Origin of the sequence: Parasphingomonas puruogangriensis, assembly GCF_036663635.1 — a bacterium.
Lineage (GTDB): Bacteria > Pseudomonadota > Alphaproteobacteria > Sphingomonadales > Sphingomonadaceae > Sphingomonas.
Genome location: NZ_JAXOJI010000001.1, coordinates 1015460 through 1073130 on the forward strand (window position 1 = coordinate 1015460; position 57671 = coordinate 1073130).

Here is a 57671-nt window from a genome sequence, read left to right on the forward strand (position 1 = left end):
AGAGAGCACGCTGCCGCCGGCATAAGCGAGGCTGCCGCCGGAGATGTTGAACACCGATCCCTGTTCGGCGACGATCGACGCCGATTTGAGCGTCATGGTGCCGCCGACCGATGCCCATTCGCCGATCGAATGCGCGACGTTGCTCAGGTAGCCGCCGACCTCGATCAGGCCGCCCTTGGTGTAATAGCGGTCGCTGGCATAGCCGCCGGTCCCGGCCGGCACGAAGATCAGGTCGCGCGCGTCGACCCATACATTCTGGTTCTTGAGATTCGCCTGATCCCGATTGAGCGGGCTGTCGCGCAGTTCGTTGCCCTGGATGTTGATCAGGAGCTGGTTCGAAGCGACGCCCAGCGCGACATCGCGCACGCCGGACACGTCGAGATAGGCGCCGCTCGCGACCCGCACCTGCCCGGTCGCGCTGGTGGCGATCTGCCCGCCCTGCGCGATCGTCAGCGATCCGGCGGCAAACGCCGCGCTGCCGCCGGTGACGATCTCGATGCGGCTCTGGTCGGCACGATCCGGCACCCGGCCGTAATTGTCGAATTGGGGGTTGGGCACAGACGGGCCGGCGCTGGCGATCAGCGCGTCGCGCTGCGAATTGAGCGCCGTATCTTTGCTGTCCAGCTCGGGCAGGATGGTGGTGAGGCTGCCCGCCGTCAGCGTGACGCTGCCGAGCGTATCGGTCGCCGAATTGAGCAGATGGATGGTGCCCCGCTGGTTCACGCCGGTGGTCGCAAGGGCCACGCCCGCCTGCGTCACCGTCCGCCCAGCCAGCGTGATATCACCCTGCGTCGCGGTGATCGTGCCGCTGTTGGTGACCGCGCCATTGACGCTGTCCTCGGCAATGATCGGCGCGATCTCCGCGCCGCGCGTCGTCGAATATTGATTGGCGTCGGTCGCGAAACCGGGCCGCACGCGAAACGCATCGCCCGCCGCCAGGATGGTCTGTCCCTTGGGCGTGGTGATCGTGCCGGCATTCTCGACCGTACGGCCGAGCAGCATCACATAGCCGCCGCTCTGCAGCACCGAGGTGGTGGGATTGGTCGTGATCCGAGCGCCGGCCTCGACGTTTACTGCGCCCTTGGCGTCGGTGAAGATCGGCTCGAGTTGCCCACCGCTTACCGGCGAATAGATGCCGGTGCTCAGGAAGCGCGTCGTGTCGATCTTCGCGGCCCCGGCGATCAGCGATCCGACGTTCACCTGGCTGGCGCCGCCGAAGATGACGCCGTTGCGGTTCATGATCAGGACGGTGCCGGCGGCTTTGATCGAGCCGAGGATGCGGCTGGGGTCGGCGTTGACGTCGGTGACGCGGTTGAGCGCGACCCAGTTGGTGTTGCCGTGCTGGTCGAACGACAGATCGGTTTCGCGGCCGACATTGAAACTGTCCCAGTTGAGGATGGCTTTGCTTTGGGTCTGATCGACCCGCACTTGCGTGCGGCCATCGGCGCTCGTCTCGGTCGGGGCGGCGGCGCCGATCCACAGGCTCGGATCGGTCGCCACGCCGTTGGCGACCTGTAGGCCGCCGGCGCCAAGGCCGTTGGGCACCGATACCTGGGCGATCATCGCCTGCGCGCGGGCGGCGATCTGCGCCGCATCCATCTGCTGCCGGGCCTGGGCAGCGCGGCTGAACGCTTCGATCGTGCGCCGCGTCGCGCTGGCGGCGGCCTGGTTCTGCGTCACCCGTGCGGCGGCCGCTTGCGCCGCCTGCGCGGCGGGATCGCGGGGGGCGCGGCGGAACGAGTCCTGCGCGTCGGCCGGAAACGACGCCGATAGCGTCAACGCGGCGACGGAAACGCCGAGCATGAGGTTCTGACGGGCGGACACGGGGCGAAAACGGATCATTAGATGGACTCCTGCGCTGTCGCAGGCAGCGAGCCGAGCGAGCGCGATAGCGGGGATACGTAAAGCGGATTGGGCGCGAGAATCATGGTTTGCGGCCGATCGGCGGCGCGAATACCGGCGCGGCAGGGCGCTGCGGGCGAACGCCGACGCCGAACTGGTTGCCCATGCGCTGGCGGGTGGCGGTCTGGTTGGCGACGCCGGTCACCACGTCGGCGGACCGCGCATTGGGCACGTCGAAGCGATCGGCATTGGGCGCGCTGGCTTGCGCCTGGCGGGTCGCCGCCTGGAGGCGCTGGCTGGCGCAATCGAGGTGCCCCGCTTTGTTGCCGGCAATGTCCACTTCCACGCAAGGGCCGGCCGCCGGCGCGGCGCGGCCGAGCGGCGCGCTCGGTGCCGGCGTGCCGACCGGCGCATCCGCTTGCGCACCGGCCTCCGGGGCGGCCAGCATCAGCATGGCAGCCCCGGTGGCCGATGCGGCCAAGCGGCAGAGATCACCCCGACGCACGATCAGAACTTCGTCGTCAGATCGATTTGGACGATGTCGTTCGAGAACGGGATGCCGGAGATGGTATCCGACGACAGCCAGCGCGCGCTGAGCGCGGTATTGTTGCCGAATGTATAGCCGCCGCCGATCGTCCAGCCCTTGGCATTGGTGCCGCCGAGATGGAAATCGCTGTCGGCAAAGGCATCCAGCACGGCATCGGATTTAACCCGGCGGTAGCCGAGCGACAGCCGCCAGTCGCCGACGTCGATCATATCGGGCTTGCCGACGGTCAGGTTTGCCATCCAGCCGGTATTGCCGCCGGCATAGGGGCCGGGATTGTAGATCGTGGCGTCGTTGGTGGCGGGATTATTGTCCTGGGTGGGATTGGGAACGTTCGTGCCTGGCCCGAGGTTGTTGATCGCGCGCGCCGCGACGGTGCGGCGGTCATAACCGAGATTATTGACGTAATCGCCCTCGAGCCGGACGCCGATACTGCCAAAGCCGGTATAATCGACGCGCCCGTGGACGTTGAGGATCTCGTACTTCGAGGCCAGGCCGTAATATTGCGGGTTCGGGCTGCCGATCGGATCGGCCGTATCGGGCACGATATTGCGGATCGGGAAGAGCGAGTTGCCGAACTGCAGGAATTGCGGCCGGGTCGCGTCGGTGTCGCACACGTCCTGGTCGAAGAAGCACGGGCTGGAGGTCCTACCCTGCACATTGTCGAACCGGAAATAGCCGGCGGCAAGCTGCACCGCGACGGTGTCGACGGGCTTGAACTGCGCGCCGATCTGCCCGGCGAACAGATATTTATCCTTCGACGAGAAGGCGCCGGCCTCGTTCGATCCGAAATTGAAGTCGGTGTTGAAGATCGGGAAGGCGCCGGCATTGGCGAACAGCTGGAGCCGATCGCCGACCGGCGCGCGGACGCTGGCCGCCAGGCCATCGAAATTGATGTCTTCGTCGAACAGGATTTCGCTGGTCCAGAACGGATTGGCGAAGCGACCGAACACCAGATCGACATCCTTGACCGGGTTGAGCCGGATATTGGCGCGGTCGAGCCACACGGCATATTTGCCGAACTCGCCGTTCGCGCCGAGATTCTGGTTAGTCGAGACCGGCGAACGATCGTTGCCGGTGGCCAGGCGGACCTCGGCACCGATCCAGTCGTCGATCCGCGCTTTCAGCCCGAAGCGCGCGCGAATGCGGGCCGAATGGCGATCCCTGGTCGAGTTGAGGAACGGTGCGGCATTGGGGTTGGACGGGCTGACATCGTAGCCCGGGCCGGCATTGATCGCCGTGAAGTTCGGAAAGGCGAGGTCGAAATTGCCCTTGTCCATGAACGTGCCTTCGCCGCGCACGCGCAGGTCGCCGAACAGGGTGATGCGCTTGGTCCACTCCGCCACTTCGCCGGGGCGTGCCCAACCTTCGCGGGCGGCCTGGTTGGCCAGTTCGGTGCGCAATTCTTCCTTCAGCTGGTTGCGCACGGTCTGCGGGATATAGGGAATGGTCTGGGTGTCGCCCGACACGCCGCCGGCGGGAATCGCGGCCTGCTGCTGCGGCGGCACCGTCGCCTGCGCGATCAGCTGATCGGCCTCGGCCCGCGTGACCAGGCCCTTGGCGACCATCAGCTCCAGCAGCTTGGTGGAATCGACCTGCGCGTTCTGCGCGTAGGCCGGCGAGGTGAACAGCGACAATCCCGCGGCGCAGGCCATCAGCGCCGGCTTGAGCCTGGAACAGCGGGTGGTGAAGCAAAGCATGGTCATTCCCTTGGATGAGACGGCTGGAGGCAGGACGGACATCGCGTCAGGCGCCCGAGCGGGTATTGAGTTGGATGCGCATGGCCGGCAGGCCCTGCGGCGGACGTTGAGAAAGCTGGAGGCCGGTCAGGCGGCGTTCGATCGCGGCATCGCGGCGCGTGTCGCCCGACCCGTCGATCAGCCGCACGCCGGTGATGCGCCCATCGGCATCGACCGTGACGAGCAGCCGCACGCTATAGCGTCCGCGCGACAAGGCGGCATCGCTCTGTGCGGCGCGCCGGATGTCGGTCACGGCGATGTTGGCATAGGCGCCAAAGCCGTTGCCGCCGGTGCCGCCGCCGACTTTTCCGCCGATCCGCGTGCCGCCGCCATTGCCGACCGCGAGGCCGTAATTGCTCGGCCCCGCACCTTCGCGCGCGGTGAGCGCGCTGTCGCCGGCGACCGGCTGCGCATCGGGCGTGGGCGGCGGCGGCGTGTCGACGACCGGCTGGTCGAGCGGCATCGGCTTGGGTTCGGGCGGCTTTTCCTGCGGCTTGGGTTCGGGCGGCGGCGGGGGTGGCGGCGGCGGCAGGATCACCGTCGTCGTCTTCATCTCGTTGGGCCGCTCGCTGACCGTCACCCGGCCAGCCAGCATATAGGCGAGCGCGAGCGCCAGGACGATGCCGAGCACCACCACGATCCGGCCGAACGTGACCGGCGAACGCTTGCGCCGGCGCGGCCCCGGGCCGCCCAGCATCGCCGGATCGCCTAGCGTAGCGGCGGCCATCACGCGCCGCCCGGCGGACGGGTCGAAGCCATGCCCAGGCTCGGCACGCCGACCTTCGAGCACAGGTCGAGCACCTGCATCACCTTGTCATACTGCACCGCGCGGTCGCCGCGCAGGATGATGGCCAAGTCCGGCGTGGTGGCGATGCTGGAGCGCAACTCGCCCTCCAGCTCGACCAGCGACACCGGCACGGCGTCGATCGAGATCGTGCCATCGTCGGTCACCGCGATGACCCGGCTCTTCGGTGCATCGAGCGTCTTGGCCGAGCTTGCGCTGGGCAGATCGACCTTGATGCCCTGCACCGCCGCGGTGGTTAGCAGGATGAAGATGATCAGCAGCACGAACGTCAGATCGACGAGCGGGGTGATGTTGATCTCGTTATACGGCTTCTTGCCCTGGATCTGCATCGTCCGATCCCCCTATTCGGCCGCGATGGCGGTGTGGGGGGCAGCCGGACCATCATTGTCCTGCCACGTCTCGGCGATGCGCTTCTCGAGCTCGTCGACGAAGATCTGGTTGTCGGCCGTGATTTCTTCGACGCGGCTGACCAGGTAATTGTAGCCGAACAAGGCCGGGATCGCGACCGCAAGGCCAGCGACGGTGGCGAGCAGCGCCGCGGCGATGCCCGGCGCGATGGCGTTGATGTTCACTTCACCGGCGGCAGCAACCGAGGCGAAGGTGATCATCACGCCGAGCACGGTGCCGAGCAGCCCGATGAACGGCCCGCCCGAGATGGCGATGGTCAGCAGCACCATCTGCTTGTTGAGCTTCTGGCTTTCGCGCACCTGCCCCGCATCCAGTGCCGAGCGGATCGCCGCGATCGACTGCGCGCGGATCGCGAAGCGGCTGCCGCTCGAACGCCCTTCGCTCAGCCGGTCGGTCAGTTCGCGCCGGCCGATCTGATAGAGCCGGCCGAGCGTCGAGCTGGCCGCCCCCGTGCCGGGATCGAACGCTGGCAGCCCGTCATGGTCGCCGCTGCGCCGCGCCTGCTGGCCGTAGGCGTCGAGGAAATCGTCATTGGCCGCCCCGACCTTGCTCAGCAGCAGACCCTTGGTGATCATCACCCAGAAGGCGAGCAGCAGCATCACGCCGAGGATGCCGATGACGATCCACGCATCGAGCGTGAGCGCGGCGAACAGGATCCCAAAATAATTATGCCCGCCGGTCTCGGCCTGTTCGGCGGTAGCGGTGGTGACCAGCTTGGCGCCCTGCCCTTCGCTACCCGCGGCCAGCTGGAACGCGGCCTGTGGCAGCGCCGTGCCCGCGACGCGGAACTCGTCGATCTCGCCGGTGAAGCCCTGGCCGATGACGGCGTTGCCGCTCGCCGCACCGAGCGCGCCGGCCGTCTCGCCGGCCGGCTGGCCGTTGACGTAAAGCACGCTCTTCGCGCCGTCATTGACGAGCGCAACATTGGCCCAGGTGCCCGCCGGTAGCGCCGCACCGGCGCTGCGCGTACCGTTTGCGTCGATGAAAAGCTGACCGCCTTGCGACACCAGCGATACGCTGCCCGGCAGCGTGAAGATCGTGCCGTCACCGGCTGGCTTGACCCAGAACGAGATGCTGAGCGGGCCGGCAACGAACGCCGCAGCGGGCAGGCCCATCGGCGCCGTGCCGTCGAGCTTCAGGCTCTGCCCGATCAGCCCGCCTGTGTTGCGGCCTTCACCGCCGCTGGCATTGGCGCTGCCTAGCGCGTCGCGCGGCGCGCCGGCGTTATCAAAATGATACACCGCTTTATAGCCGCCGAACGTCCCCGCCCCGTCCTGCCCGGACTTGGCGTCCTTATTGCCGTAATAGGCATAGATCGCCGTCGCGGCGCCGGGCTTCAGCCCCGCCACATCGACCCACACCAGCGCCTGCTGCTCGCCCGGCGCCCATTTCTCGATCGTGAACTTCAGCGGCGTGCGATCGTCGCCGCCGACGAAGCGCAGGTCCGAACCATCGGCCTTGACGTCCTTGAAGCTGAAATTGCCGCTGTGCAGCCGCACCAGCACCGGCGCGCGCGCCACCTCGCCGGTGACGCCGGCGGCTTGGGCATTCAGGTTGATCTTGGTGCGATAGGCGTAATCGGGCTCCCACCAGGCCGATGCCGGCGTGGCGGCGGTCAGCGCAGCGGCAGCCAGCAGGCCCCCCACGACGCCTTTGCGAAGGCGTACAGAAAACGTCATCAAAATTCCCCCCAGATACGGAAACGAGCGAAGATGTCGGCCCGATCGGTGTCGGGACCATCACGCAGCGGCACGCCGACATCGACGGCGGCGCTAAACAAGTTGAAGACTTTGAGGCGACCGCCAAGGCCGGCCGAGGCCAGCCAGAAGCTGTCGTCCTGGCCGATCAGCCGCCGGTGAATGCCGCCGAACCCGCTATCCAGGAAGCCCAGCACGCGCAGTTCCTTGAACGGCCCGCCGATCACCGTGGCGAGTTCAGGGGAGCGCAGCTCGCCTTGCGTCGCGATGCCCCAATCGGCGAGATTTTCGGATTCGTAATAGCCGCGCACGGTATCCATGCCGCCCAGGCTGAACCCCTCGTTCGAGATCAGCGGATCGGGCGACCATTGGCCGGTGGCGCGCATTGAGAGCTGCAGCCCGCCCCAGATGTCCGCGGTCGATGCCGCCTCGCCCTTCATCACGAAGAAATTGGGCTTGGCGCCGTAGCGTTTGTAATCGAAGCGCTCCAGCCCGTCGCCCAGCCCGCGCACGCCGAACACGCTGGTCAGCGACAGGTTCGACTTGGTCTTATCCCCCGTCCAATCGCCGCGCCAGCCGATCGTAAACGGCAGATATTCGATCGGCGCGCTGTCGCGATCCGCGCCGAGTTGCACGTTTTCCTTGAAGTTCTTGTAGTCCATTCCGGCGGTCAGCGACTGGTAGAAACCCTCGCGCTGGCCGAGCGGCAGGATGAAGCGCACCCCGCCAAGATCGCCCTTGCCGATTACGCTGGTGCCGCCGACCACGGCGATGTCGCTGTCCGAATGGACATAATAGAGCAGCAGCTGCGCGCGGCCGAGGCGGCTGAGATAATTGGCCGAGAATACCGTACCGTCCTCGGTCCGCTGCGGTGCGGTCTGCGCCGAGACCGACAGGCTGTCGCCCCGCCCCCACATATCGTCATAGCGCAGCGTCGCCGACACGCGCGTCTTCGTCGTCGCCGCCGAACTGTAATTGTTGACCTCCGCCGAGGCATGGAACGGCGTCCGATCCTCGACATTGAGCACCACGTCGACCGTCCCCGGCGCCACGCCGGCCTTGACCTCTGGCGTCACCTTGCGGTCGGCCGAGCCGTTGAGTGCGACCACGTCGCGCTGCACCTCGGTGAAGTTGGGCGTGGCGCCCGGCCGCAGCGATGGCGCGCGCGCCATCACCCAATCGCGCGACGTGCGCTTGCCCCCGGCGACCTCCACCGTGCCGATCGTCTGCGGCTGCACCTCGAGCCGGATGACTCCTGAATCCACCGACTGTTCGGGGATGAACACCGATACGGTCGCATAGCCCTTGGTCTCGAAGGCCTTTTGCAACGCCGCCCGTGCCGCCTCGATATCGTCCGGTGTCTTGTCCGGGCCCATGAACGGATAAACGATGTCCTCCACCACAGCCGGCGACAGGATCGTGTTGCCCTTCACCTGAATGGCACGGACGAAGAAGCGGGCTTGCGACGCGGCGTTTGCGACCGACGCGGCCTCAGCCGACCCGCCGGCTGGCACCTGCGCGAACGCTGGTGACGCGGCGCACCATGATGCTGCGAACACCGCAACACTTGCGGATAGCCGCCATCGATCCTTCACCGTCATCAATCGCTTGCCCCTTGCCGCGCACTCGCGCCTGGCTGTCAGCCAGGCAGGTACCGGTAATGTCCTGACTAAGCGGGCCGTTTGGTATGTTGCATCGCAGCGCCCCGCTGACTTGGCGCTGATGACGGGTGAACCGGATATTCTCAAGAAGAAACGTCGTGACAATTGCTTGATCGAGCGCTTCTGTCATCTTCAAACTTGAACCATGTCAGTTCAGTGACACATGACGCATTTCACACTAAATAACTTCTAATATGTCCATTGCGATAAAATTAGATGTCCATCTTTAATATACGCGGATGTACATTCCACGAAGATCGATGCTGGATATATAATCATAAAAAGTATTTTGCGCTGCCGCGAATCTACTCGCTTAAAACATTTTTAGTCGCACGAATGCGTGTTTCGCTGGGCGTTTCACCGAACTGGCGGACATAGGCGCGCGAAAATGACGATCCGTCCTTGAAGCCCGCCTCGAGTGCGAGCGCGTGAACCGATCGGCTGTCACTATTACTGGCGAGACAGGTGAAAGCCCGATCCAGGCGCACGGCCTGGACGCATTGGGTCACCGTCTTGCCAAGGCTGGACCTGAACCCTTTACGCAGCGTCAGCGCGGTGACCCCGGCGACCGCCGCTAGGCTGTCTATGTCGCAGGCTTCGTGGGGGTGCGCCTTGATATACCGCATTGTCTGGGTGATCGAGCGTACCAGTGGGAATGTCGCGACAGGGTCGGCACACTGCCGCAGCAGCCCGACCAGCGCATCGTAAAACTCGGCTTCGATCGCCCGATCGTCGGGCGTTAGCCCGGCGGGCCGTGCCATGACATGCATGATGCGGCCGACGATAGCGTCACGCTGCACTGCATCGGCAGCGAGCGCAGTAATCACACCGCCCAAACGGCGCGCGTCACCCAATTTATCGCTCGCGACCGCTTGAACGCGCTCTCGGCGCAACTGAATGACGAGACCGCGGCTAGCGTCCGACCATATCGTGCTTATCGTTCCGTCGCGCGCCAGCAGCACCGGCTGATCGGGCGTGCAGGAAATCACATTCGCGCCCGCGCAAATATCGACCGAGCCGGCCAGCGGCAGGATGAGGACGATCTGGGCTGCCGTAACGGTCAGCGAAATCTGCTGCGTGCAGGCAAAAAAGCGAAGATCTGCCGTCACGGTGCCGATCGTCGCACGGCGATCGGCCGGGGCGGAGCGCGACAGCCCGTCACAGGTCGGTCGCGGTGTATCCAGTTCGGCTCGCTGCGGCCGCTCTCGGCCGACCGCGCCAGCAACACGCGCGGGTACCGTCGTGGTGCGCGGGCGCATGGCAGGCGATCTGGCGGGCGATACGGGCGACATGGATACTCCCTTCACTTGAGAAGACAGCCCGTCTGAAAACTTAGCGCAGACTTATTTTGCGCCACATGATTGATAAGATGGCATTACGTTGTAATTGCAACGGCCAGATGACATCCTTGTAGGCTGTAGCGGATATGTCATCGTTAAACTGATATGGCGCCATCGATGCCCTCCCAGGACTTTTCCCGCCCGATCGCGATCGGCGCCTCCGTCGTCCTGCATGTCGCGGTGGGGCTGGCGCTGCTCGCGGCAGCGCTTGCCGGCCCCCGGGGCGGCCGAGCTCGGGCAGATGCCGATGCGGATCTGGTCATGATCGATCTCGCGGCCGTGCCATCCGACAGCGTCGAACCGACCGGCAATACCGCCGGAGTCGTCCGCAAGCCCATTGATGCCGCGCAGGTGAAGCCTGCCGCGCAGTTGCACCCCAGCGAACCGGGCGGCGGCTCAACCGATGGCGGCGCCGCAGCGCCTGGACCTGCCGGCAACCCCGGCCGGCTGACGATTGCCAGCGACACTGCACTGGATGGCGCGTCGCCATCGACCGGCGCGGCGATGGACAACATTCGCCTCCGTCTGCTCGAGCATATCGAACGATACCGCCGTTACCCGCCGGAAGCGCAACGCACGGCGCTCGAAGGCGTGGCGGAAGTACATTTCGTGATGGATCGCGATGGGGGGGTGCGCTCTGCCTGGATCGAGCACAGTTCCGGATCGCGTCTGTTGGACGACGAGGCCGTTGCGGCCGTCCGGCGGGCGGCGCCGTTGCCGCCGATGCCGCGCAACTGGCCCGACCCCCTGGACGTGACGCTGCCAATCGGCTTCTCGCTCCGGTGACGCGAATCCTCCACAGGGCGGCGCCTCACAACGCCGTATGGACGACGCAATGGCAGAAGATTGGCCGGATCGTGCTTGCCGCGTGGGCGATATTGGGCTGGACATGCCCCGCGCTATCGGCCGGCGACAGCAGCGATGTGCGCCGGTACGACATCCCCAGCCAGAAGTTGGAACAGGCGCTTTCCCGTCTTGCCGAAGAGAGTGGCGTGGATATCCTACTCAACGATTCGGTCGCCAGCGGGCGTCGATCGTCGGCCGTGGCAGGGCGTCTCAGCCGTCCCGAGGCGCTGAGCCGGATGCTGATTGGCACGGGGCTGACGATGAGATTTACCAGCCCCAGGTCGGCCGTCGTGTACGTCATCGGCCAGCCGCCACAGCAGCGCGAGGCTGCGGCACGATGGAGCGCCCCGGCGACATTGGCGCTGGATATGATGCGCGTGACGGCGCCGCGGCTGATCGGCGGCCCGGCGCGACCGCCATACCGGGATTATACGTTCGGGCTGGCGCGGGATATTCAGCGCAAGTTGGTCGATGCCAAGGTTTTGGTCAGCGGCACACCCGTTGTGACGCGCATTGGGACTCGGATCGACGCGGATGGTACGCTCCATCATGTGGAAATCGTCACCCCGGGCAGCGATCGCATGCAGGCGCAGCGGGTCGTTAGCTTGCTGGAGGGGCAGCGTCTGGCCGACCGTCCCCCCGCCGATCTGCCGCAGCCGCTGATCTTCGACGTGCGGTCGCGCTAATGCGACCGCGCGTCATGATCTGCGCCCGCACAAGGCACGACCATGCCTAAGTCGACCCGCACCCACTTGCGCCGGTCGCTGGTCGATCGTTATCAGCAATTAAAGGGCCGCCTGACGCACAAACTCGGGTCGGCGACATTGGCCAGCGATGCGTTGCACGAAACCTGGATGCGATTGGGCCAGGGCGGCGAACTGGAGCCGGTCAAAAATCCCGAGGCCTATGTCTACCGCGCGGCGCTCAATACCGCCTTCAACCTGCGCGGCGTCGGTGCCAACCGCCCGCTCGCATCGGACCATGCCGATCTGGCGGATGTCGCCGATGAGGCCCCCGGGCCTGCTCGGATCGCCGAGGGCCGATCCGAGCTTGCCATCGTGCTCGGCGCATTGGATGAATTGCCGCAGCGGCAACGCGAGGCTTTTCTCGAGAGCTTCATGGGCTCCACCCCGCCCGACGTGCTTGCCGCGCGGTTCGACGTCAGCGTCCGTACCATCCAGGCCGATATCCGCGCCGCCGTGATCCACTGCGCGAAACGGCTCGGGCGAAAAGATATTCTCGCTGTTGGCCGCGTCAGACTGTCTAGTAAGTAGAGGACAAATCCAGTGTATCGTGCGCCCCATCATATCAACCGCCAATCGCAGCGCGCATGACGCTACGCGATCAGCCGGAATCGGATGTTGAGCCCGTAAAGCTCGAAGCGATCGATTGGGTCGTGAGGCTGACCGTAGGCACGGTAACCGATGCCGACGCGCGCGAATTCGCGCGCTGGCGGGGGCGCAGTGCCGATCATCAGGACGCCTTTCGCCAGGCGGAAGAATTTTGCGGCGAGTTGCGGGCTATGCCGCTGGTCGATCGCGCAGCGTATTCGCCAGGGCACAACATTGTTCGGGCATATTCTTTACCTGTTGGTCGGCGAGCGTTTCTGGGGGGCGCGGCGCTGGCCGGGTCGATGATCGCCGGCGGAATGATCGCAACCCCGCCGTTCGGGCTGTGGCCGTCCTATGCCGAACTGATGGCAGACCGCCGTACTAAGGCGGGCGAACGCCAGGCTTTCTCCCCCGTGGCCGGTGTGCAGGTCGAACTGAACTCGCGATCGAGCCTGTCGACCTCCAGTAGCACGTCCGGCGTGAATCTGATCGCCGGCGAAGTGTACGTCTCCGTAGCGCCGCGTCAGGGGGCGTTCGCCGTGCAGGCGAGGGACATTCGCGCCGCCAGCAGCGGGGGATCGTTCGCCGTGCGCACCGACCAAGCGGCGTTGTGCATCACGTGCGTCACAGGGACCGTTGCCAGCGAACGCGCGGGCAGGCGAACGCAGATCGCAGCGGGCGAGGCGCTGACCTATGGCGCCGACGGCGAAATCCGGAGCGCCCGCGTCGATGCATCCGATACGCTGGCATGGCGGCGCGGTCTGCTGGTGTTTCATGGAAAGCCACTCGGCGAAGCGCTCGTGGAGATCAACCGCCACTTTCCCGGCCGTCTAATCCTCACCGACGAAGCAAAGGGCGGGCGACTGGTGACAGGCGTATTCCACATCAACCAGATCGAACTGGCGGTAGTACAAATCCAGCAGCTCCTGGACGTGAGCGCCACGCGCGTGCCTGGTGGCATCGTTTTGCTGGGCTGAGCGCTTGAAGCGATCTAATCCATTGGATTCGCGGACGCCACGTGCCGGTGATCGCGATAGTCGCGGCGCTGGCGTGTTTCACCGGACCATGGTCGCACCGGGATCTGACCGCTCCCTGACGCCCATCTTCGCGATCGCACCGCGCCGCTCGCTCGCCCTCCCCCCGTCAAAGGCACGTCGGCGGAACGTTCGCCTCGATGCTGCTGGCCAGTGGCGGATGGCGCGACATTCTTTATCTTCGGTGTCCTGGCGACCGGCGTCTTCCCGCTGATCGCCTAGTTCCTGCCGCCTGAATCGATCGGCTTCTTGATGGCCGGGCTTTGCACCAACGCCGCCGTCTTCGGGCTCTACGCATTGTTCGCCCAAGCATTCCCAACTGCAGTGCGCGCGGGCGGCACTGGTTTCGTCATCGGCATCGGCCGCGGCGGTGCGACGTTGGGCCCCGTTATCGCGGGGCTTCCGTTCGCTTCCGGCGCTGGCTGCCAGCCGTCGCCTTGAGCATGGTCTGGGATCGCTCATCGGCGCCGCCGCACTGCTTATGCTCCGATCGCGTATAACACGGCCATGCGGATGTGACTCGTGGCGAATGAGCGAAAATGCCATAAGTTGACATCGCCGTGCCGGCGGCAACGGTTACCGTTTCAGCGACCTTTAGACCAAACGCGGCCATTTGAAGCCGTTTAGCGGCTTCCCAAAACCAGCCATTGGTTCATCTCCGTTCAATGGTCGCTTCTCATTATCCGCGCTTGGCTAGGTGATAGTGGTTGCCGACAATGCGGAATTCGGCCAGCGCCGGGCTGATATCGACCTGCGACATGATCTTGGCGCCGGCCAGCGCGCCGAGCGGCGCCAGATCGACGAGACCGTACAGCTAGATCGCGTCCCGCGCCTTGATGTTCGGCCCGCGATCGCCCAGCGCCCAGAAATGCCCCGGCGGATCGCCCGGGCGCAGCGCCGGCCCCGATCCGAAGCCATGCCGCAGCGTCATCGTGCTGCCGGGAAAAGCGAGCCGCGCGATCTCCGGGTCGCGCCAGTGCAGCCGTTATACGGTTGTCGCCGCCGCGCGCGTTTCAGGGGCCATCGGCGTAGCTCACGATCTTTACCGTCTCGCCCGGCATTACCGGTTTGTCGGGCGCGCGCCCGTTGAGCAGTTCGAAAAGCGCGCGGGGCGCGGGATCAACAACGCGCGCGACCAACGTCGCCGCCGTGTCGCCAGGCGCTGCCGTCACCGTTCGGATGTAGCGCGGCCGCAGCGCTGCTGCTTCCGGTGGGGACAGGCGCCGGAACGAGCGGATCAACGCCGCCACCGCCGCCGCGTCCATATCGGCCGGCGGAGAGACGACGATGAAATGATAGGCCTGCCCACCGCCGCCATCATAGACCGCGATCGATAGCGGCACGCTGCCGTCCTGCACCGCCATGCGCAACTGAGTGACGACCGCGGGCACGCCGTTGATCGTCGTCGCGGTCGCACTGATCGGTTCGGCGGAGGCATTGCCGACAACGTGCGCGACCAGCGCCTGAGCATAGGCCTGCAGGTCGCCGCGCGGCATCGCGCCGCCGCCGAACTCGCCGGCAACGCCGTTCGGGCCGGTCAAGCGGATCGCCTGCGGTTTGTTGGCGAGCGAGAAGCCGGCCGGCGCCTCGAACGATATGCGCATGATCGGGTGCGCGAAGCGCCGGCCGATCACGAAGCCCTGTTCGGGATCGTCGCCGTACAGCAGCCCATCGACCGCCGCGAGATAGGCCGGCGCATTCTCGGGCAGCGCATCGTCGGCAATGCCGGTCGCCTCTGCGGCATGATAAGCACGCTCGATGCGATGTCCGGTCAGCGGATGGCTTAGCGCCCATTCCGGCACGCTGCGCGCATCGTCGCGGCGGCGCGTTGCGGTCATGAACTTGTCCTGCCGCTCGAGCGCGGTGAGCATGTCGGCGGCGGCAAAGACGTCGTAACCGGCGCGTTCGAGATAGGCGACGCCGAGATCGTCGGCTTCGTATTCCTGCTTGCGAGAATAGCGCAGCCCCAAATACTGCCCGGCCTGGCTGGCCAGCCGGGTCAACCGTTCCGACCCCGTCACGCTCACCGCGATCACGCCCAGCGTGCGCCAGATCGTCCGTCGCTCCTGGCGCTGCGCGTGCTGGCCTAGGATATGCCCGAGCTCGTGCCCGAGCACAGAGGCGAGCTCGGCCTCGCTCGAGACGATCGCGACCAGCCCGCGCGTGACATAGATGTAGCAGCCCGGCACCGCAAAGGCGTTGACCACGTCGCTGTTGACCAGAGTGAAGGTGCACTGCCCCTCCACCCCCGCGGCGGCAGCGATCCGCTCCCCGACACCACGCACATAGGCTGCCTGCGGCCCAGCATAGGGCCCCCCGAACCCGGCAAGCAGTTGCGCGTGCGCCTCTGCGCCATGCGCGCGATCCTCCTCGGAGATAGTCGGCACCTCGCCCGGGCTGCCGCCGCCGCAGCCCGCGACCAGCAAGGCGAGCGGGAGCGCCAGCAGGGCAGCGCGGCGTCGCATCACAGCCAGCCGAGGAGATAGAGCATGACCAATGTGACCGCCGCGGAGATCAGCAGAGAGCCGGCACAGCCCAGGCGACGCGAGAACATGAAGAACATCTCAGCGCCCGGTCGCGCGCCGTGCAAGATCGCTCACCGCCACATCGTGCAGCACCCGGTACCGGGCCTCGATCAGGCTGAACACGCCGAAGCCGAACAGGCCAACGCCGATCACGATGTCCGCCGGGCTGGTCAGCCACGATAGCGCCTGCGCCATGCCGCCGCCCTGGTCCGCCTGGTCGTTCATCCCGGCCTTGAGCAGCAGATAGGCGCAGATCATGAAAACCACCCACGCGCGGCATAGCCCGCCCGACCGCTCCACCGCGCCCAAGGCCGCGAGGCGATCTGCGGCTCGAGATACTCGAGAAAGCTGCCCTTCGCCGCTTTGACCAGCTGGATCACGCCGACGCCGAATAATACGACCGCGCCGAGCGTAACCAGCATGGTACCGCCGTGTAAGTCGAGCGCGACCTGTGTGCCGGCCTGTGCGCCGTCGTCGCTCGCGCGCAGCCCGCGGATCAAGTTCACCGCCTGCCAAGTCAGCAACAGGTGGACGATCCCGCTGATTGCCGCGCCGATCCGCTCTACGATCCCCTTGCGATCGGTGCCATGCCGCTCGATGTCGAAGGCCGCATCGGCGAGCCGCCAGATGCCGTAGGCGCACAAGCCCAGCGCCATCACCGATAGCAGCACGCCGCCCGCGCCATTGCCAACATATTCTAGCGCACCGGCCGGATCCTCCGCGCGCCCGGCGCGGATCACCAGGAAAGCGATGACGAGATATAGGATCCCGCGCGTGGCGAAGCCGATCCGAGTAAGTGTGGTCAGCCGAGCGCTGGCATTCATGGCAGTGGTCCCCCTCCTCACCAAAACGGCCCGTATCGCCATTCCGTTCCTAAAACGGCTATGGCACTCTCTAATCGCTATACAGATCCGATAGCCGCCGTTCGGCGGCGTTCAACCGTCGCAGGACGCCGAAGTCAACGCCCGCAACGACTGGTCCAAGACCCTGCGCACGATCCGGATCTTGTTGGTCGATCGCACCGCGTTGACGGTATTGACCCAATCTTGGACACTCAAGCCGCTATTGCTGCTTCCATAAAGCAGCCGTTCATTCAGAAAGACGCTTCGGCTCTGATCAAACAATTTCGGCGCTAGGTCTCCTAGCCACGCCGGTCGCGTGCCGGATCACCGGAACGACGCTCACGGTCGACGGCGGCGCATTGGCCTGATTGGTAAGGCGCGGCATGGCCAGACACGATCGCATGGCCGTGCTGCGCAATCGGACGCAATTGGACGCGATCGTCAGGCAGGTGCGTCATGAAGACGCCACGGCAACTATGCCGGCTATACTCAACATTGACGGTACCGCTCCACTGCGCAACGAGGGAACCGAGGTCATTAGCGTTGGTTGTACTGTCGTACAGGGGAGACCAGAATGGTCCAGGCGAGAAAGCTGACCGCAGCCGAGATGCAACTGGCGCGAACCGTATACGCAGCCAGCATCCCCTTTGATCGTGTCTACCTTACCAACCTGGAATTGGGCTCCGCCGTCACTCTGGCGGGTATGGATCTGTCGACGGGCAAGTTCGACTATACCGTGAACTGGAAGGACGGCTTCGGCGGGGTGATGACCGACAAGGAGCGCAGGGCGACGCTGATCCATGAGCTCTGCCACGTATGGCAGGGCGAGAACGGGGTGTGGCCCACATTTTACATGGGCCAGTCGATCTGGTCGCAGCTATCGAGCGGGGTGAGCGACATTTGGAAGACGCGCAAATGGCGCGGCTGGGGGACGCATCGCAGCACCGCCTACAAATTTCCGCGGAGCGCGATCGGTAAGCCTTGGACCAGCTTCAACGTCGAGCAACAGGCCTCGTTGGTGGAAAGCTGGTTCATGCCGGAACGCGATCGGATACGACCTGCGGGACCGGGCCGCGTCTTCATCTCCGACTTCGGCGATGGCGTGACCGGCGGCGACCGATCGCCATGGGACCCGCGTTTTCCCTATATCCGGGACGTGATCCGCGCCCGTAATCGCAGCGCCGCCTATCGACCGATCACGCTCCCCGGCGGCGGCGATCTGCAGATAAAGGCGATTCAAGACCGGCTGGTGGCGCTCGGCTATCTCGAGGTACGCCATGCCGACGGCCTGGTCGGGCGCAGCAAGAGCCCGACGCTGGACGCGGTCCAGGCGTTTCAGCGCCGCAACGGCCTGAAACCCGATCGCGACCTGGGCGGTCCCCACAGCCTGACCCGGCAGCGCCTGGCCCTGCCCGCCGCTAAACTGGTGCGCGCAGGATGATCCGCGCGCTGGCCGTGACCGCGCTGCTCCTGGCCTCATGCAGCCGCAGCACCGGCGGTCCGCTGGATCCGGTCGAGGCGCCGGGCGTGCAACTGTCCGAGACTGCGGACGGCGACCGCGCAGCGACCGTTCAGGCCGAAGCGGTGTCGGCGCGGGTTACCGCTCACTGGTCGGACACTGGCGGACAGTCGGCGATGATCGTCTATGCCAATCGCGGCCGCACCGCTGTCCGTATCGACCTTAGTACGCTGACGATGACCGGCCCGGCGGGTGAGGCGGTGGTGATGTCCGCAGCCGACGTGACGGACACCGATCTGCTAGACAAGCGCACGGACAATGACGACGCGCGCGCCCTTCTGCAGCGGGATGATAACGGCACGGCCAGCGGCAGCTTGGTCCTGTCAGCCGGCAGCGAGCGCCGCGTGGACGCCCAACTCAGCCCTTTCTCGAACACCATTGCGGCGGCGGCCGGGAACGAGATCACGCTTCGCCTCCCGATGCCCAAAGCGCGCCACGACCTGAGATTCGTGGCGCGCCGGCCTTCGATACTACCGTTTTAGGTCGCGAACTCAGGAGGCGAAGTTGGTCCGTTAAGCTTCGATGAGCGAAGCAAAATGTCGTGCTTCTGCTTGCTCGCAAGCTCGACCGCCTTCGCGCTCGATATGTTTGCATTCCATCGAAGGCGCGCCCGAACAGCTAGGTCAACAGCGCAGCGGACAGAACCGACAGACTTTCATTTAGCCACGATGCAATGTTGCAGCGACGTCCGCTATGTGGCGCCTGCCGACCGACAGCTTTGCGGCCGTAGAGACCCAATTTTGGACATGAACGTCGCCTTTGCCGCTGCCCGAAACCGGCCGCCCATTCAGGTCCGACATCAACCTTGATTGGCGAGAACTGACTGATGGCTATTTGAGATCAATCCATATAAGCTGCCGCTCGGCCCCGTCATTTCTCGCTAAATCGCATCGCCCGGAGCGGACGGCGAAGCATCAAACTCGAGGGGATTCATGCTCCGTCCGAGTGTCAAAATCGGGCTCGCCCGTTGTGAGCAAAATTCTCGGTTTTGTTCAAGAAAATGGCGCGTTCGCCGATCGTTCTCTCCGAATTGGATACAAGAGGGTCGAGGATGTGTAATCGGGCAATCGAGCAAAAAGCCATTTGAGCCGGGCAACCGCGTCAGCTGCAAAAATCGGGTCGGAGTTGAGCTTTGCCTGGAACGCACCCCTGACAGTCGCACTACCGCTCAGTAACGCGTCCGCAAGCGGTGCAGAGACGAAGGGTTCGGGGGTGGGGGCGGGGGTCAACATCCCAGTCAACATACCCCAGGCGAGGAACGAGTCCGGTGCCTCGGGTTCCAGCAAGGCGGCGGCCAGCAAGCCGAGCGGCTGATCGGCCGGCACGCGGATCGTGCCGGCGGGCAGGGTCTCGGTGACGGCAACGTGATCGAACGACGCCTTGAGCGGAAACCGCCCATCCTGCGCGGGCTGCACCACCGGCGCGCGCAGGCGAACCTGATCGAGCGTCAGCGTGCGCGGGGCATCGGTCGCCTCGAAACGAATGCCGTGCAGGCGCAAGCGATCGAGCACCTCCGCCTGCTCTGCCGGCACCCACCAGGCGGTGGGCAGCGTCACCGTGTCGACCGGATCCTGCCCGATGATCGGCATGCGGAACGTGATCGGCTTGCCGGTCCAGCGCTGTTCCAGGCGTCCGCTCGCCGGCGACAGATAGGTCTCGAAGGCAATGCCCTTGAACTTGTCGATCCAGCCGATCGGCGTTGCCGCGGGCTTCCAGCGCGCGAGCATGGTGGCAGGCCGGCTGGCGCGATCGGCCGCTTTCGCAGCGAGGATCCGGTCGCGATCGGTCGCCGCCAGCTTCAGCGCCGCTTCGAGCAAGACATAGGTGCCGAGCACGCGCTGGCGATACGGTTTGAGCATGTGGTTCTCGACCAGCACCGTCGGCACGCCGATGAAGTCGCCATAGCCGGTCGAATAGCGCGGCCCCTCCGGCGCCTGGCGGATGCCCTTTTCCGGTGCGCGCGTGTCGATCGGGCTCGGATAGAGCGTCGGGATATGGCCGGCGCGCTCCAGCGCGGTGTTCACCGTCGGGCCGAACCGCCCCGTCAGCCAGTCGGCGGTCGCGCGGTGATAGGCGTAGCGGCCCCAGCCAGCATAGGTGAAGGTGATGTCGTACTGCATGTCGAAGCCGTCGCTGACATGGCAATCGACATAGAGGACCGGATCGAGCCGCCGCAGCAACCCAATCATCGCGCGTGTCTCGGGCGCGTCGGCCTTGGCGTAATCGCGATTGAGGTTGATGCCGCGGGCCGTGGTGACCGTGCCCTTTTCCAGCGGTCCGCGCAGCGCCGGGAAGTTCCAGCGGCTCATCGCCTCGTGCCCGTCGATGTTGTAGATCGGTACGAACACCAGATCGACCATGTCAAGAAGGCTGTCCTTGCCCCTGAGCGCAATGTCGCGGAGCAGCATCAGCCCCGCGTCCTTGCCGTCGATCTCGCCGGAATGGATGCCGGCCTGGATCAGGACGACGGGTTTGCCCGGGCCGCCCCTGCCCCCCTTGCTCGCGCGGACCATCAGCATGTCGCGCCCCTGCGCGGTGCGGCCGAACGTCTCGATCCGGATCAGCGGCGACGCAGCAGCAAGCCGTTCGAGCCAGGCGCGCGTCTCGGCATAAAGCGGCGTCGTCGCGAAGCCCGCGCGTTCGGCGGGGGTGATCCACGGATCGTGCGCTGCCGCGACCAGGCGCTCGCTCGCGCCCGACCAGGGCTGCACCGGCGGCAGGACCGCCGCCGGCAGCCCCGGCAGCGGCGCGTTCGATTGCCCCCAGGATGCGGATGCGGCGGACAGGGCGATGATCGCCAGAGGGATAAGACGCATGAAGACTTTACTCAGAAGCTGGCGCGAAGGCCGATCGTGGCGGTGCGCGGCGCACCCGGCTGCACCCAGACGGGCGAATAGCTGTTGGCGTACCAATGGTCGTCGAACAGGTTGGCGACGGAGGCGAACAGCTGCACGTTGTCGATCAGATCGGCCTGACCGAACACGCGGACTAGCGTGTGAAAGGGCAACGTGAAGTCGGTCCCGGTCTCGCCGTTGCGCGCGCCGACATGCTGGACGCCGGCCCCGACGAGCAGGTCGCGCGACCCCGCCTTGAAGCGCTTGGCCGCCTGCAGGTTGAGATTGTGTTTGGGGATGTTGATCAGCGGATCGCCCGGCTCGATCTGGAACGAGAAGTTCGGATCGAGGACGCGCGACCGCGCCTCGGCATCGGTATAGGCATAGCTCAGCAGCAGATCGATCCCGCCCGGCAGCCGGCCGTTCAAATCGGCCTCGATCCCGCGGCTGCGCGCCTTGCCGATCGCCACCGAGAACCCCGGATTGAGCGTGTCGGTCGCCAGCACGTTGGATTTCACGAGCTGATAGGCCGAGAGCGTGCCAGTTAGCCGGCCGCCCAGCGCGGTCAGCTTCACGCCGGCCTCGATCGACTTGCTCGTTTCGGGCTCGAACACGTTGCCGCCCGCATCCGCGCCGATATTGGCGCGGTAGCCCTCCCCATACGCCGCGTAGAGCGACAGCGGGGTGCTGAGCTCGTAGACGATCCCGGCCTGCGGGCTGAAGCGGCTGCGCTTGCGCCGGCCGAGCACATTGGTCAGCCGGTTGTCGACGCGGAGCAGGAAGTCGTCGTAGCGGCCGCCGATGCGCAGTTGCAGCCGATCGGTCAGGCTGATCTGGTCCTGGACATAGCCGCCCATAGTGCGCTGCACGTCGAGCCGGTTGGTGATCGGCGCAGTGACGGGCACCGGATAGCGGCCATAGACCGGGTTTTGCAGGTCGAGCACATAGCCCGCCTGATCGGTCGTGCTCGCCGTCACCACCGGCCCGCGATAGCGCGTGAAGAGCTGGTCGGTATCGAAATAGTCGAAATCGCCGCCGATCAGGACGCGGTGGCGCAGCGACCCCGTGGCGAACTCGCCGGCCAGCTCGGCGCGCAGCACGCTGTGCTCGGACGTATATTGGCGGGTGCGCCGCTGGCGCGACAGCGACCGGCCGTCGACATAGAGCTTCTGGCGCGAGCGCAGCGTTTCGGCGTCCGACGACGCACCGTCGAGCTGCGTGTCGCGGTGGCTGGCGCCCAGCGACAGCGACCATGCATCGCTGAAGTCATGCTGGACGCGCAGCTGGTGCCCGGTGGCGCGCGCGACGGTGTCGCCGTCGCTCGGCTCGCCCAGGAAGCGCGAGCGCGGCACCGTGTCGAAATTGCCGTTCAGCACGACGATGCCGCGATCGAACGGCACCTCGACCCGCGTCCATTCGAAGTCATAGGTGACGCGCGTGGCGTCGCCCAGCTTGAGGCCGATCGACGGGAGGAAGCCCCAGCGCTTCTGCTCCACCGTGTCGCGGAACGTGTCGCCGGTTTCGCCATAGCCGATCAACCGCGCCGACAGCGTGTCGGTCAGCGCCAGGTTCGCATCGCCCTCCGCCCGCACGGTATCGAAGCTGCGATATTGCAGCGACGCCGTGCCGAACGTGCGACCGAGTTCGGCCTGCTTGGTCACCAGATTGATCGAGCCGCCGGGCTCGCCGCGGCCCAGCACCGCGGCGGCCGGCCCCTTCAGCACCTCGACGCGCTCGATCCCCGCGACATCGCGCTGCCCGCCGAAGCCGCGTCCGGCGTTGAACCCGTTGACCAAGTAACCGCTCGGCAGATTCTCGTCGCCGGTGAAGCCGCGCACCGCGAAACTGTCCCACAGCCCGCCCAATGTGTTCTGCCGCACCACCGAGGCGTTGAGATCGAGCGCATCGGTCAGGCGCAGGATGGCGTTCTCCTCGATCACCGCGGCGTCGATCGTCGCGATCGCCTGCGGAATCTCACGCAGCGTGAAGCTGCCGCGATACGGCTGGCGAACGCCGGTGACGGTGATCTCGTCGCGCTCGCGTGCGTCACGCAGCTCTTCATCCGATTGCGCGGACGCGGGCGAGCAGCAGGCGGCCATGGCGAGCGGAAAGGCACCGGCCCGTGCGGCACCGGCCAAGGAAAGTCGCAAGTCATATCCCCTTCAGAGTTGGCGATCGGCGGCGCCCCGGCACCGCCGACCGCCCCGCCTATGAAGGTGATGATGTAACATCGTCAATGATATCTTGTTACATGAAACAGATTCCTGCATTGAGCGCCGGCCAGCAATACCGAGGTACCCGATGTTCCCGATGACCGATCCGATCCTGATCGACGATCTGACACTCGCTTATGGCACGCAGCACGTGCTGAGCGGGCTGTCGCTACGCGTGCCAGCCGGGAGCATCACCGCCCTGCTGGGGGGCAACGGTGCCGGTAAATCGACCACCTTGTCGGCGTTGCTGGGCTTCACGCGCGCGCAATCGGGTAGCATCGCGGTGTGCGGGATCGACCCGGCGGCCGACCCCGACGGGGCCCGACGGCATATTGCCTATCTGCCGGAGAATGTGGCGCTGTACGAACATCTCTCGGCCGTGGAAAATGCCGATTACCTGCTCGCGCTATCCGGTGAGCGCCAGCCGCGTGACGCCATCGTTGCCGGGCTCGCGGCGGCCGGGCTGCAGGAGCCGGCATGGGACCAGCGGCTCGGCGGCTTTTCGAAGGGCATGCGCCAGAAAGTGGCGATCGCGGTCGCGCTGTTGCGCCGCGTGCCGGTGCTGCTGCTCGACGAGCCGACATCGGGCCTCGATCCGCGCGCGACCGCGGACTTCAACGCGCTGCTGGTGCAGGTGCGCGACCGGGGCACGGCGGTGCTGATGGTCACGCACGACCTGCTCTCCGCCGCCGACATTGCCGACCGCATCGCCTTTATCGAGGCAGGCCGGGTCGCGCATGAAGCCGCGGCGAGCGGGGCGGAGCGATTCGACGTGCGCGCGCTGCACGCCCGCTTCCAGGCCGGCGGCGCGCAGGTGGTGGCATGAGCATCGTGCGCCTGATCGCGCGCGACGAACTGCGGCTGATGGCGCGCAACCGCGTCGCCGTGATTGCCGTCGTGCTGCTTGTGCTGCTGACGCTGGTGGCGGTGGCAAGCTCGTGGGCGCACCAGAACGGTATCGCCGAACTGCGCGGGCGCCATGCGCATGCGGCCGAATCCGCCTTCAAGGCCCAGCCGGACCGGCATCCGCACCGCGTCGTCCATTACGGCACGTTCGTCTTCCGGCCGCTGGGGCCGCTCGCCGCGTTCGATCCGGGCGTCGATGCCTTTACCGGCAACAGCATGTTCCTGGAGGGGCATCGCCAGAACACCGCCAATTTCGGCGATGCGCGGCAGAGTTCGCTGCTGGTGCGGTTCAGCCAGCTGACGCCCGCCTTCGTGCTGCAGGTGGTGGCGCCGCTGCTGCTGATCTTTCTCGGGTACGGGGCGCTCGCCCGCGAAACCGAACGCGGCACGTTGCGCGTGCTGATGCTGCAAGGCGCCAGCCGTGGGCAGGTGGTTTGCGGCAAATTGCTGGCGCTTAGCGCCGTGGCGATGCTTGCCGGCCTGCCGGCGATGATCGGCCTTGTCGGCATCGCAAGCCAGCCGGGCGCACTGGCGCTGCCGATGCTGGCCATTGCGCTCGGCTATGCCGGTTACCTGGCATTGTGGGCGGTGCTGATCCTGCTCGTCTCCACGCTGGTCCGCCGCAGCCGCGACGCCTTGCTGGCGTTGGTGGCGTTGTGGGCGGTGGCGGTGATCCTGCTGCCGCGCGTCGCGCCCGACGCGGCGAGCGCCGCGGTGCCGCTGAGCAACCGGCTGCAGACCGAAGTCGCGGTTGCACGCGACCTGCGCACGATGGGCGATAGTCATAATCCGGACGATCCGCATTTCGCGCAGTTCAAGCGATCGGTGCTGGATCGCTACGGCGTCGCGACGGTCGAGGACCTGCCGATCAACTATAAGGGCCTGCTCGCGATCGAGGGCGAGCGGCTGAGCGCCTCGCTGTACGATCGCTATGCCGATGCCAGCTATGCCGCCCAGGCGCGGCAGAACGGGCTGGTCGACTGGGTCGGCCTGCTCAGCCCCACCATCGCGCTGCGGTCGCTGTCGATGGCTGCCGCGGGCACCGATTTCGCGGGGCATTGCCGCTTCCTCGAACAGGCCGAGGCGTATCGCCTTGCGCTGGTCCAGCGGCTCAACCGGCTGCAGATGGAAGACGTCAGCTACGCCGACGACGGCGCGACGGACGCCGGCGCGGATCGCCGCAAGCGGATCGCCGCACGCAACTGGCAGGCGATGCCCGATTTCCGATTTGCTCCCCCCAGCGGCAGCGCGCTGGCCGGCGAGGCGTTGCCCGGGCTGGTGATCCTGTTCGGCTGGATGGCGGGCGCACTGGCCCTGCTGGCGTTTGCCAGCCGCCGTTTGGGAGCCGGCCGATGACGCTATTTCGCCACGAATTCCGGCTGCTGTTGCGGCAGCGCCTGACCGTCGGTGCCCTGGCGTTGCTGGCGCTGCTGACCGTCGCCGCGCTGGTGACCGGCATGGCCGAAGTCGCCCGGCAGCGCGCCGCGATCGCCGCCGTTCCGGCCGCGCAGGCGGAGGATATCGGCGCCATCGCCGATTATGTCGATCGGACGAAGGACGCGGGCAGCGCGGCCTATTACAGCTTCCATCCGACCTGGGACGCGCCGGCGCCGCTGGCGTTCGCGGCGCTCGGCATGCGCGATATCTCGCCGTACATCCTGCGGGTCCGCGCGCTCGGGCTCGAGGCGCAGATCTATGACGGGGACACGTTCAATCCCGAGCTCGCGCTGCCCGGGCGCTTCGACTTTGCGTTCGTGTTGGTGTTCCTGGCGCCGCTGTTCGTCATCGCTTTGTTCCACGACCTCGTCTCCGGTGAGCGCGAGGCCGGGCGGCAACGCATGCTCGACGCGCTGCCGAACGGGGGGCGAGGTTTGTGGCGGCGTCGGCTTACGCTGCGGCTCGTGCTGCTGTGGGGAATGCTCTGCATACCCTTCGTGATCGCCGCGGCAGGTGCCGGGGTGGCCGTGTCCGCCATGCTGATCGCGGTTGCGCTCGTCGCCGCCTATCTGCTGTTCTGGGCCGCGCTGGCCGCGTTGGTGGGGCGCCTGCGGTGGAGCTCGGTGGCCAATGCCGCGACGCTGGCCGCCGCATGGCTAGTGCTGGTCCTGATCGTTCCCACGCTTGCCAACGTGGCGATCAACGCCGCGATACCGGTACATCAGGGGGCCGAGATCGCGATGGCGCAGCGCGAGGCAGTGAATGCCGCGTGGGACGTGCCGCGCGAGACCACGATGCGCCGCTTCTATGCCGATCATCCCGAGTGGGCGGACTCGGCGCCGCTCGGCCCGGACTTCCATTACAAATGGTATCTCGCCTTTCATCAGAACGGCGATGCGCGCGTCGCGGACAAGGTTCACGCCTATCGCGCCGGGCTGGAGGCCCGCGATGCGGCCGGCCGTGCGTTGGGCTGGGTGCTGCCGTCGGTCGGGGTGCAGGCGTTGCTGACGCGGCTCGCGCACACCGATCTGGCCGCGCAGCTCGCCTATCAGGATCGGATCCGCGCATTCCACGCGCAGCTGCGGACGTTTTACTACGGCTATCTGTTCCGCGACCGGCCGTTCGCCAGGGCCGATTTCGACCGCGCCCCCCGCTTCAAGGATGTCCCTCATGGCTGACGGTAACCAGGTCTTTCTCGAGATGTTTTCCGACCGCGCGCGCATCGCGCATTATGCCGACGGTCCGCCGCGCTTCACGCCAGGGCTGGACGCGGTGCATCGCATGACGGCGATCCTGCTGGCCGAACGTGCGCCCACCGATGCGCATGTGCTGGTGCTCGGTGCCGGTGGCGGGCTCGAACTCAAGGCCTTGGCGCACGCGCAGCCCGGCTGGCGCTTCACGGGGGTGGATCCGGCGGGTCCGATGCTCGACCTGGCACGCGAGACGCTGGGCCAGGCCGCGCACCGCGCCGACCTGATCGAAGGCTATATCGATGCCGCGCCCGCCGGCCCGTTCGACGCCGCGACCTGCCTGCTCACGCTCCATTTCCTGGACCGCGACGAACGCGTGCGGACGTTGCGCGAGATGCGCGGGCGTATGACGCCGGGCGCGCCGCTCGTCGTCGCGCATTCGAGCTTTCCGCAAAGCGAACCGGCCCGCACGCGCTGGCTGTCGCGCTATGCGGCCTATGCCGTCGCATCGGGCGTCGACCCCGCGCAGGTCGAGCAGGCACGCATCGCGGTCGGGGCCAGCCTGGCATTGCTGACACCGGACGAGGACGAAGCATGCCTGCGCGACGCCGGCTTCGACGATGTCGAGCTGTTCTACGCCGCGTTCACCTGGCGCGGGTGGCTCGCTCGCGCCTGACCGTTCGCTTGACCGCGTCGTAGCGATACGACGCTACGTAATCGGGCGTTGCGCCGCCAAGCCTCTTGCGCAACGCACCAAACATCGCCAACGAGCGATGATATATTGTACCAGCTAAATATCGGGGGATAATTTTTGAAAATCTTGCTGCCGCTTCGTGCCGGCATGGCGCTCGCCATGCCTCTTCTTGCCGTTCCGGCCTCGGCGAATGATCAGGACGAGGAGCGGCGTCGTACCGACATCGTCGTCACGGCAATCCGCGAAGATGACGGCTACGCGCCCGCAGAGGCGACCGTGTCGGGGAAAAGTCCGGCGCCGCTGCTGGAGATTCCCCAATCGGTGACCGTCGTCACGCGGCAGCAGATCGAGGACCGCAACCTGTTCACCATCGGCGATGCACTGCAGCAGGTGACGGGCGTGACGGTGATGCCGTTCGACGGCTCCTACCCCGATTACCGCGCGCGCGGCTTCGTGCTCGATTATGCCTATGACGGCGTACCCTCGACCTTCTCGTCGGGGGTCCCCGAATTCGATATCGCGATCTACGAGCGGCTCGAGATCCAGCGCGGGCCGACCGGCCTGTTCCGGGGTTCGGGCTCGCCCGGTGGCACGATCAATCTGATCCGCAAACGCGGGCTGGATCATGTCGCGGTCTCGGGCGCGCTGTCGGCAGGCTCTTGGAACAACTACCGTGGCGAGTTCGACATTGGCGGGCCGGTCGACAAGGACGGCCGGCTGCGGGTCCGCGCCGTCGCCAGCCTGATCGACCGCGATTATTTCCAGGCAAAATCGCACACCCGCCGCATGCTCGCTTACGGCGCGGTCGATTACGACCTGACGCCGACCACCACGATCGGCGCGTCGCTGACCTATCAGGACAATAAGGCGAACACGCCGATGAGCGGGCAGCCCGCTTACGGCCTGTTGACCAATGGCCAGCGCCACCCGCTGACCGACCAGTTCCTGAACTTCCCGCGCGATTTCCAGCATCTGCCAAACTGGAACGTCTTTGCCGATACCACGACCGAATATGCCGCGGAGGTGCAGCAGCGGATCGGCAAATGGTCGCTCGTGGTACGCGGGGTGCGCCGCGAGATCCCGCGCAACTGGGCCGATGCGTTCATCATGCCCGGCACCGGCGTCGATCCGGTCACGCTGACCGCGACCTACGTCAATCGGCGCAGCGAAGTGGAGAACGGGAAGCGCGCGGTGGACGCCTATGCAACGGGCCCTTTCACCCTGTTCGGGCAGGAGCAGGAACTGGCGGTCGGCTACAGCTACGATCAGCGCACCACGTCGTCGCTCGCGCGCACTCAAATCTCGCAGGGACGGTTCTCGATCTTCAATCCGGATGCGATCCCTTACACCCCGGGCGCGTTCACCAGCGGCAGCGAAACCGATCTGCGGCAGAGTGGCTTCCACGGGCAATTGCGGTTGCGGCCGCTTTCGCCGCTGACGATCGTGCTCGGCGGGCGGATCAGCGATTACACGAACAGGAGCCGCAATATCGCGCCATCGGTGCCAACCCCCTGGGCCGTCACCAAGAATTCGCGCATCCGCGGCAAGCTGACGCCCAGCATCGGCGCGGTGCTGCACCTCGCCGAGAACGTCACGCTGTACGGCAGCTATTCCGACATCTTCAATCCACAGACCTCGCTACGGGCCGACAACACCCCGCTCGATCCGCGCATCGGCCAGCAATATGAGGCAGGGTTGAAAGGCCGTTTCCTGGACGGCAAGCTCAATGCCAGCGCGGCAGTGTTCCGCAGCAAGGACAAGAACCGCGCGCTCTCCGACACGGCCAATCCCGGCTTCTTCGTCCAGGCCGGCGTGGTGCGGATCGAGGGCTTCGAATTCGAAGTGACGGGCACGCCGCTTCCCGGGCTCGATCTTACCGCCAGCTATACCAACGTCAAAACCGATTATGAGGTGGGCACCGCCGCGCAGACCGGCGCGACCTTCGATCTCAATACGCCGCGGCACCAGTATAAATTCTATGCGCGCTACGAGCCGGCCGTGCTGGGCGGGGCGTTCGTGGCGGCCAGCCTCAACGGACAGAGCGGCGTGGTCGCGGGCGGCGTGGCGGGTGTCCGCGAGCAGCAGGCGTTTGCCGTGGCCGGCGCGCAGCTTGGCTGGCGTTTCAGCCCTAATCTCCGCGCGTTCGTGTCGGCCAACAATGTGTTCGACAAGGTCTATTACCAGCGCGTCGGTTCGATCAACACCTACAATTTCTACGGCGAGCCGCGCAACGTGCTGCTGACGCTGCGGGCGAATTACTGAGATGGCCGGCGGGCTCCTGTCCGTCGTCGCAGGTCAGCAGTGGCGGCTGCTGGTGCGCGACCGGCGGCTCGCGGTGCTGGGACTCGCGCTGGTCCTGGTCCTGTGCACCGCCGCGATGACGGCGGCGGCGCTGCACGGAACGCGTGAAACCGAGCGGCAGGCGGCGCAGACGCAAGAGGCGCAGGTCTGGGCGATGCAGGGCCAGGCCAACCCGCATGGCGCGGCGCATTTCGGGCGCTATCTGTTCAAGCCGCTGTCGCCGCTCGCGGTGATCGATCCGGGCCTGCTGCCCCAACTCGGCACCGCGCTGCGGCTGGAGGCGCATGCCAATAATCCGGCGAGCGACCGCGCGATCGATGGCGGCACCACGCTCGACCGGTTCGCGAGGCTCAGCCCGGCGACGATGCTGCAGGTGCTGGCGCCGCTGCTGATCATTCTGGCGGGGTTCGCCGCCTTCTCGGGCGAGCGCGCACGCGGGCTGCTGCGGCAGGAGCTCGCGGCCGGTGTCGCGCCGACCACGCTGATGGCGGGGCGGCTGGCGGGATTGGCCGTCACCGTCCTTCTGCTGCTCGCCATCGCGACGATGGCGAGCCTGGGCGCGCTGTGGCTCGCCGGCGGGGTGGCGGGGCAGCTCGTGCCGCTGCTGTGGATGATGCTGGGCTATGCGCTGTATCTGTTCGCCTTCGCCGCGCTGACACTTGCGGCGTCGGCCGCCTTCGTCTCGGCGCGCACGTCGCTGGTGGTGATGCTCGCTTTCTGGGCGCTCGCCACCCTGTTCGTGCCGCGCATCGCGCCGTCGATCGCCGAGGCCACAGTCCCGACGCTTTCGGGTCCCGCGTTCGAGGCGTCGGTGGCGCGCGAGGTGCGGGAGGGGCCCAGCGGGCACGATCCGCGCGACGCGCGGCTCGAACGGCTGCGGCAGGACGCGATGCGCCGCTATGGCGTGAGCAGGATCGAGGCTCTGCCGATCGATTTCAACGGCATCGCGCTGTTCCACGGAGAGGCTCTGGCGAGCGCGATCTACCGCCGCCATTTCGCGGCATTGTATGACGGCTATGACCGGCAAGCGGCGGTCCAGCGGGCGTTCGCGGTGCTGAGCCCGTATCAGGCGGTCCGCCCCTGGTCGGCGGCGCTCGCGCAGAGCGACCAGCACGCCCATCGCCGCTTCCTCGAACAGGCCGACGGCTACCGCTACGATCTGGTGCAGCAGCTCAATCGCGCGCTGATCCACCGGCCGCTCGGCGGCAAGGGCCCCTATATGACCGACGTCGCCGCGGTCACGCGCGATACCAGCTTCGTCGCCCTCCCGGCCGGGCTGCGCGAAGCGCTGGCGCGGCACTGGATCGACCTGGCCCTGCTCGCGGGCTGGGCGACGCTGGCGGCGCTGCTCGCCTTTGCCGCCGCCCGCCGCCTGGGGAGGACGAGCGCATGAGCAACGGTTCCGGCATCGCCCGGCTCGAATGGACGCGGACCTGGCGCGATCCCGTCATGCGCGTGATGCTCGTGCTGTTCGCCATCGCCGCCGGCTACGCCGCGCTGACCGGCGCGCGCTGGGCGGAGCAGCGTCAACGCGCCGTCGGCCAGGCGCTGGCCAGCGCCGATGAGATCGTGACGAAACGCCACGATCGTTTCGTGGAGACACTGGCGAAGGGCGATAAACCCAATTTCGACCTGATCTACGTGACGGCGTCGCAATTCGGCGCCGGGCTGCCCAACGCCCCGCTGGCGGCGCTGTCGGCGGGGCAGGCGGAGGGCTATGCCGCCGCCGCCAACGTCACGCCGTTCGGCGATCCGCACGCGATGTTCGATGCCTTTGCCACCGGGCTAGAGAGCCCGTCGGTGCTTGCCGCCGGTCGGTTCGACCTCGCCTTCGTGATCATCGTGCTGCTGCCGCTGCTGCTGATCGCGGCGACCTATGATTTCTGGTCGCGCGACGTCGAGAATGGCAGCGCCCGCTTCCAGCTTGCCCAGCCGGTGCGCCCGGCCCGGCTGATCCTGACCCGATCGGCGGTGCGCGGCGGCGCGCTGCTCGGCGCCGCGGCGTTAATCGCGCTCGGCTCGCTCGTCGCGGTCGGCGCGCGCGATAGTGCCGGACTGGCGCTGTTTGGGCTGGTGGTGCTGGCGTACGGCGCCTTCTGGATCGCGCTCACCACGCTGATCAATCTGTTCGTGCGCGCCTCGACCACCGCCGCGCTCGCCGCCGGGACGGCCTGGCTCAGCATCGTCATGCTGCTGCCCGCCGCCAGCGCCGCGGTCGCCGACCTGGCCGCCCCGCCGCCATCGGCGATGGCGCATACCAATGCGCTGCGCAGCGCCGGGCTCGACGTACGCGCCGCGAACCAGGCGGCCGCGCGCGCCGCCGCTGCCGCGGAATCGGACCGCGCCTATCCGGCGACGTTATGGCAGCGGCGCGGCGAGATCCGGCAGCGCGAGGCGCGCCTCGACCCGCTCTATCGGTCGCACGCCGAAGGGCTGGCCCGCCACCGCGCGCTCGCCGACGGCCTGCGTTTCCTCTCCCCCGCCGTGATCGCGCAGGACGCGCTCGACCGGCTCGCCGGGACCGATGCCAGCCGTGCGCTCGCCTTTCAGGCGCAGGCGCTGGCCTTTGCCGGCGACGCGCGGCGCCTGGCGTTCGACTGGATGGACCGGGACCGGCTGATGACGCTCGCCGATCATCGCCAGCCGTTGCTGCGCTTCGGCTTTGCCGAGCCGTCGCGCGGGCGTCCGCTCGCGCTCGATCTGCTGGCGCTCGCGCTTTTCACCATCCTGTCGCTCACGTTCGCCGCGCTGCGCTTGCGGCGCGGCGCGTCGAAGTTGCTCTGAGGAACCCCGAGATGCTCGAAGCCATTGCTCTCACCAAGGATTTCGGGTCGCACCGCGCGCTCGACGCGCTCGACCTTCGTGTCGATCCGGGCGAGATCGTCTGCCTGCTCGGCGCCAATGGCGCGGGCAAGACGACGACGATCAACCTGTTCCTCGGCTTTCTCGACGCCACCTCGGGCGAGGCGCGGGTCGATGGCGTCGACGTCCGCCGCGATCCGCTCGGCACCAAGCGCAAGCTGCTCTACGTCCCCGAACAGATCGCCTTGTTCGGCGAGCTGACGGGGCGGGAGAATCTCGCCTATTTCGCGGCGCTGTCGGGGATCGAGGATCGCTCGCCCGCCTATCTGCGGCAGTGCCTGGCACAGGCGGGATTGCCCGAGTCGGCGATGGATCGTCGTGCGTCGGGCTATTCGAAGGGGATGCGGCAGAAGGTCGGCGTGGCGCTCGCCATCGCCAAACAGGCGCGCGCGCTCCTGCTCGACGAGCCGACCTCGGGGCTGGATCCACAGGCCTCGGCCGAATTCCATGCGCTGATCGTCCGGCAGCGCGATGCCGGTGCGGCGATCCTGATGGTCACCCACGACCTGTTCCGCGCGCGCGAAGTCGGAACGCGGATCGGCCTGATGCGCGAAGGCAGGCTGCGCCGCATGATCGATGCTGCCGACATCACCGCATCGGATCTGGAGCGGCTCTATCTGGAGGAGATGGGGCATGCGCTTGCCTGACGCTATCCGTAACGCGCAACGGCAATCTCATTGTTTGAATAGCGCCTAGCGCGGAACTGCGGATCGCCCACCCCTATTGGCTCATTCTGCAAGATGATCGTTGAGGCCAGCGGCTGCCCACCCTGACCGGATAAAAGCTCTCGGTTTCGGCATATCTCCGCCGACGAGCAGCGAACGCCATCAGTTAAGCCAAGGCAGACCGCCGTTAGGCAGGTGAACGAACGTCCGCCTATTTGATATCTTCGTCCGAAAGCAGACGGGCGGCACTCCACCCCAAATGACCCTAAAAGCAGCCCGTCCGCCACCACCCAAAGTCACGAATTCTACTAACGTCAGCGATCGACAGCACGAGCCCAGGAAATCTACATTCCGATCCCGAGGCCCCGATCTAAATCGATGCCATGATTGAACGCGAGCTCAGCGCCGAGCTTGCGCCCAGTCTCGAACTGAATCCCGAGTTGCTGCTTGCGGTTGGCGAGGATCGATTCCATCTGCGGATCGCGCTCGAGCGACTTAGCCATGCCGCGCATATCATCCTGCAGCACGCGGCGACGCTCATAGTCGCCTGAGCCATAGGCACGTTCGGCTCCGGCAATCAGCCGGTTCCAGCGCTCCACGAACCGGTCGGCCCTGAGTTCGGGATTGGTGCGCACCTCACGCTCTCGGATAATTGCCAAACGCGCACGTTCGGTATCGCCACCTGCAGCTTCCGGCGCGAGCGACGCGTCACGCGCATAGGCGCTCTCAGCATCGGTCGCGGCGTGCTGGCGAAGGTTGTTGAGATCGCGGCGCGCCTCGCCCAAATCGCGCAACTGATCGGGCGTGGCGTCGCCGCCACGATCCTGCATCGTGAAGATCGCCTGCACCGCGCGCGCATGCCGCGCGATCGTCCGGTCGCGCACCGCAGCAATGCTGTCCGTCGGCTCCTGTACCTCTGGTTCGAGCGCCTTCACCGAAAGCCGTAAGCCATCGAACATCCCGCGCACTTTCTCCGGCACGGCCTTTGCTATGTCGGCGATGCGCTCGCGCACGGTGATCCCACGACGCTCACCGAAGGCGCGTTCCGGAGTGGCGCCGTGACCATAGTCGCTGGCCATATCCTTGGCGCGCTCGCGCGATAGCGTGCGGACCAGCTTGCCTTGGTCCGCGAAGTCATCCTTGCCGTAATGCAGGTCCATACCCTCGCGGTGCCGTGACAGCGCGACATAGGAGGAGTGACTGTCCATCCCCGGTGTTGCCAGAACATGCGTACGGTCGACCGTCATGCCCTGAGCCTTGTGGATCGTTGCGGCGTAACCGTGATCGACCTGGGAGTAATCCTTCGTGTCGAACCCGACCGATCGGCCATTGTCGAGCTGCACCGCCATCCGAGCGCGGCTGACGCTTTCGACGGTACCGAGCGTGCCGTTCTTCACGCCGAGCTCGCGCTCGTTCTTTAAAAACATCACACGGTCGCCGGGCGCGAAGTCGCGCGAGCCAAGGTCTGTCGCGATGGTAACGTCCTCGCCGAACTGCCCCGCCGCACGCAGCCGCTCGCGCGCCGCTTCATTTAGCGCCTGCACCTCATCGCGGGTGTGGGTCAGGATGATCCGCGACAGGTCGGGATTGGCGAGTCGATCACGATCCCAGCGATCGACGAGCGCTTCGCGCGCATCGTCGCGCGAGGCCGCTTCATGCACGCTGTCGTGGTCGTCATAGGCCTGGATCGCTTCGCCGGTTCGCCCGGTTGCGAGATGCCGCGTCGCGTCACGCTCCCAGTCCTCGTGCTGCCGGCGGATGTCGGTGATCTCGACCGCACCGTGACGCTCGGCGACCGAGCGGAATGCCGCGCCCGCCTCGATCGACTGAAGCTGCTCGGGATCGCCGACCAGCACGATCTTGGCACCGCGCTTCTCGGCTTCGCTGACCACGCGTTCCATCTGGCGCGTGCCGATCATCCCGGCTTCGTCGATCACCAGCACCGAGTTCTGGTCGAGCAATTCGCGGCCCTGGCCCCATTGATGTTCCATGCTCGCGATCGTGCGCGACGCGATACCCGATCCGCCTTCGAGATTTTCAGCGGCGATGCCGGACAGCGCGGCGCCGCGGACGTCGTAGCCGCCGCTCTCCCACGCTTCGCGCGCGACGCCCAACATCGCCGACTTGCCGGTGCCGGCATAGCCGACGACGACACTTAGGCCGTCACCGCGTGTGACATGGTCAAGAGCAAAGCGCTGCTCTTCAGACAGGATCAGCCCTGCGCGTTCGGCCTCCGCAATCGCGCGATCGCGATCGCGATCGCTCACGCCGTGCCGTTCGCGCTCAGCCATCATCTGGGTCGCGCGCTCGAGCTGCTGCTCGGCGTGGATCATGTCACGGCTAGTGAAGCGATCCTCGCCGCGTCCGTCCTTGCCGAGCTCGACGAGGTCAGGCGAGCCGCGCACCGCGCCCATCGCCTGGTCGAACTGCTCCTGCCCGTCACTGTGGCGATGAATGAACATGGCCAGATCACGGCTGGTGAAGGTTGCCTGGTTGCGCGTGATCGCATCCAAAGCGATGCCTGGATTGGCGATGATCCTGTTGCCGTTGCGGCGCGCGATCTCGAAATGCTCTTCGAGCCGTTCGGTCTCGATGCCGTGCGCCTCCATGCGAGCTGCTGCCGGACCGATCTTGTTCTGCGGCTCGAGCTCGATCCCTTGCGCCTCGAACGAGCGGTGATCGATGCGCGCATCGATATCGAGTTCGGCCAGACGCTGGTTAGCATGCTCGGCCCAGCGCTCGCGCCATTTCTCAAGCAGGTCGGTGCGGTTCCAGTCGCGGTTCTTCTGCCCGAACCCACCATCGGTCACCGTCCGCGTTGTCAGCATCACGTGCGCGTGCGGCTTGGCCAAACCATCAGCGCCGATATCCCAGTGCACGTTGAGATCGGCGACCATGCCGTGATCGACGAACTCGTCGCGGACGAAGTCGCGGGCGAGCGCTATGCCGTCCTCCTTTGACAGCTCGCGCGGGATGGCGAACTCGATCTCGCGGGCGAGCTGCGCGTCCATGCGCTTCTCGGCCGCCTCGACATCATTCCAAAGCTGCTGGCGATCGGACCATTCGTCAGGTGCGCCTTCGGGCAGCATCACTTCAGAATGCACGACGCCGGCCTTGTTCGAGAAATCGTGGTGACGATCGAGCCGCTGATCGTAGAGCCGCGAGGCGGAGCGATAGGCCGCAGCGGCGAGCGCGCTCGAGCCGCTGCCGCGCGAGATAACCTTGGCTGAGAAGTGGTAGATCGCCATATCGGCAATCCACTTACACTGCAGAAGCGACGTCGGCACGACGTATAAGCGCGCCCTCAAAAGATTTCATCTTTCTCGGGACTGCGTAGTCCCAAGAGATTTCAGAACATTGTGCCTGATCGACTGCAGCGATAACTGGTTCGTCCCTACCCTGCAATTGAGGACGAACCCATGCGGAAGCCCAGAGACTTCGACGCGGAACTGAAAGCACTGAGCGACAAGGCAAGACTGCTCAAAGAGCACCGGGTGCGCCAGCTTGGCGGGCTTGTGATCGCAACCGGCGCCGACGTGCTGCCGCTTGAGCAGCTTGCCGGCGCACTGCTTGGCGCCGCACAGACGAAAGAGCAGTCGACGATGGAGGGTTGGCGGCGGCGCGGCGCTGCCTTTTTTCAGGTCGCACGCAAAGTTGGCGGTGGCGCTCGCGAGGCTGCGCGCCGCGAGCAGGCTGACCATGGCGGCGCGCCATCGGCTACAGGCGAGGAACGCGCGTGACGACAGCCGGGCATGGGCAGTGAAGCGTCGCGAGCGCACGCGTCAGCTGATCGAGCTGGGTGGCCTCGTTGCCAAGGCTGGCCTTATTGAGCTGACCGATGACGATCGCGCGGTGATCTTCGGCCTGCTGCTGGGAGGCGTCGCCACGTTACAGAGCGAACGCCGCGACGAAATGCTGACGCTCTGGCGGCGCCGCGGCAAGCGCGCCTTCGCGCTTGCCGCCGATGCAGACACGTCCGAATAGGGCGCGATGAACAACGATTTTCAAGCCACGATCACCGCCACGATCGCGCGAGCGCCAGATTGGATCCGGCAAGAGCTGCTATCGAAGGAAAAGACAACGCGGGCCCGGGCGGAGGAAGCGCTCGCCGCGATGATCGCGGACGCGATACAGCAGAACGACAGCGATCCGTCAGGGCGCTAGGCGGCGGCCTTTTGTTCAAGCGCTGCAATGCGCTCCGAACAGACCGCGTGTACGACGCGCCCCAATTCCTCGACCTGCTCACCGAGCCAGGAAAGCTCCTCGTCGCTAATCCGGTAATGCTTCGAATAGCGCGCTTTCACATACGCTTCCTTGCGCTTCTCGAACATCGCCCGTTGCTTGTGATTATCGCGAGGCCAGACGTGCGTCAGCCGTCGATCTAGGCGCTCGGCTTGCGTCCGAAGGAAGCCGAGATTGTGCACATGCGGGGTGTAGAAGGTGCATACCAGAAGCACGCAGTGATAAAGGAATTCGGTTGTTTGATGGAGATCGAACGCGGCCGGCTTTAGAAAGCCTCTCTCCCTAGCCAATTTTGCCAGTTCGAACCGCTGTATGGCGGTTGGAAACCACTCTTCAAAATATTCCTTAGCCATGCACAGCGCCTGCTCCGGCGTCTTGGGCTTGGGCTCGTGAAGTTCGCTATCCTCGCTCTGGTAAAGCGCGATGCCGTCCTTCGCGACGTCCATGAAGAAGTAACGGCCATGGGCCAACCCGTCGTTCACCTCGCCCAGGGTGTGGACGATGAAATTCACCGGCGTGCGCAGCGTCTTCGTCACGGACAGCTCGCGGATCAGTCGATCGTCGAGCTTTGACCAATATTCGACGCGGTCGGTCAGGCGCTTGTCGTTGACGATGATCAGCAGATCAAAATCGGACTGATAGCCCTTGGCGGTATGCGGCTCGTCGACCCAGCCGCCGCGTGCATAGCTGCCGTACAGAATGACCTTCTGGATGCGGCCCTTCTTCTTCCACGGGTGCGTGGACAGCGCAAAGGCATCCTCGAATTCCTCGAAGATGATCTGCACGACACGCTCCAGCTCGCGCTGCTTGGCCCCCGGCAAATGATCGAGCTCGGATTTCATAACCTCTTCCTAGCGTTACGTTGCGGCTGCGCCAATATCGCCCGGCAGGCGCCGGGCGATGCGACGGGTATCACGAGAACCACCGTCGCGTTCGCGCCTGCCACCAGCGTTGCCAGGGCGTGCGTTCATCGCCGTCCATGAAGCGCGACAATTGCAGCAGCGCTTTCGCCATATGCCGTTCGACCTGCCGAACGCTCAGCCCCGTCGCCCGCGCGATCTCGGCGTAGCTCGAACCGTCCAGCCGATGCGCGAGAAACACCTCCCGCGTCGTGCGCGGGAGCGACAGCATCGCGCGCTCCATCGTCGCCAGTTGCTCGGGATCAACCGGCCCCTTCCACTCGCTGCGGTTCTCCCCGGTCGCGTGCTCGAAGGCGCGCGGGGCGCTCGCCTTCATGTCGCCGGGATCGCCGGTCATGCTGCCGACTCCTGTCCAGCGCCGCCGGCGCGTTCGCCCCGAAAGGCAAGCAGGTAATCCGCGGCCTTGCTCGCTGCGCTGGCGGCGCGAACGATCGCCTTTTCATCCTCACGCAGCACCGCCAGCCAACTACCAATATAATCGGCATGCCGCACGGTCGGCTGGATCGACAGCGACGCGCAGGCGAACGCGCTGGCCATCTCGGCAACCAGTTCCTCGCGGGCATAGTCACCACTGCCAAAGCTGCCGCGCTGATCGCGATCCAATCGGCTCTTGTGCCCGGTCCAATGTCCGAGCTCATGCAACGCCGTACGATACCAGTTGATCGGCTCGCCGAACGCGGCCTGCGGCGGTACGGCGACGTAATCAGCGCCGGGCGAATAATAGGCCTCTCCGCCCCCGATCCGAAAATCTGCGCCACTTGCTGCGATCAGCGACTGAACATGCGGCAATATCTCCACCTCCGCCGGCATGTCCGGAGTTGCGGTCAACGCCGCAGGCAATCCCTCGCACTGGTCGACGTTGAACACGGTAAAGCGCTTGAGAAACGCAATCTGCCGCGCATCGCGATCCTCGTCCTGCGCCCGTGCCTGCTCGTCCTTCGGCGTGAAGCGATCGGCATAGCAAACGGTGGTGCCCCGCGCGCCCTTGCGCACATTGCCGCCCGCCGCCTGCGCTTGCCGGTAGGTGAGCCACCGCTGCGAGCTGTACCGCCCCTCGATCACCGCCGCCCACAGGATCAGAATGTTGATCCCGGAATAGCGCCGCCCAGTCCCCGCATTGTGCGGCATAGTGCACCCGCAGGAAGCTGCGTCCCAGGGCTGCACCCAGGGCAGCCGGCCTGCCTCCAGCTCGGCAATCACTTGGCGTGTCACCTCGGCATAGAGGCTCGCCCGGTTGGTATCGGTCCTGTCTTTCATCTTCCTCACTCCAAACCACCGCAACCGGCGCCGGAATGGCGGGGTGGCGGCAGGAGCAGACCGGCAGTCCCGCATGAGCGGCGGGCGGCACCCGCAGGGCCGAAACGCAGTGGAGGAGCTGCGCGCAGCGCAGCTTGCGACCCGCCGCGGCGGGACTAGAGGGTAGCGACGCCCACCCCCGCCAATTCGAGAGCAGGAGGCCAACACCATCGCGCTGGCGCGATGTCCGCAGCAGCGCAGCGCGTAGCGCTGCCCGGCTCCGCCAGGAGCCAACACAAACGCACTCTCGAATCCGGACGGCCGGCGCGGCGGCGTGCGCGCGGGCCTGTGGGCCAGCCGCCGCCGTGCCCTCCGGCCGGATCGAGCGTGTTACGCGGCAACAAAAAACGCTGCGACCCCTGGCGGCTTCGCAGAAGTCCGCCAGTGCGCGCTCAACTGGTCCCCGCGTTCCGCTGTTAGCGGCAATCGCCGTCTACGCGTCAGTGATCGTCATCCAAAGGGACCGAGAAGCACAAGCGACTCGGTGGCGCGCATGCGCCGTAGAGCACGACCGCGCGACGCGCGGGACGCAAACCGATGCCGTCCTCGAGAACTGCCTACGCCCCAGCAAGTCGTTGCACGCCATGGTGCGAGGCGGGTGATCAGCCTCTTGATCCTTCAAAACTCAAGCTGAATGGCCGTCTCTGAAGCATCAGGAAAAGGACCATGTCATGGCGATCGACAGTTGCGACCGCATCATCCGGCTAAAGGAAGTCCTTCAGAAAACAGGCCTCAGCCGATCCACGCTCTACCGGAAAGTCGCATTGCGAACCTTCCCAAAGCAGATCGCGATCAGCACCCGCTGCGCCGGCTGGCGCGAGTCCGATCTGAACGAGTGGCTGCGCAACCCAATGGCTTATGAGCAACCGGCAAACACACCTCCCGCGTAAGCCGCGCATCACATTGGTTCAACACAGGCATTCGGGGCTCCGTGATCAGCCTGAAATCCCGCCGATGGTTTCGCGCGCGAACAAAGTTGCCGATGCCGGTCAGCCACCAGGGTCCGCATGACGGCTTTGCGCCAGATCGCGACATTCACAGCATTTGAGACGCCCCCCCAAAAGCCGCCATCCGTTCATATGCGATCACTCAAGTCCGGTGCCTCGCTTAGAGCAGCATCTTTGACGCGCCACTTCGGCTCCTCACTGTCGGTGAGCAGCCGGGGCCGTTAGATCTCGGTTACCTCCGCAAGGGTTAGCGCGTCGTCGACGTCGACGCCCAAGTAGCGGACGGCGTTGTGTGGCCGAGCAGAATTTGCACCGCGCGCAGGTTACCGGTCGCCTGATAGATGATCGATGCTTTGATCCGGCGCGGCAAATGCGTTCCATATTCCTCTCGCCGCAGGCCGAAGCCAACGACCCACTCATCGACGACGCGAGCATAATGTCGCGTGCTGAGGTGCCCGGAATGATCGATTCGGCTGGGAAAGACGTGGTCCCCCAGCGTGCCGCCGCGCCGTTCCAGCTAGGCCAACAGGCTCCCACGTGCGTCCGGCATGATCTCGAACTGAACTGCCTTTCCGGTCTTCGCCTGAACGACGATCGCGCGAGCCCGGATCTGGCTACCAAGACCCAAAACGCCGATCCTGATACGACAGAGGGGATCAATGAGCACGATAATAACGCTGCTTAATACGCCTGACGGTTACCGTCCTTTGCTGCGGCTTCAAGTTGCGCGCGTCGCGCAGTGGTCAGTGGTTCGCCATCATCAGTTCCTAGCGTGATCTGTGATATATTTTACAACTTGAGAACGTATCTCACTTCGATGAGCGTAACATGCGCGCTGATAAAGCATTCTGACGCTCATTCTGCCAATGATTGAGTTATCAACGCAGCTTGGAACGCCAACGTCTCCCTGAGGGAGACAACTTGTAATATGTATTACATCAGATATTTTATTATGCTCGATACAAGTCACACCATCTATCCCGCCCTGATTTTTATAGCAACGCGACCCAGAGGACGTATTCCAATCTTTAGGAACCTTTTGCAACTCTAGGGAAATAATAGTTCTGTATAACCATTCCGGCGTGACCTGATTGCTAATCGATTTGATCACGACGTTTACCCCGTCGTAATCATATGCTATCCGGCTTAGACGGATTAGGTCTGCATTGCAGCTTCTTACGGCGAGGCCTTGCAGGGGCACCCGCACCACCATACTCGTGTCACCCTCACTAGAAGAAACGCCGCCGAGCACTGCCACGCGAAAGCAATAGTGCGCGTTGCCAATGACTGCACACTCCTCCCGTAGTTCTCTATTTTTATGCATACTTTCAGGACTGCAACTGGCCGTAAGAAAAAGTCCCAAGATCACGTTAGACGCACCGAAAAAACTCAGGAAAGCCGACGATTTCGGAACCGTTTGTAGGTTTGGCATGATTTTCCCGGCCGCCGCCTCAGAATATACGCGATCGCTCGCAACCGCGACGGTTACTGCGCGAGCTTCATTTGCTGTAAGGAGGTCGGCGGACCCTGACTTGCTCAAGGTTGTTCAGCCAGGCACGTAGATCCACATATGGCGTGGACCGCCAGACATCCCTCGCAGGGCGTTCGCAGCTTCGGGCTGCGCCGGACGACCGGGACATGGTGCTGCGTAGATATCCGCCATGCGCCGCAATATCTGGGGAGGCGCCGAGTACAACTCGACGACACCAGTGATCAGGTTACGGTTCATCGTCCCGACCTGTCCCCACGAGTCATGAAGTTGCTTATCCAAAGGACAGCGAGCTTCCGTTTCCAACATTTGTCGCACCGCGGCAACGGCACGTGGATCGCCTCCGATGGCGGCGCCCGTTAGCAAGACCTCCGCTTTCACCGGATCCTTCGCGACACCCTGACCATCGCGATAGATCATGCCAAGCGGATACCGCGCCGACACCTCTCCCGCAGCGACTTCGGCCTCCAATATCGGATAAGCCCCCGACACGTCGCCGGAACGATACATCTTCATGCCCGGCGTGCCTTTTACACCCGCTGCACAACCAGCAAGCCCCGCCACCGACAACAAAATCGGTGCGAGCATTAAAAATCTCGGCATTGCACTCCCCTTTTGCCTCACCTACCACATCAATTGGCGCTGCACAGTGTGGCCCTTTACGAAGTGCCTTTCGGATCGAACGGCAACTCGGCGAGGCATCGAATGCGTCCCTCGCACGCCTGGTCGGCGTGTCAGAAGACTTCATCCGCTACCGCATGAGCGACCTGTGTGGCGGTTTGAGCTTGGAGATTCGGATCGCCCCCCTGCGACGAACTCATTGAGGAGGCTGAGCCGGTAAACCGCCCTGGGGCCCCAAGCGTGGCGGATCTAGCTTTTGGATGCGAACGAGCGCGCACCCGGACGGCCGGACTTCGGCAGATCTAGGAATTCCGTGTGATGTGGTCGCGCTGGATCATCGCATGGGTCTCTGTGCTGGTCGCGTTTCAAGTCGTGCTGACGACAGCAGTTGGGGCGGGAGCGCTGGAATTCCCAAAGAACGAAACGTTCCTGAACGTCGTTCCAGGAACGAATTTCCTGCAAGTCGTCGTGCTGGCACCATCGTCGTTAAGTTTCTTCATTCCGGTAGGATGGCGAAGAATGACGATCCACCGCCAATCTGACAGTCAGATGCGCAGGGGATGTAACAAGTTTATAAAGGCGGGTTTCTATCGATTAATGATATAAGGCGAGCGTTAACGGACCTCGGCTAGGCTTGATCATCGGCGACCGCGCGGAGGTCGTAATCGACCGCTGCACCCTCGTCGCGCGAGAAGCGCCAATCCGGGCCCTCGACGTTTGCCGATGATCTGCTCTTCCGAAAACTGCTTCCGCTTCATCTGTCCGTCCCTTCTTCGGGGTCGTATTCTAGCTCCAACTGGAAGAAAAAACGGCGGTCACGTCAGCTAACCACCAGGTAATGGCGTTCGTGACGGCAATAGATGGGTGGTTAGCTGCCATCCATACTAGTTGAATGGCCATGGACCTCGGCATACCAAATCGAATTAGGGTCGTGCATCCAACCCCTGTTTTCATCGGTTTCGAACTTGGCAAGCTGGCTTTTATCGATGCCGTATCGGCGGCAGAAACCGAGAATCTCCCACAAGTCGGCGTCAGTTGGTTGCCGATTGAGTTCGATGAATAAATCGCCGCCGACGCCGTAAAAGTCTTGCACAAAGGGCATGCGTTCAAGCCATTCAAAAAACGCGCGTTCGTCGTATCGTCGTAATAGAGGACGTTTGAAGCAACTATACAGGCAATTGGCGCAGGCTGTTTTCGTTCTGCCTTATAGGAAAGCGGTATTCCCGCCCGAGCCAGGACCCGCTCATAATTATTCTGCACCCCGCTCAATCGCTCGATCATTTCACTGAGAGTAATGCTTCTTCATCAGCGTCGGTCTCGGCCATCACAGCATGAAGATCGGCAATTAGCGCCTGCAAACTGTCTGCTTGGAACACCACACCCGGAAAAGGCCGCCCCGGCAGCTGGACGACTGCGTAGTTCGATGGCTCTGATAGGAGTTTGAGATCGTCCATGGTCGCGTCGCCCTTTATGCGGAGAACTCGCAGATCGAGCCGATGCCCGCTAGTGGGCGATTCCCGCCCGGCTTCTTTCCCGCCCAATAGCTGCCTGTCTGCTTTCCTGCGGAGCGTTCGATTGGCGACGGTCAGAATGTCTAAGTGGTGGACCGAGGTCAGGCAGCTTGCCGGAGCGCAGGCGGCGATTGGGAAGACGGGCTCCCGCCAACACTAGCAGCCTGCGCCATGGTAGGCGTCAACGTTTTCGTCACCGCTTATTGTTATCGGACCTAATGAAGTTTTTCCCCGAGATCGATCTGCGAAACGAGCGCGATCTCGCGCGCTATGTACGTCGTACGACCCTCTTGTGCGTCGCTATCGCCCTGACCGTCGACATTTCCAACCAGCTGATCTTTTTTGTCAGCTGGCCGGAAGCGGCTCGGTCGTGGCTCCTGACCACCATTGTCGTCGTCATGATCGCGGTACCGGTGGCGCGCAAAATCGGTAAGGTTCAGGTGAATCTGTATCGTGCCAGCACGACCGACGAGCTTACCGGCATCCTGAACCGCAGGGCTTTCCTGGAAGGCGTGGATGGCAGTTCGTTCCTCGCCCTGATCATCGTGGACGTGGATCACTTCAAAAATGTCAACGATCGGCACGGTCACTGGATCGGCGATCAGGTTCTTCGCGCAACGGCGACCATGATGGAGCAATCAATCGGCCAGCTTGGTCGAATAGGCCGGCTCGGGGGTGAGGAGTTTGCCCTTCTGGCGAACTCCGATGACCATGCCGTCCTTCTTGCTGCGCTCGAGCGTTTCCGCGAAACGGTCGCGCAAACGCCGATTTTGGCCGATGCCGTTTCCGTCTCGATCACGATATCCGCCGGCGTCGCGACCCGCGACGATCACCAGACATTCGAGAGATTATTCATTCGGGCCGATCGGGCGCTTTATCGAGCGAAGGCACTGGGTCGAAACAAAATCGTCTTCGCGGACGATATGAACGCGGACGGTGACGCGGACGTGGTCCTGACCGGGCGTACGGCAAGCAGCGGACCGCCTGGGTGCTGACACGGCGTCTATCGACGGGTGTTTCATCAGCAGCCGCACGACCATGGCGATCGGCTTGACGTCATCTCCGTCATCGGCCGGTCCGACGTCCACTGCCCGAGCCGCCTACCGAACGAATGCCCCTAGAGCTTGGCGCTCGGCTGGACGGAACGTCCCGAATTGGGCGTTTCCTGCGCGGCTGCTTTTTCGCCCGCAAGTTGCCTGTCCACATTCGGGCAGCGTGACCGCGCCAGCGCCCCCAAGTCGGGAACAAGTGGGCGGAAAGCCCTACCGATTCATACGCCGCGCCTTACGCCGTAGCGCGTCTTGCATCAGCGTTTGACGGAGTGCCCAGTCCAGGTCCCAGTCGTCAGGTGCGCGATACCAAGATCCGGCAAACCGAATCCGGTCCCAAAACCTCCACCAAGGTATGACGTCTGGTTGGACATCATATAATACGACCTTTACCCGTTCTCCTGCTCCGAAAGAACGATCGCACATGGTGACACGCTGAACGATATACCTTGAGAGCCGGGGCCCAAACCAAATCCGCGTTGGCCGAATGACGGCAAGCGAGCCGACGCCTACCCCTTCTCGTTCAACGACACCCTCAAAGGCAGCGGTTGCATGATCCAAAGATCGGATTTCAGCAGCAAGCTTTTCGCGGTCATTGAGATAAATGATCGGTTGGCAGGCATGAGCGGCCTGCGGAATGAAGAGGAATGCTAGCAGCGCGGGGGCAAACCACCTCATCGCTAGACCATAGCGCCGGTGATCTTGCTAAGAACAGGCAAAACTTGATCATGCCTAACGTCGGCTAGTGGGCGATCCCCGCCTAGCGGCTTTTAGGCAAGGTCATGCCGATCGGCTATCACGCTATGGCAGCTATTGCTTGGTCAGCGCCTAAAACCCGTCGGTCGGCTACCGGCCAAAACCAGTCGTGATAATTGGCTTATCGCTGTGCTATGAGCGGACAATCGAGACCGGGGCCACTGCACACAATGCCCTTTCGACCCGACGATCGACATTAGCAAAAATCATGTCTTCTGCTGCTGGGGTCATTTCAGTCGCGCGGGATGCAATGCGGTGCGCGTAAGACAGGCAGAAGCCCGCCGCCGGACTGCCGTTAGCGCAGCCGTTCAAGGCTCCTAGCAGTGGTGCTTTTAAGGCCGCAAGCGAACGGATCGCCAGATTGTCGTATTTAGAACGCAGGAAATGACGGCGGTAATGGTCAAGAGCATCGCTGAGGGTGACATGCCCTTCTTCCGAGCTCTGATAGATCGCTTGCCCGCAGCTTCCTCCGTGGAGGCGACCCTTGGCTGCGGCAGCGGCAGGATTGAGCTGCGTTTGCGCATAAAGAAGTGCAGCTACCCGTTGCGCACCGTTCCCGTCAGCCGCTACGGACCACGACAGCGCATCGATAGCACCAAAGAGCGGCGCACCGAAGATCACGCCGCTTGATAAGGCCAGCACGATCAATGCCGCGCATCGCTTTTGCAATTGAAGATTTCCTACCCTGCCGGGAGCGATACTATGAACGCTTACGGGAGTTATCACCCAAAAGCGGCCTGACCGCAATCCACCGGTTGCAGACATACGCGCGCTCACTTGGCTTGGTCAGGGCCAATATCGTCGTGCATAACGCGGAAACCCACCCTCGCTGAATGCCCTGCCCCGACATACCGCTCACGCCCCAGTATAACGTCGAAATTGACATTCGAGCCTAGTGACCCACCTTTGACCAACACTTGTGCAAGATCGGTTCCATCGCTCGCAGTCTTCGACAAGCTTGAATAAATCATTGGATCGCTCATAACTTCAGATGCGTTGCCGAACAAATCGTATAGACCAAGCCTGTCCGGACCGTAACTTCCAACACGATTCACCACACGCCATTCTACTGAATACCGTGGATCATCGCGAGTGTAGGACCAATCGTTATGCGACACCCCACCAACATACGCTTTGGTTGGACCGATATCGCTAATAAGTAGTTTTTCGCGCCCACTGGCCTTTCGCGCAATCGCGGCCCATTCCACCTCACTGGACAGTCGATACGGCTTGGTCGTCTTCTTCCGCAGCCAAGTCAGATAACATCCGATCTCGACTGGACGGATTGATGTCATGGGAAAGTTATCCCGAACATCCTTCACATTCAATTCTACTAATTTGCCGTCAAGGTTGACCGGCGCTGGGCAGGCTTTGTCGTCAAAAGCCAACATATATTCTTTCCACGTCACCTCAAATTTGCCCACCATATATCGGCGTGGCACGCCTTCAACAGTAACAGTTACTGGCACCATAGGTGGACATTCAGCGCAATGAATAACACTTGCCCGGCTCTTGTCGTCTTGGTTACTTGATTTGGTGGCAGTCGTGGTAGTCGCGGATAACAAACTTATCGTTAATAATTCTATTGGGATCACGCCACGTTCTCCAATGGTAATGCCGTCGCTAGGCGCTTTGGTCAAAGCCGCAGGCTAACACGATCCCCCGGAGAGGAACGACCGCTTTCCACCCACATATCGCCGTCACGACCTGTTGCGGCGATCAAGATGCTCGAAGCTGACCAGCCGCTAACGGGGAAAAAGCAGCCAGGCAGAAAGCGGCCAATGGCGGCCATTGCCGATAAACGTTTCCAATCTCGAAACCTGCCGTCCCTGATTTAAAAATCAGAAGTTTTGGATCAAGCTAGACAACCAACCATTACCGTTGCGGTCGAATTAGAGCAGCAATCTTACCCTCTCCCTCTTCCGAATAGAACGTGGAGGGGGCGTGTCCCGGGGTCACGACATCGATACGTTCCGGCACATAACCTAGTGGAGGAGGTCCGGAATCGGCTGGCTTGTCAGTAGCCTTGCGACCGGCAGGGCAGCGACGAGAGATCGCCTCATTAAGCTGAAGGCCCACCGCCCTGTCGAGTACCCAGTCAGCCCGTTGCACAGGACTGTAAGGAGCTTCTTTTATCCAGATCTGGCTGCGGTCCACCGCTGTTCCCTGCCATGTGCCATCGGCAGCTCGAACAACGACGATGCTATATTCGCTCGTCGAGAGGTGTCCTCCCTTTCCGTACAGCATGACCATTGTAGGTGATTGCGGCATCGGTTCGCCAATTGCCTTACGAAGCGCTCGATGATCCTCGATCGCAGAAGCCGTCGGCTTCGACGTAGCGGATGCCACAGGGAGGCAAAGTGGACTGGTTGATGCATTTCCCACAGCGGGAGCGATAGCGAGCAGAATTAGTTCGATCATTGCGACAGGATGCAAGTCTGCAACGCCCTATGCAATGGGAGAGACCGGTGTGACTGTTGATGCGAAACTCACAGGTTTTGCATCGAGCAAAAAACGGCGGGAAGCCGCGTGATCCGCCAATGCAAGAACCTGATGCAATTCGACGCACATTCAGTCGGCTTTCCTATGGCGAGGCCCCGAAAGCCGACCGGCAGCTAACGGTCCAAGTCGTGACGTTCGCGATCAGTAAATTGGCCGTCACAGCGGACGGATGGCAGTCGCCCAATGTCGATCCTTTTTGCAGGAAATTCTCCTGATCGAAACCAGTCGGTGGAGCGGGCCTCAGACGGACAGGACGATGACGTTGATTTGACGACAAGCAACGGGACGCGTGCCATTGCGTGCGGCCTTAATTGCCCCGCTCCTTCGAGGGGCAGAAGAATGAAATTGTTAGACGATAAGGTAGCGATCATCACGGGCGCGAGTTCAGGCATCGGAAGGGCGGCCGCAACGCTGTTTGCCGCCCACGGTGCGTCCGTGGTGCTGGTGGCGCGTCGGCCGGAGCCGCTGGCTCTGGCGATCGAAGAAATCAGGGATCGAGGGGGCCGGGCGCTCGCCATCGTTGGCGACGTAACGGATGAGCGCACGCATAGCGACGCCGTCGCCGCCGCACGGACGTTCGGCGGCTTGCACATCGCCTTCAACAATGCCGGTCTGGCCGGTGCCATAAAGCCGCTGGCAGATATCGAGCCGGGGGAGTGGGCGACCGTGCTGGCGGCGAACCTAACCGCCGCGTTTCTTGGCGCCCGAGCACAGATCCCGGCAATGCTGGAGCATGGGGCGGGCGCACTCGTGTTTACCGGGAGCTTCGTCGGCAACAGCGCGGGACTGCCGGGCATGGGCGCTTATGGAGCGGCAAAGGCTGGCCTAATGGGCCTCGTTCGCGGCATTACGGCGGACTATGGTGCACGCGGCATTCGTGCAAACGCGCTTCTCCCCGGCGGCACCGCTACCGAAATGGCCGGTGATGCTGCCCAGCGCGAATGGGCTGCCGGCCTCCACGCCATGAAGCGCATCGCCCATCCCGAAGAGATCGCACAGGCGGCGTTGTTCTTGGCCAGCGATATGTCGAGTTTCGTCACCGGATCGGCGCTCTGGGCCGACGGCGGCAACGCGGCGGTGAAAGTATAAGCATACGCCACGAGCAGCAGCTTTCCGCAGTACCGGCCGGAAGCTGCCTATCGCTTCGTCGCGAGGTTGCGCCGTTCGCTACGGCGATAGATGGGTGGAAACCAGTCATTCGCTAAGCCCGACTCTCATGCTAATATCGCATCGCCAGCGTGACGGAATTGGTAGACGTATCGCTACAGCGATCCCGGCGACGGGTGCGGGTTCGATCTCTGCCGCTGGCCTCGTGGGGAAGAATTATGACCGAGAACGAAGAGCGAATGTTGGGGGCGATTGCCCAGATGTGCGGTCAGTATATGGAAGACGATGGCGTCGTCGATCACATGTGGATGGGTGCAGGCGAGCGAGCCACCGCCATATTAGCTGAATACGGCCTGCTTGAAATGGAGGGGCGCGGCGGCACATGGACGGAGGCGGGTAAGGCGTTTCTGGCGTCGCACTAAGCGGCTGCTACTGGGCGGACACGGACATAGGGACTATTTGCTAAGCAGCCCGCCCCCTTCGCCGATTGTGCATCACCGACGGAACAAGCTCTTTACTCGCTGTCGCCAAGAGGTTGGACCTACTGCATTTGAAGCCCTGCCGCCGAGGCGTGCAGTGGGTTGATCGGCAAAAATTACGTTGAGCATGCCCTTGGTCAGGCCGTCAGGAATTGGGATTTTTGCCGAACCTGACTCCCGAAGTCTGTCATCGATGTATACGGTCACCGTCGGCCCAACTGCCCAAACGATAAGATTGTCCGGGCTCCATTCTATCTCGCCCAGTCCGCGCTCCGCGGCGCCTGAAGTTTTCAGGGTTATGGTAGATCGGACCGGAACCTCGAACTCGTCAAACCACGGCTCAAGCCAAACGAGAAGCACGCCCGGCCCCGGATTGCATAGTTCCCATTCGTGGTCGACAGCCGTCATAAGCGTTACCATCCCTGACAATGCGAACTTCCGCAATTGGGCTGCTCCGGCCGGGCCGCTTCATATCCGACGCGATCACCAGCGGGAACGGCTCGCCCTGATGGGAAGCGGTCCGACCGATTTCGGGCAGCCGCAATTAGCCGCCGGTAGGCTGTTTGGCGGGGCGACGTATGATGCCGGCCGCCGCCACCGTCAGAGCCGTCAAAGCGACTAAGCAATAGGTCGCTCCAAGGTCAGGACTACCAGCGACCCTCAACACAGGGCTCGCGAGCGCCAGAGCCGGAAAGCTGTAGGCTGTTACCACCCACCAGCCCGCATCGCCGTCATACTGCCAACCGGCGAAATAGCTGATGGCGAGCGCAGCGGAAGCCGTCCAGAGGTAGGCAAGCCACCATAGAACGATGCGGGACAATAGTGCCGGTGCGATCCTTACTGCTTCATGCTGCCTTGCTGAACGACGGTCCGCAATTGGAAAGCGTGATCGCGACCGGGAACGGCAAGAAATGGGCGTTTTGCGCCAGTCCGCTTTTCGCCCCGGTAGCTGCCGGTCGGCTTTCGGGAGTGGCGATCGTGTCCGCTTCTGGCGCGAAAAGCGGCCGTCTTGGTGGGCAAAGGACCTACTTTTCACTGGAAGTTTCAGGGACACAATCGACGCTGTGATGGGTTTCCAAGCTAAAGGAAGCTAGGGAAGCTTGAAGTGACGAACCGAGTGCGGACGGTTAGCGGCTTATATCCGCATTGGCGGCACTTTGCGGGCGCACAAAATTATCAAAGTAAAGCGGCCGGCCCGCTCCGCTCCGCATCGTACGTACCCTTCTGCCGAAAGCCGCCGCTCCGCCCAGTGCTGGAATACCCACGATCCACCGAACGCGACCGGGACCAAGATCATTGCCGCCACAGCGATCCTGTTACCGATCCGTCCGACGACGGCGTCATTGCGGAAGACGGCCAGCGTTCCCCATATCGCCAACGCCACGATGATCGGCATCAACGTCAATATTGCGACGTCACCACCCGAAATCCGCACTTCCGCCGCGTCGGTCCGCCACGCGAGAAAGAATTCCGCTAAGGAGTTTGCCAGCAACCACCCGCAGAGGATCGATAACGTCCATCCGATGCCGGCCATCGTCAGCGCCGCACGGCGCCGCTCGCTCGTCATCGCAGCGTCGGAAAGCGCGGAAGGTGTTTCCAGACCATCTCGCGGATCTGTCGCTTGGCCTCGGCAATCGCCGCGTCGCGGATCAGGTCGATCACGTTTCCGGCGGCCTGAAATGCAGTACTCTTGCCACGTGCTATCAGCGCCTGCTTTTGCCGCTCCAATTCGGCTATGCCCTCATCGAGCTGCTTTTGCAGGCGCTCGGTGAAGCGATACTTCTTGTCGATCGCGTCGAGCGCCCAGCCGACACCCAGCCCGACCACAACGGCGATCACCAGCGGCCCTGCCGCCACCGTCATGCCCAGCGCCACGGCCGCCGAACCCACCGCATAGCCCACGCCACCCGCGATCAGCGCTTTGCTTACGTCCCCGGCGATGCCGCCCAGCAGCTGCCCCAGCGTGGCATCGTCACGAATGACATAGTCGATGATGTTCCATGCGGTGAGCAGCACGATCGACACGATTGTGCCGCCTTTGACCGATTTTGCCACCCCCGCCTTGCCAATCCCCAGGCCAACCACCTTGGGATGGAGAGCACCATATCTCGTTCCGGTCAGCACGCGACGAAGGCCCGGATACCCCTTGAACACGACGTGCAACTTGCCGTTGTAGCTCTTGAAGTAGCAGCGACCGCGTATTCCGGTTTCGCGCACCAATTTGCGGATCAGCATTGCATCGTCGGTGGCGGAGAAATAATTGGCGATCGTGTGCCAATTATCTGCGTAATCCCTCCAATGCTTGTCGGCGACGGCCTGCGTCATTTTGCCCGTCGCGACCGCTTCGGTCAGCCACATGCGGACCAGCATGTCACGATCGGCAATGACGATTTGATCGGTCTGCTCGGTCATCGGTGCCCCTCGTCCCGCTTGGCCCTGCCTTCCACGATCCGGAACAGGCGCGGTTCGGTACCGCTGACCATGAAGCTTTCACCCTGCCATGTCACCGGCGGCTCGCCCGCCGCAAGCCGATCTAGACAGCTTTCGACAGGAACCGAGTCGGTGAGGCGGCGCTGTGCGACCGAAAACAGCCGGATCCATGACTCCCGTCCGTTGCTGCAACGCTTGCCACCGTTCTTGCTGCCATAGCTGTCGAGCACCGCGACGACGCCGCCACCCTCGCCGATCCGTTGGACATCGTGGTAGAGGTCAGGGTCGACGCGCTCGGCCGCGATCGGGAATCGAATCTGCGTCTTCGCGCCGCCGTCCCCATGGGTGTAGATGGCAATGGCGCCGGTAGCCTCAATCGCATCCGAAGCCAGGATGGTCACCGTCCCCGCGCCGGGGTTTTGCGCGACGTCGTCGGCTGAATCGCAGCCGGCAACGGCTGGAAAGATGGCCGCCAAGGCCAGCATCGCGGTGGCTCTCATGAGGACAGGCTAGACCGAGCCGACTTCTTGCGAAAGTGCAAACTGCACGATCAATAGCGCAGCGAAGCCAATCAGCTGGCCACAGGAGCAACCAAGCTCATGGACCCCTCTTGCGACGTTGAACTAAAAGCATACCGTCAGATTTCCACCACCTATCGTCGTCCCGAACGCCACTACCTGGTGGAAAGCTGCCGCTCTTGCCCATAGCATCGGCCGATGATCCATGATTCGCACCTTTGGCTCTGCTCAATGTTCGCGGCACTCGTGATGGTCGCACCCGCGTCCAGCACTCCCAGCGCCGATTGCTACGATGTGAAGATCAATGCGCGTATCGTAGAACAGATACCAAGCGAAGCGCCTGTATGCGATGATTGCATCATCATGCGCTGGCCTTGGTTCTTGGATTTCCAAGTAAAGCGGACCATTGAGGGTGATTGGCGGGGCAAAGCACTGACGGCGCTTTCTGTCCAGCATACTTACTTGCAGTCGCGCTACGGTATCTGGTTGCTCCGCAAGAACAACTTAGGTGGCTACAATATTTTGATATCCGATGATCACATGAAGCCGGTGCGATGCCCGGCGAGCACTGAACTTGCGGTAGCCTATCTACGGCCCGGACCTAACCTGAGTTTGGACGAGATGCGTCAGGCTGGCGAGCGACGCTACGGACAGTCCCCTCGCTAAGGTCCGCAACTGGGCGGCTCCGGCCGGACCGCTTTCTATCCGACGCGAACGCCAGCGAGAACGGCTCGACCTGGTGGAAAGCGGAATGGCCGGTTTCAATTACATGCTGACGAGATGGTAACTGCCGATGACCCCTGCTTTTTTTCTATCACTTGGCACAGGCCGGCATAGCTTGTCATTTGTGGGCCGTATATTACACGGAATAGCTTACCTGCATTGACGTAGTAAGTCACATATCGAGCTGGGTAATTCGGATGATAAAAGGCCGTTTTCCCTGTGGGAGCTATTGGATAGGTGAACTCTCTCACCATCACGCCACCGTCAGATAACAAGCTGTATTGATCCCTGCTTACCGATAACTCCTTAGGGGCACTTGGGGAGCTTTGTTTGTACGACTGTAGTTCATCGAACCATTCTTTTCGCGTACGGAAAACGACTTTGTTTTCGCGTTGAACTTCTACATTTTCAGACACTACCCGCGCAAAGTCAGATATGTTTGCAGCAGGAAACCGTCGGGGCAAAGCGACGAATAGATCGACTTGAGACTTCCACAAATCGGAAGGTGATGGAGGAGTTTGAGCGGACGCGCTGTAGGCAACTAGCAGTGAAACCGTCAAACCCGCAAAGCCATTTCTCATACAACGTTTCCCGCTTTTGAATCTTGTGGATGGGCGATCGTATCTACCGATCTTACCCAAGACCCATAAGCCGCACAACGAATGTCGGGAATTGGGCGCTTTCTGCCTGGCTGCTTTTCCCCGTTAGCGGCTGGTCAGCTTCGAGCATCTTGATCGCCGCAACAGGTCGTGACGGCGATATGCGGTGGTTAGATGGTGTATCGCGGCGGCTGCATTTCGACAGCAGATGAGATTGCAGCCCCTTCACGTACGATGCCTGGATCGGGGTCAACCTGACCTCGTGCATCGAGGGAAGGAGTAAGGCGATGGCGCATTTGGTGGGTCTGACGTTTCGGTGAAGGAAACGTCGGTGTGCGTAGTGGACGATACCGGCAAGGTCGTGTGCGAGCGCAAGGTGCCGACTGAGCCGGATGACATTGCGGTGCTGCTGACGTCGGTCGGTGGCGATTACGTGCGGGTCGGCATCGAGGCCGGGCCGCTGTCGCAGTGGCTAGTGAACGGCCTAAGCGAGGCGGGTCTCCCGGTGATCTGTGTCGAGACACGGCATATGAAGGCGCTGTTGCAGGCACAGCAGATCAACAAGTCCGACCGCAACGATGCGCGCGGGATCGCCCAGATGATGCGGGTCGGACTGTTCAAGCCGGTGCATGTGAAGACGCTCGCGGCGCAGGAGCAGCGCATGCTGCTGACGAGCCGGAAGCTCGTCCAGCGCAAGCTGATCGACATCGAGTCCGACATGCGCGGCACGCTGCGCAACTTCGGCCTCAAGGTCGGTGTCGTCAGCACTATCGGCTATGAGGCTCGGATCCGTCACCTGGTCGAGGGGTTCCCCAGACTGGCGGCGATCGTCGAGCCGTTGCTGACGGTGCGGCGGGTGATGCGCCAGCAATTGGCCACGCTCCACAAGATGCTGCTCGACACGGTCCGGCATGATCCCGTCTGCAAACGGTTGATGACCGCGCCCGGCGTCGGCCCGGTGGTGGCGCTCACCTACCGTGCCTCGATCGACCAGCCGCAGCGATTTTTGCATTCCAGGGCGGTCGGCGCCCATGTCGGGTTGACACCCCGGCGCTATCAATCGGGCGAGATCGACTATGATGGCGGCATCTCCAAATCTGGCGACGCCATGCTGCGAACCATGCTGTACGAAGCGGCCCAGGTCCTGCTGACCCAGAGCCGGCATTGGTCGTGGCTCAAGGCCTGGGGGATGAAGGTCGCACAGCGCCGGGGCATGCGGCGCGCCATCGTCGCCGTCGCGCGTCGCCTGGCCGTCGTTCTCCACCGCATGTGGACGGACGGCACCGATTTCCGCTGGGGCAGCGAACCCGGTACCGCGGTCGCCTGACACAATCTCAAACAGGAGCTTTAACGGTTCTGACTCGGCAGCAAGAGGTCCTCACGGGACGAAGGTGGGGTGAGATCGTAACGGCAGCAGCCCGCCTGCAACGGCAGGGGCGCTCGTTAGATTGATCCACCCTGCTCTTTCTTACCCCATCATGGGGCGGCTCCGCGCCGACCCCGGAGAGAAGCACGAACCCCGTGTGGCACTTCCTCCAGCTCGGCAGAAAACGAGAATTCACGCGGATACCCGGCCCTACGTCCCGACCACACCTCCCGACGCTCTCGCGGCGACGAACGATAGTCTGCGCCTATTGACTCAATCCGCGATAGAGAAGCTGCCGTTCAGAGCGATCGATTTTCGGAGACGGCGGGTTTAGGCGATAGTTGCCATGACAACGCCAGTGCGTCTGAGGTTTCGTTAACGAACGCACCTTATGGGGTGTGCGTGGCTGCATCTTTGCCTTCTGTGATCGAGCGCATGCGAGAGATGCACGTAGCTCGTCCGGACGATTCGGTGGCTTGGACAGTCGCAACCAAGGCTTCTTGGCGAGGTCCGCATGCATAGTCCGAGTGCCAACGCGAAGCGGCTGGTCAAGGTGGTGTCGGCGGCGATCGCGGTGGCGATCCTGGCCTGGGCGGCCTTGTCCTTCACGCGCGGCACCAGCGGGATCGCAGCGGTGTGGCTGCCCAATGGTATCATCATCGCGCTCATCCTGCGTAAGCGGGAAGATGCGGTGCCGCTGACGTTCGCGACGCTCTTGGGGATTACGCTCGGCTGCCTGCTGGGGGGACGCTCGCCGACGGCGGCGCTGCTGCTGGGCCTGGCCAATGCCGCCGACGTACTGCTCGTCTGGACATTGCTGCGTCGGTTGCTGGGCGAGGCGTTCGATGTCTCCGATCTCGGCAAGCTGCTCGGGTTGTGGGGGATATGCGGATTGATAGCGCCGGTGCTGACCGGCGTGCCCGGCGCACTCATACTCTCCATCGAGACCGGTGTCGCCTATTCAGCGATGTTCAAGTCCTGGGTACTTACCCACGGCCTAGGGACAATGATCGGAGCGCCGACCGCACTGGTGGTGTTGAAGGCCTGTTCGGATGCGCACGTGCCCACGTTTCGCCGGTGCCTCGAATGGCTCGTTCCAATGATGGCAGCCGCCGTCGGAACGGCGCTGGTATTTGCCCAGTCGACTTACCCGATCCTCTTCCTCGTCAGCCCGCTCGTGCTGCTCGGTGCGTTCCGGCTCGGCAGCTTCGGCACGGTCGTCATCATCGCCGTTGTCAGCACGGTGGCGATTGCCTTCACGCTGCATGGAATCGGACCGATCACGCTCGCTAAAGGCGGCGTGACGGCGCATCTGCAACTGCTTCAACTGTTCATTTGGGTCAATTACGTCATCGGTTTTACCGTCGCAGCGGCCCTGGCCGGTCGCAATCGGTCCCGCGAGCAGGCGGAGGCGGCAGCACTGGCCAAGTCACGCTTCCTAGCCAATATGAGCCACGAAATCCGCACGCCGATGAATGCCGTGATTGGTTTTACCGAACTGCTGCTGGCCAGCGACCTGACGGAACAGCAGCGACGCCAGGCTAGCTTGGTGGCCGAATCCGGCAAGGCGATGATGTCCCTCCTGAACGACATCCTGGACTTGTCGAAGGTTGACGCCGGGCAGATGACGATCGCCCCGGAGACGATCAGTCTCCGTCACGTGCTGAACGGCCCCCTGAGCCTGATGAAGCCACTGGCGCTGGAAAAGGGGGTGGAACTCGTCCTTTCGATCGACCCCAACGTCCCCGATTACGTATCCGGGGATGGTCTGCGGATCCGCCAGGTTCTTCTCAACCTGCTCGGCAACGCGCTGAAGTTCACCAGCACAGGCAGCGTCGCCTTGCATGTTAGGACCGTGCCGGGCACGCCCGAAATGCTTGT

52 protein-coding genes and 3 pseudogenes (2 of these 55 running past the window's edge) are annotated in these 57671 nt (G+C 63.9%); 27 read left to right on the plus strand and 28 right to left on the minus strand.

Annotation, left to right across the window (positions count from 1 at the left end; genetic code table 11):
- The 9 genes from U1739_RS05035 to U1739_RS05075 all read right to left on the minus strand — a co-directional run.
- Positions 1-1842, minus strand: the 5' end (the start) of a protein-coding gene (locus U1739_RS05035; protein ID WP_332704575.1) for a filamentous hemagglutinin family protein. It extends 9918 nt beyond the left edge of the window; 1842 of the gene's 11760 nt are visible here — the first part of the coding sequence; it begins with the start codon at positions 1840-1842; its stop codon lies beyond the left edge, outside the window.
- Between the two features lie 82 nt (positions 1843-1924).
- Positions 1925-2296 (minus strand): hypothetical protein, encoded by a 372-nt coding sequence (locus tag U1739_RS05040; RefSeq protein WP_332704577.1) that lies wholly within the window; start codon positions 2294-2296, stop codon positions 1925-1927.
- A gap of 53 nt (positions 2297-2349) precedes the next feature.
- A complete protein-coding gene (locus tag U1739_RS05045; RefSeq protein ID WP_332704579.1) occupies positions 2350-4086 on the minus strand; it encodes a putative porin in 1737 nt (578 codons plus the stop codon).
- 46 nt (positions 4087-4132) lie between these two features.
- Entirely contained in the window at positions 4133-4852 is a 720-nt protein-coding gene (locus U1739_RS05050; protein ID WP_332704581.1) for an energy transducer TonB family protein, read from the minus strand.
- Positions 4852-5259 (minus strand): ExbD/TolR family protein, encoded by a 408-nt coding sequence (locus tag U1739_RS05055; RefSeq protein ID WP_332704583.1) that lies wholly within the window; start codon positions 5257-5259, stop codon positions 4852-4854. Before U1739_RS05055 ends, U1739_RS05050 begins: the two co-directional genes overlap by 1 nt.
- Before the next feature lie 12 nt (positions 5260-5271).
- Entirely contained in the window at positions 5272-7017 is a 1746-nt protein-coding gene (locus U1739_RS05060; protein WP_332704585.1) for a DUF2341 domain-containing protein, read from the minus strand.
- Complete coding sequence (locus U1739_RS05065) at positions 7017-8549, minus strand: ShlB/FhaC/HecB family hemolysin secretion/activation protein (protein ID WP_332704587.1); 1533 nt, start codon at positions 8547-8549, stop codon at positions 7017-7019. The genes U1739_RS05060 and U1739_RS05065 overlap by 1 nt, the downstream gene beginning before the upstream one ends.
- On the minus strand, positions 8527-8832 hold the full coding sequence (locus U1739_RS05070; protein ID WP_332704589.1) for a hypothetical protein: 306 nt from the start codon (positions 8830-8832) through the stop codon (positions 8527-8529). The genes U1739_RS05065 and U1739_RS05070 overlap by 23 nt, the downstream gene beginning before the upstream one ends.
- Positions 8833-9001: 169 nt before the next feature.
- Positions 9002-9955 carry an AraC family transcriptional regulator gene (locus U1739_RS05075; RefSeq protein WP_332704591.1) on the minus strand — a complete coding sequence of 318 codons (954 nt, stop codon included), beginning with the start codon at positions 9953-9955 and terminating at the stop codon, positions 9002-9004.
- Between the two features lie 198 nt (positions 9956-10153).
- Here U1739_RS05075 and U1739_RS05080 point away from each other — a divergent pair, with 198 nt between their 5' ends.
- The 5 genes and pseudogenes from U1739_RS05080 (at position 10154) to U1739_RS05100 (ending at position 13190) form a co-directional block, all read left to right on the plus strand.
- Positions 10154-10822, plus strand: a complete 669-nt coding sequence (locus U1739_RS05080; RefSeq protein ID WP_332704593.1) for an energy transducer TonB family protein — start codon at positions 10154-10156, stop codon at positions 10820-10822.
- Positions 10823-11028: 206 nt separating this feature from the next.
- Positions 11029-11568: an STN domain-containing protein gene (locus tag U1739_RS05085; protein ID WP_332704595.1), complete on the plus strand. Its 540-nt coding sequence runs from the start codon at positions 11029-11031 to the stop codon at positions 11566-11568.
- 42 nt (positions 11569-11610) lie between these two features.
- Positions 11611-12156: an RNA polymerase sigma factor gene (locus U1739_RS05090; protein WP_332704597.1), complete on the plus strand. Its 546-nt coding sequence runs from the start codon at positions 11611-11613 to the stop codon at positions 12154-12156.
- A 56-nt stretch (positions 12157-12212) separates the two neighbouring features.
- Positions 12213-12326, plus strand: a pseudogene (locus U1739_RS21125) (FecR/PupR family sigma factor regulator); the annotation flags it as partial.
- 189 nt (positions 12327-12515) lie between these two features.
- Positions 12516-13190, plus strand: coding sequence for a FecR family protein (locus U1739_RS05100; RefSeq protein ID WP_332704601.1), 675 nt, complete (start codon positions 12516-12518; stop codon positions 13188-13190).
- Between the two features lie 1070 nt (positions 13191-14260).
- Here the strand turns inward: U1739_RS05100 and U1739_RS05105 are convergent.
- The 3 genes from U1739_RS05105 to U1739_RS05115 form a co-directional block, all read right to left on the minus strand.
- On the minus strand, positions 14261-15712 hold the full coding sequence (locus U1739_RS05105; RefSeq protein WP_332704603.1) for a M48 family metalloprotease: 1452 nt from the start codon (positions 15710-15712) through the stop codon (positions 14261-14263).
- 99 nt (positions 15713-15811) lie between these two features.
- Entirely contained in the window at positions 15812-16030 is a 219-nt protein-coding gene (locus tag U1739_RS05110; protein WP_332704605.1) for a DUF1206 domain-containing protein, read from the minus strand.
- Positions 16027-16596, minus strand: a complete 570-nt coding sequence (locus U1739_RS05115; RefSeq protein WP_332704607.1) for a DUF1206 domain-containing protein — start codon at positions 16594-16596, stop codon at positions 16027-16029. Before U1739_RS05115 ends, U1739_RS05110 begins: the two co-directional genes overlap by 4 nt.
- A gap of 592 nt (positions 16597-17188) precedes the next feature.
- On the opposite strand from U1739_RS05115, the gene U1739_RS05120 reads away from it, so the two are divergent.
- Entirely contained in the window at positions 17189-18055 is an 867-nt protein-coding gene (locus U1739_RS05120) for a peptidoglycan-binding protein (protein WP_332704609.1), read from the plus strand.
- Positions 18052-18615 carry a hypothetical protein gene (locus U1739_RS05125; RefSeq protein WP_332704611.1) on the plus strand — a complete coding sequence of 188 codons (564 nt, stop codon included), beginning with the start codon at positions 18052-18054 and terminating at the stop codon, positions 18613-18615. The genes U1739_RS05120 and U1739_RS05125 overlap by 4 nt, the downstream gene beginning before the upstream one ends.
- A gap of 510 nt (positions 18616-19125) precedes the next feature.
- On the opposite strand, the gene U1739_RS05130 is transcribed toward U1739_RS05125, so the two are convergent.
- Entirely contained in the window at positions 19126-20949 is a 1824-nt protein-coding gene (locus U1739_RS05130; protein ID WP_332704613.1) for a M14 family metallopeptidase, read from the minus strand.
- Positions 20950-20960: 11 nt separating this feature from the next.
- The gene (locus U1739_RS05135) at positions 20961-23066 is read right to left on the minus strand and encodes a TonB-dependent siderophore receptor (RefSeq protein WP_332704896.1); all 2106 of its coding nucleotides are present in this window, start codon (positions 23064-23066) and stop codon (positions 20961-20963) included.
- Between the two features lie 202 nt (positions 23067-23268).
- Here U1739_RS05135 and U1739_RS05140 point away from each other — a divergent pair, with 202 nt between their 5' ends.
- From U1739_RS05140 to U1739_RS05175, 8 genes are all read left to right on the plus strand, one after another.
- Positions 23269-24006, plus strand: coding sequence for an ABC transporter ATP-binding protein (locus tag U1739_RS05140; protein ID WP_443025491.1), 738 nt, complete (start codon positions 23269-23271; stop codon positions 24004-24006).
- Positions 24003-25442, plus strand: coding sequence for an ABC transporter permease (locus U1739_RS05145; RefSeq protein WP_332704617.1), 1440 nt, complete (start codon positions 24003-24005; stop codon positions 25440-25442). Before U1739_RS05140 ends, U1739_RS05145 begins: the two co-directional genes overlap by 4 nt.
- Positions 25439-26701: a DUF3526 domain-containing protein gene (locus U1739_RS05150; protein ID WP_332704619.1), complete on the plus strand. Its 1263-nt coding sequence runs from the start codon at positions 25439-25441 to the stop codon at positions 26699-26701. Before U1739_RS05145 ends, U1739_RS05150 begins: the two co-directional genes overlap by 4 nt.
- Positions 26694-27389, plus strand: a complete 696-nt coding sequence (locus U1739_RS05155; RefSeq protein WP_332704621.1) for a class I SAM-dependent methyltransferase — start codon at positions 26694-26696, stop codon at positions 27387-27389. Before U1739_RS05150 ends, U1739_RS05155 begins: the two co-directional genes overlap by 8 nt.
- Positions 27390-27524: 135 nt before the next feature.
- The gene (locus U1739_RS05160; protein ID WP_332704623.1) at positions 27525-29669 is read left to right on the plus strand and encodes a TonB-dependent siderophore receptor; all 2145 of its coding nucleotides are present in this window, start codon (positions 27525-27527) and stop codon (positions 29667-29669) included.
- A gap of 1 nt (position 29670) precedes the next feature.
- Positions 29671-31101, plus strand: coding sequence for a DUF3526 domain-containing protein (locus U1739_RS05165; RefSeq protein ID WP_332704625.1), 1431 nt, complete (start codon positions 29671-29673; stop codon positions 31099-31101).
- Entirely contained in the window at positions 31098-32492 is a 1395-nt protein-coding gene (locus U1739_RS05170; RefSeq protein WP_332704627.1) for an ABC transporter permease subunit, read from the plus strand. Before U1739_RS05165 ends, U1739_RS05170 begins: the two co-directional genes overlap by 4 nt.
- 11 nt (positions 32493-32503) lie before the next feature.
- The gene (locus tag U1739_RS05175; protein ID WP_332704629.1) at positions 32504-33217 is read left to right on the plus strand and encodes an ABC transporter ATP-binding protein; all 714 of its coding nucleotides are present in this window, start codon (positions 32504-32506) and stop codon (positions 33215-33217) included.
- Between the two features lie 362 nt (positions 33218-33579).
- Here U1739_RS05175 and traA read toward each other — a convergent pair whose 3' ends face one another.
- A complete protein-coding gene (traA, locus tag U1739_RS05180; protein ID WP_332704631.1) occupies positions 33580-36483 on the minus strand; it encodes a Ti-type conjugative transfer relaxase TraA in 2904 nt (967 codons plus the stop codon).
- A 171-nt stretch (positions 36484-36654) separates the two neighbouring features.
- Here traA and U1739_RS05185 point away from each other — a divergent pair, with 171 nt between their 5' ends.
- Genes U1739_RS05185 through U1739_RS05195 form a run of 3 tightly spaced genes read left to right on the plus strand, consistent with a single transcriptional unit; the run spans position 36655 to position 37399 of the window.
- Positions 36655-36975, plus strand: coding sequence for a conjugal transfer protein TraD (locus U1739_RS05185; RefSeq protein WP_332704633.1), 321 nt, complete (start codon positions 36655-36657; stop codon positions 36973-36975).
- On the plus strand, positions 36935-37219 hold the full coding sequence (locus U1739_RS05190) for a conjugal transfer protein TraD (protein ID WP_332704635.1): 285 nt from the start codon (positions 36935-36937) through the stop codon (positions 37217-37219). Before U1739_RS05185 ends, U1739_RS05190 begins: the two co-directional genes overlap by 41 nt.
- Before the next feature lie 6 nt (positions 37220-37225).
- Positions 37226-37399, plus strand: a complete 174-nt coding sequence (locus tag U1739_RS05195; RefSeq protein ID WP_332704637.1) for a DUF6771 family protein — start codon at positions 37226-37228, stop codon at positions 37397-37399.
- On the opposite strand, the gene U1739_RS05200 is transcribed toward U1739_RS05195, so the two are convergent.
- The 3 genes from U1739_RS05200 to U1739_RS05210 form a co-directional block, all read right to left on the minus strand.
- Positions 37396-38319, minus strand: coding sequence for a nucleotidyltransferase and HEPN domain-containing protein (locus U1739_RS05200; RefSeq protein WP_332704639.1), 924 nt, complete (start codon positions 38317-38319; stop codon positions 37396-37398). The two genes, U1739_RS05195 and U1739_RS05200, sit on opposite strands and share 4 nt — an antisense overlap.
- A 70-nt stretch (positions 38320-38389) precedes the next feature.
- A complete protein-coding gene (locus tag U1739_RS05205; RefSeq protein ID WP_332704641.1) occupies positions 38390-38734 on the minus strand; it encodes a sigma-70 region 4 domain-containing protein in 345 nt (114 codons plus the stop codon).
- Positions 38731-39654: an ArdC family protein gene (locus U1739_RS05210; protein ID WP_332704643.1), complete on the minus strand. Its 924-nt coding sequence runs from the start codon at positions 39652-39654 to the stop codon at positions 38731-38733. Before U1739_RS05210 ends, U1739_RS05205 begins: the two co-directional genes overlap by 4 nt.
- A 710-nt stretch (positions 39655-40364) precedes the next feature.
- On the opposite strand from U1739_RS05210, the gene U1739_RS05215 reads away from it, so the two are divergent.
- Positions 40365-40583 (plus strand): helix-turn-helix transcriptional regulator, encoded by a 219-nt coding sequence (locus U1739_RS05215; RefSeq protein ID WP_332704645.1) that lies wholly within the window; start codon positions 40365-40367, stop codon positions 40581-40583.
- A gap of 278 nt (positions 40584-40861) precedes the next feature.
- Here the strand turns inward: U1739_RS05215 and U1739_RS05220 are convergent.
- Both U1739_RS05220 and U1739_RS05225 read right to left on the minus strand, forming a co-directional pair.
- Positions 40862-41259 (minus strand): annotated as a pseudogene (locus U1739_RS05220) (tyrosine-type recombinase/integrase); the annotation flags it as partial.
- Between the two features lie 927 nt (positions 41260-42186).
- Complete coding sequence (locus tag U1739_RS05225) at positions 42187-42732, minus strand: SEL1-like repeat protein (protein ID WP_332704647.1); 546 nt, start codon at positions 42730-42732, stop codon at positions 42187-42189.
- Positions 42733-43065: 333 nt separating this feature from the next.
- Between U1739_RS05225 and U1739_RS05230 the strand changes: the two genes are divergently transcribed.
- Positions 43066-43356, plus strand: a complete 291-nt coding sequence (locus U1739_RS05230) for a hypothetical protein (protein ID WP_332704649.1) — start codon at positions 43066-43068, stop codon at positions 43354-43356.
- Between the two features lie 262 nt (positions 43357-43618).
- Here the strand turns inward: U1739_RS05230 and U1739_RS05235 are convergent, their stop codons facing one another.
- Positions 43619-43852: a hypothetical protein gene (locus U1739_RS05235; RefSeq protein WP_332704651.1), complete on the minus strand. Its 234-nt coding sequence runs from the start codon at positions 43850-43852 to the stop codon at positions 43619-43621.
- A gap of 175 nt (positions 43853-44027) precedes the next feature.
- Complete coding sequence (locus tag U1739_RS05240; protein ID WP_332704653.1) at positions 44028-44204, minus strand: DUF6959 family protein; 177 nt, start codon at positions 44202-44204, stop codon at positions 44028-44030.
- 275 nt (positions 44205-44479) lie between these two features.
- Here U1739_RS05240 and U1739_RS05245 point away from each other — a divergent pair, with 275 nt between their 5' ends.
- Positions 44480-45256: a GGDEF domain-containing protein gene (locus U1739_RS05245; RefSeq protein ID WP_332704655.1), complete on the plus strand. Its 777-nt coding sequence runs from the start codon at positions 44480-44482 to the stop codon at positions 45254-45256.
- Positions 45257-46198: 942 nt separating this feature from the next.
- On the opposite strand, the gene U1739_RS05250 is transcribed toward U1739_RS05245, so the two are convergent.
- Together U1739_RS05250 and U1739_RS05255 are read right to left on the minus strand one after the other, a co-directional pair.
- Positions 46199-46714 (minus strand): hypothetical protein, encoded by a 516-nt coding sequence (locus U1739_RS05250; RefSeq protein ID WP_332704657.1) that lies wholly within the window; start codon positions 46712-46714, stop codon positions 46199-46201.
- A gap of 125 nt (positions 46715-46839) precedes the next feature.
- Positions 46840-47661, minus strand: coding sequence for a formylglycine-generating enzyme family protein (locus tag U1739_RS05255; RefSeq protein ID WP_332704660.1), 822 nt, complete (start codon positions 47659-47661; stop codon positions 46840-46842).
- Between the two features lie 1090 nt (positions 47662-48751).
- Here U1739_RS05255 and U1739_RS05260 point away from each other — a divergent pair.
- The 3 genes and pseudogenes from U1739_RS05260 to U1739_RS05270 all read left to right on the plus strand — a co-directional run bounded on the left by U1739_RS05260 (position 48752) and on the right by U1739_RS05270 (position 50097).
- Positions 48752-49657, plus strand: a complete 906-nt coding sequence (locus U1739_RS05260) for an SDR family oxidoreductase (RefSeq protein WP_332704662.1) — start codon at positions 48752-48754, stop codon at positions 49655-49657.
- A 143-nt stretch (positions 49658-49800) separates the two neighbouring features.
- Positions 49801-49878, plus strand: a pseudogene (locus tag U1739_RS05265).
- A 15-nt stretch (positions 49879-49893) separates the two neighbouring features.
- Entirely contained in the window at positions 49894-50097 is a 204-nt protein-coding gene (locus U1739_RS05270; protein ID WP_332704664.1) for a hypothetical protein, read from the plus strand.
- A gap of 72 nt (positions 50098-50169) precedes the next feature.
- Here the strand turns inward: U1739_RS05270 and U1739_RS05275 are convergent, their stop codons facing one another.
- From U1739_RS05275 to U1739_RS05290, 4 genes are all read right to left on the minus strand, one after another.
- Positions 50170-50562: a hypothetical protein gene (locus U1739_RS05275; protein WP_332704665.1), complete on the minus strand. Its 393-nt coding sequence runs from the start codon at positions 50560-50562 to the stop codon at positions 50170-50172.
- 727 nt (positions 50563-51289) lie between these two features.
- Complete coding sequence (locus U1739_RS05280; RefSeq protein WP_332704666.1) at positions 51290-51721, minus strand: hypothetical protein; 432 nt, start codon at positions 51719-51721, stop codon at positions 51290-51292.
- Entirely contained in the window at positions 51718-52512 is a 795-nt protein-coding gene (locus U1739_RS05285) for a hypothetical protein (protein ID WP_332704668.1), read from the minus strand. Before U1739_RS05285 ends, U1739_RS05280 begins: the two co-directional genes overlap by 4 nt.
- A gap of 50 nt (positions 52513-52562) precedes the next feature.
- On the minus strand, positions 52563-53069 hold the full coding sequence (locus U1739_RS05290) for a hypothetical protein (protein ID WP_332704670.1): 507 nt from the start codon (positions 53067-53069) through the stop codon (positions 52563-52565).
- 264 nt (positions 53070-53333) lie between these two features.
- Between U1739_RS05290 and U1739_RS05295 the strand changes: the two genes are divergently transcribed.
- The 3 genes from U1739_RS05295 to U1739_RS05305 form a co-directional block, all read left to right on the plus strand.
- Entirely contained in the window at positions 53334-53768 is a 435-nt protein-coding gene (locus U1739_RS05295; RefSeq protein ID WP_332704672.1) for a hypothetical protein, read from the plus strand.
- A 972-nt stretch (positions 53769-54740) separates the two neighbouring features.
- Positions 54741-55751, plus strand: a complete 1011-nt coding sequence (locus tag U1739_RS05300; protein ID WP_443025492.1) for an IS110 family RNA-guided transposase — start codon at positions 54741-54743, stop codon at positions 55749-55751.
- A gap of 553 nt (positions 55752-56304) precedes the next feature.
- On the plus strand, positions 56305-57671 hold the 5' portion of the coding sequence (locus tag U1739_RS05305; protein WP_332704674.1) for an ATP-binding protein. It continues 988 nt past the right edge of the window; 1367 of the gene's 2355 nt are visible here — the first part of the coding sequence; its start codon is at positions 56305-56307; the stop codon falls past the right edge of the window.

Coding starts and splice junctions, on each gene's coding strand:
- U1739_RS05135 (WP_332704896.1), bottom strand. CDS start 23,066: ATGGCCGCCTGCTGCTCGCCCGCGTCCGCGCAATCGGATGAAGAGCTG.
- U1739_RS05080 (WP_332704593.1), top strand. CDS start 10,154: ATGCCCTCCCAGGACTTTTCCCGCCCGATCGCGATCGGCGCCTCCGTC.
- U1739_RS05170 (WP_332704627.1), top strand. CDS start 31,098: ATGAGCAACGGTTCCGGCATCGCCCGGCTCGAATGGACGCGGACCTGG.
- U1739_RS05295 (WP_332704672.1), top strand. CDS start 53,334: ATGTTCGCGGCACTCGTGATGGTCGCACCCGCGTCCAGCACTCCCAGC.
- U1739_RS05105 (WP_332704603.1), bottom strand. CDS start 15,712: ATGCGACGCCGCGCTGCCCTGCTGGCGCTCCCGCTCGCCTTGCTGGTC.
- U1739_RS05140 (WP_443025491.1), top strand. CDS start 23,269: ATGTTCCCGATGACCGATCCGATCCTGATCGACGATCTGACACTCGCT.
- U1739_RS05040 (WP_332704577.1), bottom strand. CDS start 2,296: ATGCTGATGCTGGCCGCCCCGGAGGCCGGTGCGCAAGCGGATGCGCCG.
- U1739_RS05240 (WP_332704653.1), bottom strand. CDS start 44,204: ATGGACGATCTCAAACTCCTATCAGAGCCATCGAACTACGCAGTCGTC.
- U1739_RS05275 (WP_332704665.1), bottom strand. CDS start 50,562: ATGACGGCTGTCGACCACGAATGGGAACTATGCAATCCGGGGCCGGGC.
- U1739_RS05215 (WP_332704645.1), top strand. CDS start 40,365: ATGGCGATCGACAGTTGCGACCGCATCATCCGGCTAAAGGAAGTCCTT.
- U1739_RS05100 (WP_332704601.1), top strand. CDS start 12,516: ATGATCGCCGGCGGAATGATCGCAACCCCGCCGTTCGGGCTGTGGCCG.
- U1739_RS05175 (WP_332704629.1), top strand. CDS start 32,504: ATGCTCGAAGCCATTGCTCTCACCAAGGATTTCGGGTCGCACCGCGCG.
- U1739_RS05110 (WP_332704605.1), bottom strand. CDS start 16,030: ATGATCTGCGCCTATCTGCTGCTCAAGGCCGGGATGAACGACCAGGCG.
- U1739_RS05130 (WP_332704613.1), bottom strand. CDS start 20,949: ATGCGTCTTATCCCTCTGGCGATCATCGCCCTGTCCGCCGCATCCGCA.
- U1739_RS05090 (WP_332704597.1), top strand. CDS start 11,611: ATGCCTAAGTCGACCCGCACCCACTTGCGCCGGTCGCTGGTCGATCGT.
- U1739_RS05280 (WP_332704666.1), bottom strand. CDS start 51,721: ATGACGAGCGAGCGGCGCCGTGCGGCGCTGACGATGGCCGGCATCGGA.
- U1739_RS05225 (WP_332704647.1), bottom strand. CDS start 42,732: ATGCCGAGATTTTTAATGCTCGCACCGATTTTGTTGTCGGTGGCGGGG.
- U1739_RS05155 (WP_332704621.1), top strand. CDS start 26,694: ATGGCTGACGGTAACCAGGTCTTTCTCGAGATGTTTTCCGACCGCGCG.
- U1739_RS05270 (WP_332704664.1), top strand. CDS start 49,894: ATGACCGAGAACGAAGAGCGAATGTTGGGGGCGATTGCCCAGATGTGC.
- U1739_RS05285 (WP_332704668.1), bottom strand. CDS start 52,512: ATGTGGCTGACCGAAGCGGTCGCGACGGGCAAAATGACGCAGGCCGTC.
- U1739_RS05190 (WP_332704635.1), top strand. CDS start 36,935: ATGGCGGCGCGCCATCGGCTACAGGCGAGGAACGCGCGTGACGACAGC.
- U1739_RS05055 (WP_332704583.1), bottom strand. CDS start 5,259: ATGCAGATCCAGGGCAAGAAGCCGTATAACGAGATCAACATCACCCCG.
- U1739_RS05145 (WP_332704617.1), top strand. CDS start 24,003: ATGAGCATCGTGCGCCTGATCGCGCGCGACGAACTGCGGCTGATGGCG.
- U1739_RS05245 (WP_332704655.1), top strand. CDS start 44,480: ATGAAGTTTTTCCCCGAGATCGATCTGCGAAACGAGCGCGATCTCGCG.
- U1739_RS05235 (WP_332704651.1), bottom strand. CDS start 43,852: ATGCCCTTTGTGCAAGACTTTTACGGCGTCGGCGGCGATTTATTCATC.
- U1739_RS05120 (WP_332704609.1), top strand. CDS start 17,189: ATGGTCCAGGCGAGAAAGCTGACCGCAGCCGAGATGCAACTGGCGCGA.
- U1739_RS05165 (WP_332704625.1), top strand. CDS start 29,671: ATGGCCGGCGGGCTCCTGTCCGTCGTCGCAGGTCAGCAGTGGCGGCTG.
- U1739_RS05210 (WP_332704643.1), bottom strand. CDS start 39,654: ATGAAAGACAGGACCGATACCAACCGGGCGAGCCTCTATGCCGAGGTG.
- U1739_RS05150 (WP_332704619.1), top strand. CDS start 25,439: ATGACGCTATTTCGCCACGAATTCCGGCTGCTGTTGCGGCAGCGCCTG.
- U1739_RS05205 (WP_332704641.1), bottom strand. CDS start 38,734: ATGACCGGCGATCCCGGCGACATGAAGGCGAGCGCCCCGCGCGCCTTC.
- U1739_RS05045 (WP_332704579.1), bottom strand. CDS start 4,086: ATGCTTTGCTTCACCACCCGCTGTTCCAGGCTCAAGCCGGCGCTGATG.
- U1739_RS05125 (WP_332704611.1), top strand. CDS start 18,052: ATGATCCGCGCGCTGGCCGTGACCGCGCTGCTCCTGGCCTCATGCAGC.
- U1739_RS05290 (WP_332704670.1), bottom strand. CDS start 53,069: ATGCTGGCCTTGGCGGCCATCTTTCCAGCCGTTGCCGGCTGCGATTCA.
- traA (WP_332704631.1), bottom strand. CDS start 36,483: ATGGCGATCTACCACTTCTCAGCCAAGGTTATCTCGCGCGGCAGCGGC.
- U1739_RS05050 (WP_332704581.1), bottom strand. CDS start 4,852: ATGGCCGCCGCTACGCTAGGCGATCCGGCGATGCTGGGCGGCCCGGGG.
- U1739_RS05115 (WP_332704607.1), bottom strand. CDS start 16,596: ATGAATGCCAGCGCTCGGCTGACCACACTTACTCGGATCGGCTTCGCC.
- U1739_RS05200 (WP_332704639.1), bottom strand. CDS start 38,319: ATGAAATCCGAGCTCGATCATTTGCCGGGGGCCAAGCAGCGCGAGCTG.
- U1739_RS05185 (WP_332704633.1), top strand. CDS start 36,655: ATGCGGAAGCCCAGAGACTTCGACGCGGAACTGAAAGCACTGAGCGAC.
- U1739_RS05195 (WP_332704637.1), top strand. CDS start 37,226: ATGAACAACGATTTTCAAGCCACGATCACCGCCACGATCGCGCGAGCG.
- U1739_RS05260 (WP_332704662.1), top strand. CDS start 48,752: ATGTCGATCCTTTTTGCAGGAAATTCTCCTGATCGAAACCAGTCGGTG.
- U1739_RS05060 (WP_332704585.1), bottom strand. CDS start 7,017: ATGACGTTTTCTGTACGCCTTCGCAAAGGCGTCGTGGGGGGCCTGCTG.
- U1739_RS05075 (WP_332704591.1), bottom strand. CDS start 9,955: ATGCGCCCGCGCACCACGACGGTACCCGCGCGTGTTGCTGGCGCGGTC.